The organism is Streptomyces albicerus, assembly GCF_008905045.1.
GTDB lineage: Bacteria > Actinomycetota > Actinomycetes > Streptomycetales > Streptomycetaceae > Streptomyces > Streptomyces albicerus.
In genome coordinates, this window is record NZ_VWMY01000027.1 from 1 (window position 1) to 55,188 (window position 55,188).

At 69.4% G+C, this 55,188-nt stretch carries 57 protein-coding genes and 3 pseudogenes (1 of these 60 only partly in view); 28 read left to right on the plus strand and 32 right to left on the minus strand.

Annotated features, from left to right (window positions below; translation table 11 throughout):
* Positions 1-157: 157 nt before the first annotated feature.
* Positions 158-670 carry an AAA family ATPase gene (locus tag GAS53_RS24545; RefSeq protein ID WP_225859071.1) on the minus strand — a complete coding sequence of 171 codons (513 nt, stop codon included), beginning with the start codon at positions 668-670 and terminating at the stop codon, positions 158-160.
* 526 nt (positions 671-1,196) lie between these two features.
* Between GAS53_RS24545 and GAS53_RS24550 the strand changes: the two genes are divergently transcribed.
* Positions 1,197-1,586 carry a hypothetical protein gene (locus tag GAS53_RS24550; protein ID WP_048579802.1) on the plus strand — a complete coding sequence of 130 codons (390 nt, stop codon included), beginning with the start codon at positions 1,197-1,199 and terminating at the stop codon, positions 1,584-1,586.
* Positions 1,587-1,697: 111 nt separating this feature from the next.
* Here the strand turns inward: GAS53_RS24550 and GAS53_RS24555 are convergent, their stop codons facing one another.
* Both GAS53_RS24555 and GAS53_RS24560 read right to left on the minus strand, forming a co-directional pair.
* Entirely contained in the window at positions 1,698-2,198 is a 501-nt protein-coding gene (locus tag GAS53_RS24555; RefSeq protein ID WP_151479876.1) for a hypothetical protein, read from the minus strand.
* Positions 2,195-2,956, minus strand: coding sequence for a hypothetical protein (locus GAS53_RS24560; RefSeq protein WP_151479877.1), 762 nt, complete (start codon positions 2,954-2,956; stop codon positions 2,195-2,197). The genes GAS53_RS24555 and GAS53_RS24560 overlap by 4 nt, the downstream gene beginning before the upstream one ends.
* On the opposite strand from GAS53_RS24560, the pseudogene GAS53_RS24565 reads away from it, so the two are divergent.
* The 3 genes and pseudogenes from GAS53_RS24565 to rox form a co-directional block, all read left to right on the plus strand.
* Positions 2,940-3,164, plus strand: a pseudogene (locus tag GAS53_RS24565) (aldo/keto reductase); the annotation flags it as partial. The gene GAS53_RS24560 and the pseudogene GAS53_RS24565 overlap by 17 nt on opposite strands.
* A gap of 254 nt (positions 3,165-3,418) precedes the next feature.
* Positions 3,419-4,354 (plus strand): hydroxymethylbilane synthase, encoded by a 936-nt coding sequence (gene hemC, locus GAS53_RS24570; protein ID WP_151479878.1) that lies wholly within the window; start codon positions 3,419-3,421, stop codon positions 4,352-4,354.
* Between the two features lie 222 nt (positions 4,355-4,576).
* A complete protein-coding gene (gene rox, locus GAS53_RS24575; protein ID WP_151479983.1) occupies positions 4,577-6,004 on the plus strand; it encodes a rifampin monooxygenase in 1,428 nt (475 codons plus the stop codon).
* Between the two features lie 171 nt (positions 6,005-6,175).
* Here rox and GAS53_RS24580 read toward each other — a convergent pair whose 3' ends face one another.
* Positions 6,176-6,838, minus strand: a complete 663-nt coding sequence (locus GAS53_RS24580) for a response regulator (RefSeq protein ID WP_151479879.1) — start codon at positions 6,836-6,838, stop codon at positions 6,176-6,178.
* Complete coding sequence (locus GAS53_RS24585; protein ID WP_151479880.1) at positions 6,835-7,959, minus strand: sensor histidine kinase; 1,125 nt, start codon at positions 7,957-7,959, stop codon at positions 6,835-6,837. Before GAS53_RS24585 ends, GAS53_RS24580 begins: the two co-directional genes overlap by 4 nt.
* Positions 7,960-8,260: 301 nt before the next feature.
* On the opposite strand from GAS53_RS24585, the gene GAS53_RS24590 reads away from it, so the two are divergent.
* On the plus strand, positions 8,261-8,605 hold the full coding sequence (locus GAS53_RS24590; RefSeq protein ID WP_318722816.1) for a DUF6223 family protein: 345 nt from the start codon (positions 8,261-8,263) through the stop codon (positions 8,603-8,605).
* 36 nt (positions 8,606-8,641) lie between these two features.
* Here GAS53_RS24590 and GAS53_RS56460 read toward each other — a convergent pair.
* The 3 genes and pseudogenes from GAS53_RS56460 to GAS53_RS24600 all read right to left on the minus strand — a co-directional run.
* Positions 8,642-9,223: pseudogene (locus GAS53_RS56460) on the minus strand (MFS transporter); the annotation flags it as partial.
* Positions 9,224-9,235: 12 nt separating this feature from the next.
* Positions 9,236-9,889: an MFS transporter gene (locus tag GAS53_RS56465; protein WP_225859058.1), complete on the minus strand. Its 654-nt coding sequence runs from the start codon at positions 9,887-9,889 to the stop codon at positions 9,236-9,238.
* Entirely contained in the window at positions 9,886-10,479 is a 594-nt protein-coding gene (locus GAS53_RS24600; RefSeq protein ID WP_151479881.1) for a helix-turn-helix domain-containing protein, read from the minus strand. Before GAS53_RS24600 ends, GAS53_RS56465 begins: the two co-directional genes overlap by 4 nt.
* Here GAS53_RS24600 and GAS53_RS24605 point away from each other — a divergent pair.
* Complete coding sequence (locus GAS53_RS24605) at positions 10,478-10,996, plus strand: GNAT family N-acetyltransferase (protein ID WP_151479882.1); 519 nt, start codon at positions 10,478-10,480, stop codon at positions 10,994-10,996. The two genes, GAS53_RS24600 and GAS53_RS24605, sit on opposite strands and share 2 nt — an antisense overlap.
* Positions 10,997-11,094: 98 nt before the next feature.
* Here GAS53_RS24605 and GAS53_RS56470 read toward each other — a convergent pair whose 3' ends face one another.
* The 3 genes from GAS53_RS56470 to GAS53_RS24620 all read right to left on the minus strand — a co-directional run bounded on the left by GAS53_RS56470 (position 11,095) and on the right by GAS53_RS24620 (position 13,112).
* On the minus strand, positions 11,095-11,334 hold the full coding sequence (locus tag GAS53_RS56470) for a dihydrofolate reductase family protein (protein WP_263974159.1): 240 nt from the start codon (positions 11,332-11,334) through the stop codon (positions 11,095-11,097).
* A gap of 399 nt (positions 11,335-11,733) precedes the next feature.
* Positions 11,734-11,940 carry a hypothetical protein gene (locus GAS53_RS55280; RefSeq protein WP_192583272.1) on the minus strand — a complete coding sequence of 69 codons (207 nt, stop codon included), beginning with the start codon at positions 11,938-11,940 and terminating at the stop codon, positions 11,734-11,736.
* Positions 11,937-13,112, minus strand: a complete 1,176-nt coding sequence (locus GAS53_RS24620; RefSeq protein WP_151479884.1) for an amidinotransferase — start codon at positions 13,110-13,112, stop codon at positions 11,937-11,939. Before GAS53_RS24620 ends, GAS53_RS55280 begins: the two co-directional genes overlap by 4 nt.
* Before the next feature lie 320 nt (positions 13,113-13,432).
* Here GAS53_RS24620 and GAS53_RS24625 point away from each other — a divergent pair, with 320 nt between their 5' ends.
* Together GAS53_RS24625 and GAS53_RS24630 are read left to right on the plus strand one after the other, a co-directional pair.
* Positions 13,433-13,954: a hypothetical protein gene (locus GAS53_RS24625; RefSeq protein WP_151479885.1), complete on the plus strand. Its 522-nt coding sequence runs from the start codon at positions 13,433-13,435 to the stop codon at positions 13,952-13,954.
* 457 nt (positions 13,955-14,411) lie between these two features.
* Entirely contained in the window at positions 14,412-15,065 is a 654-nt protein-coding gene (locus GAS53_RS24630) for a hypothetical protein (protein ID WP_151479886.1), read from the plus strand.
* Positions 15,066-15,924: 859 nt separating this feature from the next.
* Here the strand turns inward: GAS53_RS24630 and GAS53_RS55285 are convergent.
* Complete coding sequence (locus GAS53_RS55285; RefSeq protein WP_192583258.1) at positions 15,925-16,080, minus strand: hypothetical protein; 156 nt, start codon at positions 16,078-16,080, stop codon at positions 15,925-15,927.
* Between the two features lie 105 nt (positions 16,081-16,185).
* Here GAS53_RS55285 and GAS53_RS55290 point away from each other — a divergent pair, with 105 nt between their 5' ends.
* Entirely contained in the window at positions 16,186-16,347 is a 162-nt protein-coding gene (locus GAS53_RS55290) for a hypothetical protein (protein ID WP_192583259.1), read from the plus strand.
* A gap of 165 nt (positions 16,348-16,512) precedes the next feature.
* The gene (locus GAS53_RS24635) at positions 16,513-17,238 is read left to right on the plus strand and encodes a glycosyltransferase family 32 protein (protein WP_192583260.1); all 726 of its coding nucleotides are present in this window, start codon (positions 16,513-16,515) and stop codon (positions 17,236-17,238) included.
* Between the two features lie 93 nt (positions 17,239-17,331).
* Here GAS53_RS24635 and GAS53_RS24640 read toward each other — a convergent pair whose 3' ends face one another.
* The gene (locus GAS53_RS24640) at positions 17,332-17,961 is read right to left on the minus strand and encodes a GNAT family N-acetyltransferase (protein ID WP_192583261.1); all 630 of its coding nucleotides are present in this window, start codon (positions 17,959-17,961) and stop codon (positions 17,332-17,334) included.
* Between the two features lie 218 nt (positions 17,962-18,179).
* On the opposite strand from GAS53_RS24640, the gene GAS53_RS24645 reads away from it, so the two are divergent.
* Complete coding sequence (locus GAS53_RS24645; RefSeq protein WP_151479889.1) at positions 18,180-18,674, plus strand: lamin tail domain-containing protein; 495 nt, start codon at positions 18,180-18,182, stop codon at positions 18,672-18,674.
* Positions 18,675-18,803: 129 nt separating this feature from the next.
* Here the strand turns inward: GAS53_RS24645 and GAS53_RS24650 are convergent, their stop codons facing one another.
* On the minus strand, positions 18,804-20,162 hold the full coding sequence (locus tag GAS53_RS24650; RefSeq protein ID WP_151479890.1) for an alkaline phosphatase PhoX: 1,359 nt from the start codon (positions 20,160-20,162) through the stop codon (positions 18,804-18,806).
* 348 nt (positions 20,163-20,510) lie between these two features.
* On the opposite strand from GAS53_RS24650, the gene GAS53_RS24655 reads away from it, so the two are divergent.
* Together GAS53_RS24655 and GAS53_RS24660 are read left to right on the plus strand one after the other, a co-directional pair.
* Positions 20,511-21,104, plus strand: a complete 594-nt coding sequence (locus GAS53_RS24655; RefSeq protein WP_151479891.1) for a dihydrofolate reductase family protein — start codon at positions 20,511-20,513, stop codon at positions 21,102-21,104.
* 51 nt (positions 21,105-21,155) lie between these two features.
* Complete coding sequence (locus GAS53_RS24660) at positions 21,156-21,692, plus strand: DinB family protein (protein ID WP_151479892.1); 537 nt, start codon at positions 21,156-21,158, stop codon at positions 21,690-21,692.
* 13 nt (positions 21,693-21,705) lie between these two features.
* Here GAS53_RS24660 and GAS53_RS24665 read toward each other — a convergent pair whose 3' ends face one another.
* The 4 genes from GAS53_RS24665 to GAS53_RS24680 all read right to left on the minus strand — a co-directional run bounded on the left by GAS53_RS24665 (position 21,706) and on the right by GAS53_RS24680 (position 25,368).
* Positions 21,706-22,194, minus strand: a complete 489-nt coding sequence (locus GAS53_RS24665) for a hypothetical protein (RefSeq protein WP_192583262.1) — start codon at positions 22,192-22,194, stop codon at positions 21,706-21,708.
* Between the two features lie 179 nt (positions 22,195-22,373).
* Positions 22,374-23,057, minus strand: coding sequence for a DUF899 domain-containing protein (locus GAS53_RS24670; protein WP_151479894.1), 684 nt, complete (start codon positions 23,055-23,057; stop codon positions 22,374-22,376).
* A gap of 234 nt (positions 23,058-23,291) precedes the next feature.
* Complete coding sequence (locus tag GAS53_RS24675; RefSeq protein WP_151479895.1) at positions 23,292-24,467, minus strand: cytochrome P450; 1,176 nt, start codon at positions 24,465-24,467, stop codon at positions 23,292-23,294.
* A 220-nt stretch (positions 24,468-24,687) separates the two neighbouring features.
* Positions 24,688-25,368, minus strand: a complete 681-nt coding sequence (locus GAS53_RS24680; RefSeq protein WP_151479896.1) for a TetR/AcrR family transcriptional regulator — start codon at positions 25,366-25,368, stop codon at positions 24,688-24,690.
* A 137-nt stretch (positions 25,369-25,505) separates the two neighbouring features.
* On the opposite strand from GAS53_RS24680, the gene GAS53_RS24685 reads away from it, so the two are divergent.
* Entirely contained in the window at positions 25,506-26,576 is a 1,071-nt protein-coding gene (locus GAS53_RS24685) for a medium chain dehydrogenase/reductase family protein (protein ID WP_151479897.1), read from the plus strand.
* 402 nt (positions 26,577-26,978) lie between these two features.
* Here GAS53_RS24685 and GAS53_RS24690 read toward each other — a convergent pair whose 3' ends face one another.
* Together GAS53_RS24690 and GAS53_RS24695 are read right to left on the minus strand one after the other, a co-directional pair.
* A complete protein-coding gene (locus GAS53_RS24690) occupies positions 26,979-28,067 on the minus strand; it encodes a sugar ABC transporter substrate-binding protein (protein WP_225859059.1) in 1,089 nt (362 codons plus the stop codon).
* Positions 28,064-30,613, minus strand: a complete 2,550-nt coding sequence (locus GAS53_RS24695; protein WP_151479898.1) for a SpoIIE family protein phosphatase — start codon at positions 30,611-30,613, stop codon at positions 28,064-28,066. Before GAS53_RS24695 ends, GAS53_RS24690 begins: the two co-directional genes overlap by 4 nt.
* Before the next feature lie 916 nt (positions 30,614-31,529).
* Here GAS53_RS24695 and GAS53_RS24700 point away from each other — a divergent pair.
* Genes GAS53_RS24700 through GAS53_RS24710 form a run of 3 tightly spaced genes read left to right on the plus strand, consistent with a single transcriptional unit; the run spans position 31,530 to position 34,723 of the window.
* Positions 31,530-32,618: a sugar ABC transporter substrate-binding protein gene (locus tag GAS53_RS24700; RefSeq protein WP_151479899.1), complete on the plus strand. Its 1,089-nt coding sequence runs from the start codon at positions 31,530-31,532 to the stop codon at positions 32,616-32,618.
* 45 nt (positions 32,619-32,663) lie between these two features.
* On the plus strand, positions 32,664-33,446 hold the full coding sequence (locus tag GAS53_RS24705) for an ATP-binding cassette domain-containing protein (RefSeq protein ID WP_151479900.1): 783 nt from the start codon (positions 32,664-32,666) through the stop codon (positions 33,444-33,446).
* 14 nt (positions 33,447-33,460) lie between these two features.
* Complete coding sequence (locus GAS53_RS24710) at positions 33,461-34,723, plus strand: sugar ABC transporter permease (RefSeq protein ID WP_404829281.1); 1,263 nt, start codon at positions 33,461-33,463, stop codon at positions 34,721-34,723.
* Positions 34,724-34,734: 11 nt separating this feature from the next.
* Here GAS53_RS24710 and GAS53_RS24715 read toward each other — a convergent pair whose 3' ends face one another.
* Both GAS53_RS24715 and GAS53_RS24720 read right to left on the minus strand, forming a co-directional pair.
* A complete protein-coding gene (locus GAS53_RS24715) occupies positions 34,735-35,370 on the minus strand; it encodes an NUDIX domain-containing protein (protein WP_225859060.1) in 636 nt (211 codons plus the stop codon).
* An 88-nt stretch (positions 35,371-35,458) separates the two neighbouring features.
* A complete protein-coding gene (locus GAS53_RS24720; RefSeq protein ID WP_151479901.1) occupies positions 35,459-36,238 on the minus strand; it encodes an alpha/beta fold hydrolase in 780 nt (259 codons plus the stop codon).
* A gap of 304 nt (positions 36,239-36,542) precedes the next feature.
* Here GAS53_RS24720 and GAS53_RS56475 point away from each other — a divergent pair.
* Positions 36,543-36,662: pseudogene (locus GAS53_RS56475) on the plus strand (IS5/IS1182 family transposase); the annotation flags it as partial.
* A gap of 5 nt (positions 36,663-36,667) precedes the next feature.
* On the opposite strand, the gene GAS53_RS55295 reads toward GAS53_RS56475, so the two are convergent.
* Positions 36,668-37,237 (minus strand): hypothetical protein, encoded by a 570-nt coding sequence (locus tag GAS53_RS55295; protein WP_192583263.1) that lies wholly within the window; start codon positions 37,235-37,237, stop codon positions 36,668-36,670.
* Positions 37,238-37,537: 300 nt separating this feature from the next.
* On the opposite strand from GAS53_RS55295, the gene GAS53_RS24730 reads away from it, so the two are divergent.
* Both GAS53_RS24730 and GAS53_RS24735 read left to right on the plus strand, forming a co-directional pair.
* On the plus strand, positions 37,538-38,083 hold the full coding sequence (locus tag GAS53_RS24730; RefSeq protein WP_151479902.1) for an RNA polymerase sigma factor: 546 nt from the start codon (positions 37,538-37,540) through the stop codon (positions 38,081-38,083).
* On the plus strand, positions 38,070-38,810 hold the full coding sequence (locus GAS53_RS24735) for a hypothetical protein (protein WP_151479903.1): 741 nt from the start codon (positions 38,070-38,072) through the stop codon (positions 38,808-38,810). The genes GAS53_RS24730 and GAS53_RS24735 overlap by 14 nt, the downstream gene beginning before the upstream one ends.
* 118 nt (positions 38,811-38,928) lie before the next feature.
* Here the strand turns inward: GAS53_RS24735 and GAS53_RS24740 are convergent, their stop codons facing one another.
* Positions 38,929-40,086, minus strand: coding sequence for a helix-turn-helix domain-containing protein (locus GAS53_RS24740; protein ID WP_151479904.1), 1,158 nt, complete (start codon positions 40,084-40,086; stop codon positions 38,929-38,931).
* A gap of 198 nt (positions 40,087-40,284) precedes the next feature.
* Between GAS53_RS24740 and GAS53_RS24745 the strand changes: the two genes are divergently transcribed.
* From GAS53_RS24745 to GAS53_RS24765, 5 genes are all read left to right on the plus strand, one after another.
* Positions 40,285-41,724 carry an FAD/NAD(P)-binding protein gene (locus tag GAS53_RS24745; RefSeq protein ID WP_151479905.1) on the plus strand — a complete coding sequence of 480 codons (1,440 nt, stop codon included), beginning with the start codon at positions 40,285-40,287 and terminating at the stop codon, positions 41,722-41,724.
* Positions 41,725-41,864: 140 nt separating this feature from the next.
* A complete protein-coding gene (locus tag GAS53_RS24750) occupies positions 41,865-42,689 on the plus strand; it encodes an SDR family oxidoreductase (protein WP_151479906.1) in 825 nt (274 codons plus the stop codon).
* Positions 42,690-42,898: 209 nt separating this feature from the next.
* Positions 42,899-43,723: an SAM-dependent methyltransferase gene (locus GAS53_RS24755; RefSeq protein ID WP_151479907.1), complete on the plus strand. Its 825-nt coding sequence runs from the start codon at positions 42,899-42,901 to the stop codon at positions 43,721-43,723.
* A 178-nt stretch (positions 43,724-43,901) separates the two neighbouring features.
* Complete coding sequence (locus GAS53_RS24760; protein ID WP_151479908.1) at positions 43,902-44,270, plus strand: metalloregulator ArsR/SmtB family transcription factor; 369 nt, start codon at positions 43,902-43,904, stop codon at positions 44,268-44,270.
* A complete protein-coding gene (locus GAS53_RS24765) occupies positions 44,267-44,764 on the plus strand; it encodes an SRPBCC family protein (RefSeq protein WP_151479909.1) in 498 nt (165 codons plus the stop codon). The genes GAS53_RS24760 and GAS53_RS24765 overlap by 4 nt, the downstream gene beginning before the upstream one ends.
* A gap of 81 nt (positions 44,765-44,845) precedes the next feature.
* On the opposite strand, the gene GAS53_RS56480 is transcribed toward GAS53_RS24765, so the two are convergent.
* A complete protein-coding gene (locus GAS53_RS56480; protein ID WP_225859061.1) occupies positions 44,846-45,685 on the minus strand; it encodes a hypothetical protein in 840 nt (279 codons plus the stop codon).
* 180 nt (positions 45,686-45,865) lie between these two features.
* Between GAS53_RS56480 and GAS53_RS24775 the strand changes: the two genes are divergently transcribed.
* Positions 45,866-46,156, plus strand: a complete 291-nt coding sequence (locus GAS53_RS24775; protein WP_151479910.1) for a zinc-ribbon domain-containing protein — start codon at positions 45,866-45,868, stop codon at positions 46,154-46,156.
* Between the two features lie 18 nt (positions 46,157-46,174).
* Here GAS53_RS24775 and GAS53_RS24780 read toward each other — a convergent pair whose 3' ends face one another.
* The 3 genes from GAS53_RS24780 to GAS53_RS24790 all read right to left on the minus strand — a co-directional run bounded on the left by GAS53_RS24780 (position 46,175) and on the right by GAS53_RS24790 (position 48,205).
* Positions 46,175-46,999: an SAM-dependent methyltransferase gene (locus GAS53_RS24780; protein ID WP_151479911.1), complete on the minus strand. Its 825-nt coding sequence runs from the start codon at positions 46,997-46,999 to the stop codon at positions 46,175-46,177.
* Between the two features lie 85 nt (positions 47,000-47,084).
* Positions 47,085-47,336 carry a DUF397 domain-containing protein gene (locus GAS53_RS24785; RefSeq protein WP_151479912.1) on the minus strand — a complete coding sequence of 84 codons (252 nt, stop codon included), beginning with the start codon at positions 47,334-47,336 and terminating at the stop codon, positions 47,085-47,087.
* Entirely contained in the window at positions 47,333-48,205 is an 873-nt protein-coding gene (locus GAS53_RS24790; RefSeq protein ID WP_151479913.1) for a helix-turn-helix domain-containing protein, read from the minus strand. Before GAS53_RS24790 ends, GAS53_RS24785 begins: the two co-directional genes overlap by 4 nt.
* Before the next feature lie 311 nt (positions 48,206-48,516).
* Here GAS53_RS24790 and GAS53_RS24795 point away from each other — a divergent pair, with 311 nt between their 5' ends.
* Positions 48,517-48,963 (plus strand): ATP-binding protein, encoded by a 447-nt coding sequence (locus GAS53_RS24795; RefSeq protein ID WP_151479914.1) that lies wholly within the window; start codon positions 48,517-48,519, stop codon positions 48,961-48,963.
* A 301-nt stretch (positions 48,964-49,264) separates the two neighbouring features.
* Positions 49,265-51,346, plus strand: coding sequence for a SpoIIE family protein phosphatase (locus tag GAS53_RS24800; RefSeq protein WP_151479915.1), 2,082 nt, complete (start codon positions 49,265-49,267; stop codon positions 51,344-51,346).
* A gap of 114 nt (positions 51,347-51,460) precedes the next feature.
* On the opposite strand, the gene GAS53_RS24805 is transcribed toward GAS53_RS24800, so the two are convergent.
* From GAS53_RS24805 to GAS53_RS24820, 4 genes are all read right to left on the minus strand, one after another.
* The gene (locus GAS53_RS24805) at positions 51,461-51,613 is read right to left on the minus strand and encodes a hypothetical protein (RefSeq protein ID WP_225859062.1); all 153 of its coding nucleotides are present in this window, start codon (positions 51,611-51,613) and stop codon (positions 51,461-51,463) included.
* 169 nt (positions 51,614-51,782) lie between these two features.
* Positions 51,783-53,804, minus strand: coding sequence for a glycoside hydrolase family 127 protein (locus tag GAS53_RS24810; protein WP_151479916.1), 2,022 nt, complete (start codon positions 53,802-53,804; stop codon positions 51,783-51,785).
* 53 nt (positions 53,805-53,857) lie between these two features.
* On the minus strand, positions 53,858-54,679 hold the full coding sequence (locus tag GAS53_RS24815) for a carbohydrate ABC transporter permease (protein ID WP_151479988.1): 822 nt from the start codon (positions 54,677-54,679) through the stop codon (positions 53,858-53,860).
* Between the two features lie 28 nt (positions 54,680-54,707).
* Positions 54,708-55,188, minus strand: the end of a protein-coding gene (locus GAS53_RS24820; protein WP_151479917.1) for a carbohydrate ABC transporter permease. It continues 482 nt past the right edge of the window; only the last 481 of its 963 coding nucleotides appear in the window; its start codon lies beyond the right edge, outside the window; its stop codon occupies positions 54,708-54,710.

A 55,188-nucleotide genomic window follows, 5' to 3' on the forward strand; every position in this document is an offset into this window, starting at 1 on the left:
ATCCGCTTCCTGCATCTGGAGGACGTGCGAGCACTACTGCCGTTCGGGAGCGCCATCACTGTGCACGGCCCCACCGAAGCCAGGGCTCGCCTTCGCGACCTCGCCACCAATCTTGCCCACCACTATGCGCCGTCACCATCGTCCTGACCCGCAACACCTAGCTGTCGGTGCACGAGGGCCAGTGGTCTACCGCCCACTCCGACCAGCCCGGCCAGCCCGTCGGCGGGCTGGGAATCTCGCCGCCATCGAGTTCGGCGGCGTCAGGCACCTGGAACTGCTCCCGCCATTGGTCTACGTCGGCCTCGCTCATCGGAAACGTCTGATGCGGTGTCGTCGCCTGACGATGCGCGATGCGGGCGAGCTGGACGTCCTTGTCCACGGGCACGTAGACCACCTGGCATGCTGCCCTGGCCGACCGCGCCAGCCAGCGCAGTGCCGACCGTTCATCGCGGCCCCAGAGCCCATAGTCGAGCACGACGCTGGTCCCCAGCCGCAGCGCCTGCAGAGCGACCGAGATGAGCCGCCCTTCGAGCACCCAACGCTTGCCGTCGGCCATCGAATCGCCAAACAGCGGGATCATCCAGTGATCTGGGGTCAGCCGCAGCGCCCGGTGCGTTGCGGCGAGCTCTTTGGCCCGGGTGGTTTTCCCGGCTCCGGGGAGCCCGACCATCAGGAACAGGGTGGCGACACGCGGGTCCTGCGTGACGAGGGGCCCGGCTGCATTCGGGCATGGGAATGGATTTTCGTACTGTGAATGGAAACGCTGCGGCTGAGACATGACTCCCCTGATCAGGCAGGATGGCCCGGCAGCACAGAAATAAGCGAGTGGCTGCCGGCAGGACACTGATCCGGCGGTACGTCTTGGCACTGGCCCCGGCAGGGGGCAGCAATGAGGCCGCAGTTACAGCAACCTCGGGTACCGCCGCTAAGCGGCGGTCCGGGTAGTCATGGGGCAGCACATGCCTTCACCGTAGCCGACAGCGTCGGCGGAGTCGGCAGCCGACCCTGCCAGGGACGGATATCCGTTCTGTGCGAGGCTGTCAGCACCGGAACCAGCGTTCGTGCCCTTCAGCGGGCATAACGGACTCCGTCACTGCTCGGCTGGCGGTGCTGCCCGCTGTACACAAAAGCGATCTTGGACACCCTCGTTCTCGTCTCCGCAGGCACCCCTTGGACCACACCACCACGAGGAACCAGTGTCATACCCGCAACGGCTCACCCCCGAGGAGAAACTCGCCGACGCGAAGAAGCTGTTGAGCCTCCCGCGTATCGTCGTGATCTGCGGCTCCACCCGCTTCATGACCGAGATGACCGAGGCCGATCTGCGGGAGACCAAAGCCGGAAAGATTGTCGTCAAACCGGGCTGTGACATGAAGTCGCCGCACGAACTTTGGTCCGATCCTGTCGAGGCCGAGGCGCTGAAGGTTCGACTCGACGATCTGCACCGGGCGAAGATCCGGCTCGCTGATGAGGTGCTCGTAGTCGGCGACTACATCGGAGACAGCACCCGAGCCGAAATCGCCTACGCCCGGTCGCTGGGCAAGCCCGTGCGGTTCACGCACCCCGAAGTCGACCCTGACGCCTGACCGCCCGCTGCCACCTCGACAACCACGGCCGGCAGCCCGCCGCCTGACCGTCTCGCGGTGGCTTCGGCCGCCGCCCACCCCACACCCCCTGCAGGCAGCCCTTGGAATTGATCATCTAGAGCGGCGAATGCGGGCGAGTTGTCGCAGCGGGCTGACGTTGCCCGGAGTGCCAGCGATGTGCGCTCGAAGTGCTTCCGAGTCGGCCTCCAGTTCGACGTTGCGAAGAGCGAGGACCTGGATCTGGTTGGCGTAGGTGGCCACCATGTCCTTCAGCTCGCGCACCTCTTCGGCCTTCTCCCGGCGCAACTCGCGCATCTCCTTCCTGAGCCTGGTGACCTCGGCCTTGAAGTCGTCGACCTCTGGGCGCTTGAGATCCGGGGCCTCCAGAATCTCCTTGATGGCCGCCGCGACCGGGGAGCGGTAGTAAGAGGCCCGGGACACCCCGGCCTCGGCGGCGATGTTCACCACTTTCAGCGAGCCGTCGGTGATCTCGGGGCGGCCGTCCAGCAACCGTTCGAAGGCCCTCATGATCTCCCGGTCGATGTCGGCCAGGTCCCGGTCGCGGTTGAGTCGGGCGAATATGGTCTGAGCCGTCATGAGTGTGCTGGTCACCGGGCCGCTCCCGTCTCGGCGAGTTCGTCGATCAGCGTGTCGAGGGTGTTGACGAACTCACTGATCGCCGTCGCCTGGTGCGGCGGCAGGCCGGTGGTGTCGCCGAACTCCTGAAGGGCTTGCTCGCGGGTCTGGTGGAGTCTGGGTAGATGGACGGACGAACGGCGAGAGTTCGGGCAGGTCAGGCACATGTTCAGCATGGGCAGAGGACGGCCCAGGCCGGGTGAGCGCTTCTCGCAGACCGCAGTCTCGGCATGGTGGAAGCAATCGTTGAGGACACCGGGGTGCAGAGTGCGGGTCAGATGCCGAAGCATCGTCCGGACCCGCTCGGGACTGGCCACCGTCCCCGGCAGGTCGCCCAACTCGGCTCGGATGCGGTCGAATTCCGCCTCGATGCGATTGGCGGCCCCTCCGCTGGACCGCCCCCCGTCGTTCCAGTCGTGGTAGAGATCTTCAACATAGTCGAGCATGGCCACGGCCTTGTCGGCGGCGACCTCGTCGGCGAATCCCGAGGCCGAGGTACCTGCATAGCCCTCGAATACCGCGAAGCTGGCGTGCTTGTACTGCCTGGTGCCAGCGACCATCCCGAAGGGCTGGAAGGCGATGTGCCAGGCCAGGGTGCGGCGGAACTGCCTTGTGTCGAACGCCCAGGGCATCGGCGTGGCATCTGCCGCGTCTCTGACTTCGCTTGCCTGGTCGGTGTCCTCGTCCAGGTCCTCGGTGCCGGGGACGGCGTCGGTGGCTGGAGTCGGAGCCACCCCGGCCCAGACCGCGCTGGCATGGCTGCTGACCCGCGGCGACGACATCGCCCCCATCCCCGGCACCCGGCGGGTCTCACGCGTCGAAGAGAACACCGCCGCCGACGGCATCGAACTCACCACTGCTCAGCTCGACCGCCTGAACAACCTCACGCCGGCCGCGGGTGAGCGCCACGACCAGGCGAACATGGCCAGCATCGACCACTGACCGCCGGCGCCGCTGCGCCCTCTCACCCGGGCAAGTTCCGGCGGCCGACAGACCTGCTGGGGCTGCTCGGGCCGGCCGGCCTGTACGTCGTCGACGACCTGCTGTCGCAGTCGACGTGGCCCGACGACCACCAGGAACGCGTCGACGAGTTCCTCGCACACCTGCCCGAGCACCCCAACCTCCGTGCCACGCCGATGAGATGTGTGTATCGGGGCTGTGGTCGGCGCTCGAGTCTGACGGTCTATCGTTGGCGTATGTCCGTCCCTGAGTTGATCCGTATCGTCTCCCGCGACTCGCCCATGGCCCTGGCCCAGGTGGAGCGCGTCCAAGCCGAGCTGGCCGCGCTCCACCCGCAGGTGCGCACCGAGGTGGTGCCGGTGAAGACGACCGGCGACAAGTGGATGGGCGATCTGGCCCAGGTCGAGGGCAAGGGGGCGTTCACCAAGGAGGTCGACGCCGCGCTCCTGGCCGGCGAGGCGGACCTGGCGGTGCACTGCGTCAAGGACGTGCCCGCCGACCGGCCACTGCCGGCGGGCACCATGTTCGCCGCGTTCCTCAAACGGGACGACATCCGCGACGCTCTCATCCACCCCGGCGGGCTCCCCCTCGACGAGCTGCCGGCCGGCACTCGGATCGGAACCTCCTCGGTACGCCGGATCGCGCAGCTGGCCGCCTCCTATCCGCACCTTCAATGCGTGCCGTTCCGCGGCAACGCCAACCGGCGCCTGGAGAAGCTCGCAGCCGGTGAGGCGGACGCGTTGCTGCTGGCCGTCTCCGGCCTGGAACGCATCGGCCGCACCGATGTGATCACCGAGGTCCTCTCCCCCGAGACGATGATGCCGCCGATCGGCGCGGGCATCCTCGCCCTCCAGTGCCGCGAGGGCGACACGACCGTCATCGACACCGTCAGCGCCCTCGGCGACCCGGACACTTACCGGGAAGCCACCGCGGAACGCATGTTCCTCCACGTCCTCCAGGGCCACTGCAACTCGCCGATCGCGGGCTACGCCACGGCCGGACGAGGCGGCGAACTGTCCCTGCGTGCCTGCGTGTTCACCCCGGACGGCAAGACCCAGCTCAACGCCCACGAGTGGGCCGGCCGCCTCGACCCCGCCACCCTGGGCACCTCCGTCGCCGTGGCCCTGCTGCGCCAGGGCGCCCGTGAGCTGATCGACAACATCGCCCACTGATGGACCAAGAGCACGGATGACAGGTGGTGTCGGGGCGGCTGCGGGTGAGCTGTTCGCGAGGAGGTTGTCCGTCCAGAGCGGACGACGACAAAAGGAAAGGCAAGGAGGTCACCCACTCCTTGCCACTCTCAACTTATAGCGCACCGGGGGGCTTGCGGCAAGACCGGGGGCGTGCCGCAGAATCGCTGATCGAAGCGAGGACCTGCGGAAATGGGGGCTGTGATGATCGACGTGATCATTGCCGGCGGCGGACCGACCGGCTTGATGCTGGCCAGCGAGTTACGGCTGCACGGCGTGCACGCGCTCGTACTCGAGAAGGAGACGGAGCCGACCAGGTATGTCCGCGCGCTCGGCCTGCACGTGCGCAGCATCGAGGTGATGGCCCAGCGCGGTCTGCTGGAGCGGTTCCTCGCGCTTGGCCGGCAGTTCCCCGTCGGTGGTTTCTTCGCCGGCATCGCCAAACCGTCGCCGGACCGGTTGGACACCGCGCATGCGTACGTCCTCGGCATCCCGCAGACCACCACTGATCGCCTGCTGGCCGAGCACGCCACCGAACTCGGTGCCGAGATCCGGCGTGGCTGCGAACTGGTCGGGCTGAGCCAGGACGACGACGGTGTGACCGCCGAGCTGGCCGACGGCACACAGCTGCGCTCGCGCTATCTCGTGGGCTGCGACGGCGGTCGTAGCACGGTGCGCAAGCTGCTCGGCATCGGCTTTCCCGGCGAGCCCGCCAAGGCCGAGACGCTGCTGGGCGAGATGGAGGTGACCGAAGCCCCGGATACGATTGCCGCCATCGTCGCGGACGTCCGCAAGACCGAGCTGCGGTTCGGCCTCGGGCCCCTCGGGGACGGGGTGTATCGCGTCGTGGTGCCCGCCGAAGGGGTGGCCGAGGACCGCGCGGTCCCGCCAACCCTCGAGGAGTTCAAGCGGCAGCTGCGGGTGTACGCCGGCACCGACTTCGGCGTGCACTCACCGCGCTGGCTGTCCCGCTTCGGCGACGCCACCCGGCTGGCCGAGCGCTACCGAGTCGGCCGGGTGCTGCTGGCCGGCGACGCCGCGCATATCCACCCCCCGATGGGCGGACAGGGCCTCAACCTCGGCATCCAGGACGCGTTCAATCTCGGCTGGAAGCTGGCCGCCGAGGTCGGCGGCTGGGCGCCGGAGGGGCTGCTGGACAGTTATCAGACCGAACGGCACCCGGTGGCCGCCGCCGTGCTGGACAACACCCGCGCGCAGACGGTGCTGGTGTCCACCGAGCCGGGCGCCCAGGCCGTACGCCGACTGGTGTCGGAACTGATGGACTTCGAGGAGGTGAACCGGTACCTGATCGAGAAGATCACCGCGATCGCGGTCCACTACGACTTCGGCGAGGGCCACGAGCTGCTCGGTCGGCGCCTGCGGGACGTGAAGCTGAAGCGGGGTCGCCTCTACGAGCTGATGCACGGCGGCCGCGGCCTGCTGCTCGACCAGACCGGCCGGCTTTCGGTGGCGGGCTGGGCAGACCGGGTCGACCACGTCGTCGACGTCAGCGAGGAACTGGACGTGCCTGCCGTGCTGCTGCGGCCGGACGGCCACGTGGCGTGGGTCGGTGAAGACCAGCAGGATCTGTTCAGTCAGCTGCCCAAGTGGTTCGGCGCTGCCGTCGGCTGAGCGCGCGGCTGTGGTCCGCGAGTGGTGAGGCCCACGGGGCCCGGTGACGGGCGAGTCCAGGGCGGCGATCCGCCCCAGGCCGACGGTAGGGCCCGTAACCACCGCCCCCCAGGCCTGACTTGTCGCCGATCCTTCGGCTGTCCAACCCTTGCGGCCCAGCGGAATCGTTCCTCAGCGGTTGCGTGGGGTTACCAGGCCGGATTCGTAGGCGATGACCACGAGTTGGCCACGGTCGCGGGCGTGGAGCTTGGCCATGGCCCGGTTGATGTGGGTCTTTGCAGTCATCGGGCTGATCATCATGCGGTTGGCGATCTGGTCGTTGGACAGGCCCTGCGCGACCAGGGCGACGGCCTCGCGTTCACGGTTGGTCAGTTCTTCCAGCCCCGTGCCGAGGCTTGTGTGGAGCGGCTGGGTGACGTACCGGTTGATCAGCTTGCGGGTGATCGACGGTGCGAGCAGGGCGTCACCTCGCGCGGCGACACGTACGGCGTGGAGGAAGTCTTCCGGCACGATGTCCTTGACGAGGAATCCGGCTGCGCCGGCGCGCAGTGCGTCGAAGACGTACTCGTCAAAGCCGTAGTTGGTCAGGATGACGACGTGCACGCCGGCCAGGGTCGGGTCCGCGGCGATGCGCCGGGTCGCCTCGATGCCGTCGACGACCGGCATCTGGATGTCGATGAGCGCGATGTCGGGCAGGTGTTCCTTGACGAGAGCCAGGCCCTCCAACCCGTCGCCGGCCTCGGCGACCACCTCGATGTCGTCTTCCATGTCGAGGAGCGCGCGGAATCCGCTGCGCAGGAGCCGCTGGTCGTCGACCAGCAGGACACGGATCATGACGTCTGGTCCACAGGGAGTTCGGCCTGGACGGTGAAGCCTCCCTCGCCGCGCGGCTCCGCCCGCAGCCGACCACCGAGGGCGGTGACTCGTTCGCGCATCCCGAGCAGCCCGACGCCGGGCACCATGGCGGTGGCCGGTGTGGCTCTGCCGTCGTCATCGACGCGTATCGCGAGGGCGTCCGGACGGCAGTCGATCCGGACTGACGCCGTGGCGGCGTCCGCGTGACGGGCGATGTTGGTGAGCGATTCCTGAACGATCCGGTAGACGGTACGGTCCACCGCGGCCGGCACGTCGTGTCGTTGCCCTTCGATCGTCAGCGTCGCGTCCAGGCCGATGGTACGGGCCCGTTCCACCAGTCCCGGGACGTCGTCGAGCCCACGAGGCGGGGCCGTGTCGTCGTCGCGCAGCGCCTCCAGGGTCGCGCGCAGTTCCCGGGTCGCCTCACGTCCGGCCTGCTGGATCGCCAGCAGGGCCTCCGGCACCTGTTCGCCGCGCTTGCGCGCCACGTGGACGGCGACTTCGGACTGCACCTTGATGATCGAGATCTGGTGGGTGAGCGAGTCGTGCAGCTCCCGCGCGATGTGCAGCCGCTCCTCGTCCGCGCGGCGCCGCGCGGTCTCCTCCCGGGTGCGCTCGGCTTCGTCCGCCCGCCGCTCGGCCTGCCGCAGCGCTTCACCCGCGGCGCCGGCCGCGATCAGCCAGGCCAGCTCGAGGGCGCCCCGGGCCTGCTCGAACGCCTCGCCCACGTCGTGCAGGGAGGCCAGTGCCGCGAGGGGGAGAACGGCCAGCATGGTCACACTCGCCGCCACGGTGAAGGTGCGGTGTCCCGCCCGTACGGCTGCGTACACCGCAAACAGGTACGCCACGGCGGGCACGTCGAAGCCGACCGCCTGGTAGCCCACCGCGCACAGCCCGGTGACGACCAGGACGGGAACCGGCGCCCGGCGGCGCGCGGCCAGCGCCAGACCGCCGGCCACCAGCAGCGCGTATCCCAGCAGGTCGAGGTTCGCGGCGGAGTCATGCCCGGACAGCCCGGTGACCAGCAGCGTCGCCGCAACGCCGACGGCGATCGCCCAGTCTCTGACGCCGGCCCCGACACGGGGCCGTCCTGTACCCATGCGCGCACCCTAGCCGGATGTCACTGCGGGCGAGTCCGGCTCACGGACGAGCGGCCGCCTACCGCGCACGCAGTACCTTCGCGGCGCCTGCGGCATCCGCGGCATCCCGGTGCGCCATCGGCGGCAGCGCGAAGTGCATCCGCCCGCAGGACGACCAACGGCGCGCCCGGCGACATGATCAGACGACATCCAAACCACGGAAACGAGACGCACGACAGAGGAGAGGGACATGAGCTCATCAGCAGCCTTGATGTCAGTCCAACTTGTGCTTGCCACACCCGCCGCCGCCAGTGCTTACGACATGAGCTCCGGGCGACTCGGGGCCAGCCTGGGCGCCGTACTGGGGCTGATCGGCGTGGTCATCGGTGGGCTGGCTCTGGCCCGCCCCGCCGGTCGTTTCGGCACCGACTCCGGGCGACTCGGAATCACCATGGCCCTGGCGGCGGGGCTGATAGCCATGGCCCTCGGTGGGCTGGTTGTGGCCACCTCCGACGGTGGTATCGGCACCGGCAACGGGCTGGGCGGGGCCATCGTGGCCCTGGTGGTGGGGCTGATCGCCATGGTCCTCGGCGGGCTGGCTCTGGCCCGCTCCCGCCGCACACCGCACCGCCACACCACCGCATCGGCTGACCGGCTGACCGGCTGACCGGCTGACCGGCTGACCGGGCATGGTGCTGCGGGGTCACCCGGGTTGTGGTTCCTGCCCCTCCTGGACGTATTCGGGCTGCGCAGAGGCAACGGCTGCCTTCCAGCGGCGCGACGCTCGTGGCCGGCGAGGGTGTCGGGTGCCCGTGAATCCGAGGAGGGCGGCAAGGAGCAGGGCGGCGCCAGCGGTGACGCATGCGCCGCGCCAGCCAAGGGCTTCGAGCACGGGTGCGCCGAGTGCGGTGCCGACGGCGCCGACGATGAAGTACAGCACCAGGTAGACGCTGCTGAGGCTGCCGCTGCGTTCGGGGTCGAGGGCGATGACCCGGCTTTGGTTGGCGGCTTGGGCGGCGAAGCAGCCGGCGTCGAAGAGCGCGAGTCCGAGGATGGTGACCGGCGGGGTACCGAGGCCGGTGCCGAGCAGGGCGGTGCCTGCCGAGGCGACCAGCATGGCGACGGCGATCACGGTGCGCGGGGTGTAGCGGTCGGTGAGCCGTCCGCTGAGCGGGAGCGCGGCGAAGCCGAGCAGTCCTGCCAGGCTGTACAGCCCGATGGCGGACGGGCTGAGCGAGTAGGGCGCCTGGGCGAGCCGCAGCGTGAGCGTGACCCATATGAGGTTGAAGGCGAAGTACTACAGGGCTCCGGCGGTCACCGAGCGACGCAGTTGCGGGTGCCGCCGCAGCAGTGGAGGGAGCGAGCCGAGGGTGGCGAGGTAACTGCGGCGAGGGCGTGGCCGCTGCCGGGGAAGCAACGTCCCGGCGCCGATCGCGCCCAGCAGGGCGAGGGCGGCGAAGACGAGCAACATCTGCCGCCATCCGAGAATGTCGGCGAGAGTGCCTCCGGCCAGTCGGCTGAGCAGGATGCCGGCCGACATCCCGGCGGCCACGGTGGCGACGCCGGTGGCGCGGCGCACGGGCGGGGCGTGTCGGCCGACGATGCTGCCGGCCTGCGCCGCGACACTGGCCGCCGCGCCGATGAGCAGGTAGGCGGTCACGAGCACGCCCGCGCCGGGGGCAGCCACGGCGACGATGAGGGCGGCAGCCAGGAGGGTGAGCTGTCCGGCGACCAGGCGGTGGGGAGCCAGGTGGTCGCTGAGAGGGAGCAGCAGGGCGAATCCGATCACGCAGCCTGCGAGTGCGGCGGTCGGCACGAGACCGATGACAGAGAGCGGGACCTCGAGGTCCGCGGCGACATCGGTGAGCGCGGGCTGGATGGCGTAGTTGTTCGCGATCGCCATCCCGGCAATGCAGGCGAGGAGGAACGTGCCACCCCGGGGGCGGGTCACGGCCTTTGGTCCCGGGTGAGGATGACGGCATAGCGGCATTCGGCTTCGCTGTTGTTGGCGAAGGCGCACGGAGCAGGCTCGCCCAGTTCGATCACGTCGCCCGCCTCGAGTTCGTGCACCGTGTCGCCCTCGTGGAAGGTCAGTCGGCCCTCCAGCACCCAGACGACCTGCCGGATGAAGGCGAAGGCCGCGGCCGGATACGGCACGTGGGCACCGGGCGGCAACCGGATCTCGGCGATCTCCGCGGGGAAGTGCGGCCCCGTGATCTGGCGTCGCCGGTACCCGGTGGCGGGATCGCGCCACTCCAAGGCGTCGGCCGGCCGACGAACTCCCGCGGCCACATCCCCGCCGTCGTCGGTCGCGCCTTCGGCGAGGGCCAGCAGGGACGAGACGCTGAGCTGGAAAGCGGCGGACAGCTTGCCGAGGATGACGGCGGTGGGGCTGCTCTCGCCGCGCTCGATCCGGTTGATCATCGCGCGGGACACCCCGGAGGCGTCGGCGAGCTGAACCAGGGTCCACCGGCGCCGTTCCCGTTCGGTGCGGATGCGGGATGCGATCTGCCCCACCAGGGGATCTACCATGTTGGACATGAATCCAATATACGAGAATCCGGGCTCGGTGACAGTCCGCCCGGCACATCCCCACGACGCGGCAGTCGTCATCGCCATCCGCAACCATGCGGTCAAGCACTCGACGGCCCTGTGGACCGAGACGCCGCAGTCTCCTGCCGAGGGGGCCGCCTGGTTCGCCGCTCACCTGGACCGCGGCTCGGCGTTCGTGGCCGAAGTGGAGGGCGAGGTCGCGGGCTTCGCGGTCTACGGCCCGTGGCGGGACCTGGACGGGTATCGCCACACGGTGGAGAACTCGGTCTATGTTCGCGAGAGCTGTCACGGGCTCGGCATCGGCTCCGCTCTGATGACCGCTCTGATCTCCGCGGCGCGTCAGGCCGGCCATCACGTGATGATCGCCGACATCGAGGCCGGCAACTCCGCGTCGATCCGGCTGCACGAACGCTTCGGATTCCGCCACGCGGGCACCGTGCCGGAGGTCGGCACCAAGTTCGGCCGGTGGCTCGACCTGACGATCATGAGCCTGACCCTGGCCTGAGCCGTCGGCGTCAGAGCACTCAGAGCACTTGGAGCACTCAGTGCGGTGCACGATGCCAGCCAATGAACACTCCCCAGGACCTCGGACGCTCGGCCGGTTCAGGCGGCCCGACGGAAGCGGACGCTGAACTCCTCGTTCGGGGCACCGTCGTGCACACGGTCGAGGCGCACGGGTGCGCCGCCGGGGTTGTCGAACAGCCGGATGCCGTCACCGAGCAGGACCGGCACGATGTGCAGGTCGATCTCGTCGATCAGGCCGCGCTCGATCAACTGTGCTCCGATCGAGGCCGAGAGCACCTCGACGTTCTTGCCGCCCGCGGCTTCCAGCGCGATCCGCACGGCCTCGGCGACGTCGCAGGTGAGGAACGTGACATCGTCGGCCGGCGTGGCGTCCTCGGGGTGGTGGTGAGGACGAAGACCGAGCCCTGCCAGGCGTCACCGCCCCCATAAGGGCGGGATCCGGAAAACGCGTCCCAGCCGTCCCGGCCGCCGAGCACGGCTCCGGTCGTCGCGGCGTACTCCTGTTCCAGCCCGGGCTTGCCGGAGAACCCGGACATCCAGTCCATCTCGTGGTTCGGCCCGGCGACGAAGCCGTCGAGCGACATCGTGAAGTGCCAGAGCACCTTGCCGGCCGCGGTCTGCGGTTCTGGGTGGAGTGTCGTGTTCGTGTTCATACACGGTAAGACGGCGCTGGGCAGCGAAGCTCATCACGGCGGCCGCACTGGGGTCGACGGTGGGTCAGGGCATCCAGCCGAGCGGCAGGCCGTTCGGCAGCGCGAGTCGGACGCCTGCCCGCTCGGCGGGCAGCGAGTCCTCGAACGCGTCGGTCGCGTCGGTCGCGTCGGTCGCGTCGGTCGCGTCGGTCGCGTCGGTCGCGTCGGTCGCGTCGGTCGCGACCAGGATTCGCTCCCTGGGGAGTCGTAAGTAGTCCGGATGACCGATCAATCGAAATACGATTCGAGCGTGCCGCGACGCCGGATATCGAGGGTCGCGCAGTGGAATGAGCCGCCGAACGGTGCGTAGTGGAGCAGGTCGCTCAGGATCGGCTCGAATCCCCACTTTTCTAGCGCGCGCAGCATGTCGGTGTGATGCCGCTCCGCGATCACCCGGGTGTTGTCGATCATGAGAATGTTCATGTTGAGCCACTTGCCGCACATCGACGTGATCTTGAGAAGACGCTCGTCGATCGGGTTGGGCTCGGGGGCGATCAGGATGTCCCACGTGCTCAGGACATCGGGCAGCCGATCGACGTCGATGTATTCGGGATTGACCAATACCTTGCCCGGCGAGAGCGGGAGGAACGTCGTGTCGATGTGCATGGGCGTGCGGCAGCGGCTCTCGATCTCGTGGATGCGATAGCCGGGTCCGAGATGGCGGCGCAACCACTCGATACCCATGCGGTTGGTGACGTTGCTCCGCGTAACGAACAGGTCGCGTCCCGCGCGTACGAAGTCCGCCGCGTCGAACACCGGCTCGAACTCGGTGAGGAGGTAGCGCATCGGCTCGCCCGCCCCGGGGACACGGAAATCCGCCTTGAACAGTGCGTCCGTGAGCTGCGGCCTGGGCGCCGCCGTCCAGCGCGCACCGCGCCGGAAGTAGTCCTTGAGGATCGCGCGATAGGGGTGGGTCTCGAAATATCGGCACGGCCACGCCATCGGAGTCTCGATGATCTCGTCGCCGATCACAAGCATGCTGTCCCGCGGACAGGCGTTGCAAAAACCACGCGACGACCAGTTGGGGGTGCTGAAGCGCTGCCTGTGGTCTACCGCGTCCGGGCGCCTGACCGCGATACCGAGGGACTGCAGGAGAGTGACGAACTCATCGAGTTCCTGCTGCGCCCGCTCGATCAGCAGGCGCGGATATCGGAAGCCGGCGGCAAGCCCCTGCAACCGCGCCGCCCAGGGCGGGATGTTGCAGGCCACGGCCGGATGGTGGGAGGGGATCGTCGCGCCATCGAGACGCCCGACGATGACCTCCTCCAGCGGGTCCCACTCGTTGTGTGAATTGACCGGTGAAACACGCGGTTCCGCAGCGTTGGCAGCCGGGGCGGATGGCGCCGAACGGGCATCGTGTTCTGCCGCCGCCGTCAGAATGCCGGGCCTTTGCACTACTGCCATGCTCAACCGCTTTCGATCGCAGAAGTCAGTAGCTCCCTGTCCCATACGTTACTTAGAGTGAACGTTCAGCGCTGGTCCGCGTCAATGACGCAGAACGGTCTGCCTGGTTTCTGGTAACCACGGACGACGCATTCAAACTGGAATAGACGCTGATCCCGGTCGTGAGAGGCGCTGGGCAGGGTGGTGGGCACGGTGGAGGTGGTCCTGCCGGCAGATCCCGCGGATCGTCAGACTCCTTGCGGGCCCAGCTCGGTCGTTCGCGGCGTACTGACGTACGTTCGACCCATGACGCACGACATGCATTCTCGTCCGGCGGCCCCGTGAGTGGCTGGTGGGCTTACCTGGAGGAAGGGACCCGCCAGGAGGTCGACGCGAACGTGCTGCGTGACCGCCGGATGATGGCAGTCAAGTCTGTGTGGGACGCCATGCGGCCACTGGGGCTGGGCCTGCACGAGGCGGAGCAAGTGGTCCAAGCGCGCTACGAGGCCCTCGGCGACCGCGTGCAACGCCGACGGCCCGATCCGCTCGACATCCCGTCACTCGCAGCCCGGGCAGCGGCTCTGCCGGGCCGTGTCGCCGCCATCGAAGCCCTCTGGGACGGCGACACCGTTCACGACTGGTTCGTACTGTTGGTCGCGGTCCTGGACGACCCAGCCGGGGAAGGCCACCTGGCGACCGTCCATTACCGCCATGACGGGGCCCCGCCGAGCACCGTCGCCGCCGAGGCGGGCCGGGCTCTGGCCGACCATCTCGGGGTGCCGTTCCACTTCTCCTCCCCGGACGTCCCCGACGACACGGCGCCGCGCTGGCGTACAGGCCGGCATCTGCTCGAAGGGCCGTGATCCAACCACGGCGAGGGATCGCAAGAACGCCCGGGAGCCAGGGTTGTCCGCCGGGTGCCTCCCATTCTCGCGAACATTCGAACAGCACGTCACGCCACACAGACTTCAGAGCTTCCCTTTTGACAGCTTGGACCCGTGAGGCATCTATGCGGTCACAGCACGGACCGGGCAGGGCCGCGCTGAGAAGACGCGCTGGCGACAGGCCCATTGCCTGTCGCCAGTCACACTGTCAGGCTGCCTTCGCAGTCACCCTGAAGGTTGACGTCGAGACATCAATAGATGCGGACAGCTGAGCCGTTCGCGTGCGCTCATCCCTATCCGTATGCAGCCCACAGCAGTTGTGTCCCAGGCCGGGGTTCTACAAGACGGTCTGGACACAGTGAGGATCATGGCGGGGAAGATGCGAGTACCATCCGGCCCCAGCACCACACAGCATGCACGACGAGAGGAAGTTGCCATGTCCGAAGTCGAGTCAGCGACCACAGAGCTCAAAACGCAGTACGCCGCCCAGGTGACCGCGGACCTTGAACGCAACGCCAAGGAACAGGAGCGTATCGGCGCCGAAGTCACCGCACTCCAGGAGCAATTGAGTGCCCTTCAGCACGACCAGACCCTGTTGGTGACCCTGCAACGGACGCTGGGCGGCGAGAGCTCGCTGGAAGCCGGCCCGAGCGCCGAAGAGCCTGTCACGGCTGCCCCCTCGGTGCCACGGCAGGCTTCGGCGGAGACCAAGGAAGCCAAGGAGACGAAGGGGACCAAGCCAGGCAAGCGGAAGGCAGCCGCTGCCGCGAAGCCCGCGAAGACGGCAGCCAAGACTCCCGGCACGAAGGCGTCCACAACCGCGGCGAAGCAGCCCACGCTCGTCGAGCTCATCCTCAACCACCTCATCCAGCAGTCCGAACCGCGCTCCGCCGCGGAAATCACCACCGGCCTGGCCCAGGCCCATCCCGACCGCGACATCAAGCCCAAGGTCGTACGCACCACGACGGAAGGCCTCGTCGCCAAGGGCCGCGTCCACCGCACCAAGCAGGGCTCATCCGTCTTCTACACACCGGCCGGGACTTCTGCGGCCGACACCTCGTCGGAGCAGCAGGACGCGGATACCGCCTGACGAAGACGGTGTGGCCGCGGCCGCGAGCCTCGGCGGCCGCACACACCACCGTCGGAATCGCCACACCCAGGGGGTGCCACCTGAACCGTTGTTGCTCCTGCCGACCCGGCAGGCCTGGATAGGCGGGCACTGTCGATTCCGCGGCAAAGGCAGCTCCGATCCGTACAACCAGACGCTGACCGAGCACGGGTTGGACGGTTGCACGGTTGGACGAGGTGTGAATGACGCCTGCCTCGACGAAGTCTTCGAGATCACCGACGCCGACTTCGCTCCCGCCGAGACCAGCCGCCGGAGTGCCTGCCGATCCTGAGCCACGACGAGGTCCTGGAGGTTCACCTGCCACTGCGGCCAAGACGCCGACAGCCAGTCGGAGTCGGCGCGACGGCCGAGCCACGGACTCACCGCGCCGCATCCAGCGGTACGCATGGTCGGAGCATGCGGCGCAGTGGTGGCGACGCTCTCCTGGCCGAGCAGATGACCTTTCGCGGCCTGCGCCAAGGCTCGCGTGCTCAGCGAACGTGTCCTGGCCGGCCGTGTCCTGGCCGGCGCCGAGGTCTTCCCCAACTCCCGTCGCTCGTATGTGACTTCTGGCGAACTCGTGTCACACCGATGGAACCCAAAAGCAACACCTGTGGTCTGCTCCGCCCTGCCGGACGGTCCTACCATCGAATCTCTTCTGCGCGCGTCGGGGGACGGTGGAACTGGGGTGAGGGGTCGTGCGTCGGAACTGGGGTGAGGGGGCCGGGCGTCGACGGAGCCGGGTCGTGAGGGCGGTGGCGGCCGCGCCGGGGCTCATTGCCGAAGTGGGCGCCTGCGGCGCGGACTCGGGCTCCGTCACCCTCACCGTCATGGCCCCCGACTACGGCGACAGCGCCCAGAAGAACTCCCAGGCGTACCAGGCGTACTGGCCCGTGCGGGCCTGGCGTTCCGGTCCGAGCACCGGGGCATCCGTGTGGAGGCCAAGGTCTACTCCGCGGACACCCTCCACGCGAAGGTCGCCGAACTGGTCGAGCAAGGCAAGGCGCCCGACCCGTCCAGACCGACGGCTACGCCGAGTATGCGGCCAAGGACCTGCACTACAGAGCCGACGAACTGCTCACCATCGCGGTCGAGTCCGGTCGTGCGGAGCCTCGGACTCAAGCCGCCCATCTCCTGGTCCGACATCGAGGCCGCGGCCCGGGTGCTCAAGGCCGAGGGCGTGAAGTACCCGAACGCGCTGCGCCTCGGCCCGCAGGAGGCGGAGGGCGAAACACTGACCATGCCGGCGTCGCCACACCGCTGACCACTGTCCCGTCGCGCGCGACACGGCCAGAACGACGGCGAGGAATTCTTCCCGGTCGTCCGCCGCAGCACACCGCCCGACCACGATCAATGGCCGGTGCACCGAACCCGCCGCCGCACAGCAGGCGGCCGACTTCCTCAACACCGAGGTCCGCTGGGAGGCACCGTGATCCGCAACAGATTCCGCCGGTCCACCATCAACGTCGCAGATGGCGTGCAGGCGGGGATCCCCAAGTTGATCCACATCATCTGGATCGGCAAGAAGACCTTCCCCTATCGGGACAACTTCCACACCTGGAAGGAGCACAACCCCGATTACCAGGTCAAGCTGTGGACCGACAGGAACCTCCCCGTACTGCACAACCAGTGGATCTACAACGCCCTCGCCGACCAGCCGCTTGCCATACGGGCCGACCTTCTCCGCCTCGAACTCCTCGCCCAGTACGGAGGCATCTACACCGACGCCGACTCCTGGTGCACTCAGCCCATCGCCCCCCTGATCGACGGCCTGACCCTGTTCGGCATGACCGGCAACAAAGGCAACGTCCAGAACGCCACCCTCGGCACCACCCGGGACCACCCCGCCTACCGAATGGCCGTCGAAGGCGCCGGAGCACACTACCTACGCCTGGCCTACCTCAAGCGCAACACGACCGCGAAATACGAGATCTTCGACATCTTCGGCACTCGCTACATCACCCCCATACTGCGTTCTTTCCCCGACTTCACCCAGATCGACAATGGCGCGGCCAAGGGAACTCGCCGCCTGATATGCGTTGAGGGCCTGGACAACACCAGCGAGGCATACATCGTCCACGCCAACGCCGTCAGTTGGAAGCAGCCGGGCGGCGACAACCGGCTCACGCTCACACCGGCCCGCCCCGAAATGTAAATCCGCAGGTCACGCTGCAGCCCCATCGACGGGGGACGGCTCAGCGCCCCCGAGTGGATTGATGCGCGGCACCGACCGCGCCGTTCACTCCGGCTACGGCGTAGTGGCAGCCGTCGGCCTGCCGAGATAGGTGAGCGGGCCGGAGGCGGGGACCGGGATCTCGTGGAAGCCGAGGCGGTCGTAGAACGCGCGCGCCGGGGTGTTGGCACTGACCATGCCCAGATGGACGGCCGGAACGCCACGGTCGTCCAGCGCGGCCAGGAACGTGTTCATCAACTCCCGCCCGAAACCCCGCCGTTGCCATTCCGGCAGGAGATCGATGTGCAAGTGAGCGGGGTACGCCGCGAGTTCCGGCAGGATCATCCGCTCGGGAGTATGCAGCAGCCGGATCATCTCCTCACTCGGCGTACGGGGTGCCCTCGCCGGTTCGGGGTAACGTCGGGCGACGCGAGGAAGCCACCTCTCGCGGAAGTCCTTGACGAACTCCTGCGTGTTCGCGGTGCCGACGATGTAGCCGACCGGTCGGCCGAATCCGTCGTCCAGGACGAACGCCAGGTCCGGCTCGAGGCGGCAGTAGGGCTCGGCGAAGATGGACGGCATCAGCTCCTCGTCGGGATAGAGGTCACGCGAGTCCCCTCCGTCGTGTGCGGTTCGCACGCATACGGCCGCGACTCCGGCCTGGTCGGTGAGCTGGTAGGGGCGGATTCTCGGCTGCGGACGCATGGACGGCATCCTGACTTCTCGGGAGCGCTCCCACAAGCGAGGAGGCGCCCTTCGACCGGCTTCGGCCGACGAGCGAACAGGTAGGGGCCTGCGGTTCAGAACGTGCGGCCTCTTATCAAATCTTGGTGGCAGGTGAGGCGATTACCCCCTAACGGACACGGAAGTTTCACGTGGTGGCTAAACTCCAGGCCTCACTGGGATCTGGAGGGGGAATTCTCTTGGACAAGCACCCTGTCATAGCCGTAACCATCGCAGCCTGCGCGCTGGCCGCTCTCGCCGCCGCCCCGGCCAACGCCGCCGAGTACTCGTCGGCGTTGAAGATCCGCGGCGTGCAGTACGACGCTCCCGGCCGTGACTCCAACAGCTGCTCTACCGGCAACACCGACGAGGAGTACCTGACGATCAAGAACTACTCGTCCTCGGCGACCGTCAACCTCAAGGGCTACGTCGTCAAGGACGCCGTCGGCAACCGCTTCGTCTTCACCGTGAACCACTACCTCCAGCCCGGTGACTATGTGAAGCTGCGCGGCGGCAACGGCACCGACTCCGACGGCCGCAACGTCGTCTACCGCGACAACTGCAACTTCCTGTGGAACAACGACCGCGACACGATCTACCTCTACAAGCCCTCCGGCAGCCGCGCAGACGTACACGCCTACACCAAGAGCGGCTCAGACCCTGACGGCAACGGCTACATCCGCTACCACGGCTGATCCCACGGATGGGTCCCGCGCCCTTCAACGACCGCGGGACCTGTGCGCCGTCAGAACCGCCGGGCGGGGGCTGCCGGACCGGTTTCTGTCTCCGGTCCGGCAGCCCTGCGGGCCTGGCCAGCGGACGGATCAGAGCGCGCCCTGGGTCCAGGGACCGGTGATGGCGAACGTGATGCCGGGGGTCTGGATGTTCACGAACAGCCAGTTACCGTTCTTCGGTTCGAACACGGAGCCGGCCCATTCGGATCCCCTGTGGTCGGCGGCCGGGACGTTCTTACCCGCCGTCCCCCCGCGCAGGTCGACGTTGTTGGTGGCGAAGCGGAAGATCTCGCCGTCTTGGGTCAGCCCGTGGACGTACTCGGTGCCGCCGCCGTCCTCGCAGAGCACCAGGCCGCCACGGGGGCTGACGCACATGTTGTCCGGCGCGTTCAGCACGTCGGAGCCCGGGGAGGCGAAGAGCACCCTGAACTCGTCGGTGGCGGGATCGAGTTCGAAGACCTGCCCCTGGCGGGCGGGACCGCCGTCGGTCGTGATCACGTAGATACGGTCGTTGCCGTACCAGGCGCCCTCGAGGCGGCTGAACACCGCGGCGCCCTTCGCCTGCGCCTGGACCCGCACCGTGTCCGTGGCCGGGTCGACGTCGTCCACGGGCACCCAGGAGACGGCGCCGTACGACTTCTCGCCGTCGAGGCGGGTGTCGTACGTCGTGGTGCCGATGCGCAGGGCCTCGAGCCGACCGCCCTTGGCGAGGTCGCCCGGCACCGCCGGAACGAACCGGTACAGCGACGCGTCGCCGCGGTCCTCGGTCTCGTAGACGTAGCCGGTCGCCGGGTCGATGGCGATGGCCTCGTGATTGAACCGGCCCATGGCCTTGTAGGGCTCGGGGTTGCCCTTGCCCTGCGAGGCCACCTCGAAGATGTAGCCGTGGCGCTTGCCGGCGGTCGTGGAGAAGGTCTCCTCGCAGGTGAGCCAGGTGTTCCAGGGGGTGGGCCCACCGGCGCAGTTGCGGATGGTGCCGCCGAGGCTGCCGTAGGACTCCAGCCACTGGCCGGCGTCCGGGTCGAAGACGAGGGTGGTGGTGCCGCCGCCGGCCTCTGGGTTGTAGGCGGGGGCGGTGAAGGCGGGTCCGACGCCGCGCTCGTGGTTGCGGACGAGGTGGACCTTGTCCCCGTACCGGAAGGCCGCCATGCCGTCGTGCGAGCCCGGGGTGCGCACCCCGTCGTCCATGAGGTCGTTCGTCCAGCCGTAGGTGATGTACTCGAACCCGCGCGGCAGCTGCAGCAGCTCCAGGCCGGTCGCGTGATCCTTGACCGGGCTCAACGGGCCGTACCCTGCGTCGAATTCAAGCTTCACCGGCGCGGCTGCCGCCGTCCGCGCGGCGAGAGCCTGGAAGGGGACGGACGCGGCCGCGGCCACGGCGGCCCCGCGCAGCAGGGTACGTCGTTCAAAACCGGGACCAGTCGGTCTTCCGGCGGACTTGCCTGTCATGGGAGTCCTCTCGATGCAGCCAACTGGGGAGCGGCGCCAGTCACCCTAGGAGCGAACCCCCGGTCCGTTTCCCAACGGAAAGTGAGCGTTGGGAGAACCCTTTTTCAGCCATCGAGCGAGCACAGCGGGAACCCGGCATGGCACTCCGAGGGCATGGGCGACGGCCGTCCTCCCCACAGCGGAGGCGTACGCGACTGCTGAGCGTCCTCAGGAGTCGAGGAGCTGTTTCTGGGGCGTGTCGGTGTACGGCTGAGTCGAAAACGCCGCGTCCGATGACTTCGCGGCACGGATGGGGTCTACCCTGCACGACCCAATGCCGAGGACGCATGTCCGGAAGGAGTGTCGACGATGCGCAAGCTGATCGTCTGCAACATCATCTCCCTCGACGGTTACTTCGAGGGCCCGGGCGGTGACGTCATGGCCATGCCGTTCGACCAGGGCTTCTCCGAGTACAACGCCGAGCGGCTACGGGCAGCCGACACCCTGCTGCTCGGCCGCGCCTCGTACGAAGGGTTCCGGAGCTACTGGCCGGCGATCGCCGACGATGCCGACGCGCCACCGCTGGAGCGCGAGATCTCGCGCCGCAACAACGAGATCGACAAGGTTGTCGTCTCCGACACCCTCACGCCCAACCCGGGGGCGCCATGGCAGAACACGCGCATCGTGCGCCGCGCCGAGGCGCACAAGCAGATCGCTGAACTCAAGCGCGGCCCCGGCCGCGACATCATCGTCTTCGGCAGCCACACCCTGTGGAACGACCTGCTGGCCCACGGCCTCGTCGACGAGCTCCACCTGATGATCGGCGCCGGCGTGCTGGGCGCGGGCACCCCTGCCTTCGCGAACCGGCCGCCGGTCTCCCTGCGCCTGCTCGGCACCCGCACCTGGGACGGTTCCGGACTCGTGCTCGTCAAGTACACCGTCGAACCGGACCGAACAGGGTGACTTGCTGCGGTGCACTCGACCAAGACCGTTGACGAGTAGGGAGACCCCAGCGTGGGTGACATCGTGGTCCAGAAGATCGTTCGGCCCGAGCGTGTGGTGCTGGGCCCGTGGCTGAAGGTGATCGCTTCGAACCTCGACCACCACCGTGCGACCTTCCTGTGGAAGTGTGAGGGCCTCTCGGAGGCACAACTGAGGCAACGGCCTGTGCCGTCAACGGCGTTGACCCTGCTGGGCCTCATGCGCCATCTGCAGGGGGTCGAACGTGCCTGGTTCCAGCGGACGCTCGCGGGCACAGACCCTCAGTTCTTCCCCTATCGGACCCACGTCACCGCGGCCGGTGACGAGTGGTTCGACGAATCGGACCCTACGCCGGCCAGGGACGTCTACGAGGACTACCTCAAGGCGTGCGAGGAGTCGCGGCAGGTGTTCGCACGGGTGACCGACGACCCTGCACGCCTCGTGCGGAGCCCGGAATTCGGTGACACCGATGTGCGGTTCGTCCTCGAGCACGTCATCGAGGAGTACGCCCGCCACGTCGGCCACGCGGACCTCCTCCGCGAAGCCATCGACGGTGCCACCGGCGAGTAACCCGCCTTCGGCGTCACCACGTCAGGGTCAGCGAACCCCCGACCGGCAGCGTGTGCCAGCGGTCGGCGTAGTCGTCGAACCGGGACACGATCCGGTCGACCACCGGGGGGATCTCCCCCGCCGTCACGTACGCCGGCAGCACTTGCGCGTGGCCGTGCCGCACCTCCCACACGGGTACGGCGATGCCCGCCAGCTCCTCCGACCTGGCCATGTCGGCCTTCGCCTGGGGAGACGACTTCTCTCGTTTCGACTTGCGGCGCCGGGCGGCCTTGGCGCGCTCTGCGGGGTCCGCGGGCCAGAACAGGCCGTTGTCACCGGCGGCCAATCGACCGTAGACCCCGAGCTTGATGCCCGCCTCCGCCTCGACGAGGAAGTGCACCAGGTCGTGCGGGAGATACGGATGCCCGCCGGGCCCGTTGCGCGGGGCGAGCGCGGCACCGGTCTCGCGGTGCACGGCGATGTCGTAACTCGTACCGGGACCTTTAGTGAATACGACGCGCATGCCCGGCACGGTAGGTGGCGTGCCCGTCGCACGCACCTGGTTTTCCGGCGCTCGCAGCGGGCACGCCACCCGGCCCGCGGCATGCGCGGCGCCCCAGGGGACACACCACCGCCGTGGCTTCGCCCAGGTCGTCCCCGTCACGGTCGCCGGCGTCGGGAACCTCGGCAAGTTCGGGCCGACTACGCCTGCGACGGCTCGGCGTCGCCGTACGCGTCGTGCCAGTTCCACCACTCGTACGGCGCAGTCTGGGGATAGCCGTCGGGCGAATCCTCCCATTCCTCCTGCCGCCCGAGCGCGGTTATGTCGAGGTAACTCCAGGTGCTCCCCATCGCCTCGTCGCCGCGACTGTTGATGAAGTAGGTGCGGAACACGCTGTCTCCATCGCGGATGAACGCGTTCGTGCCGTGCCATTCGTTCACGTCGAAGTCGGTGTCGAACTCGTCGGTCATGGTGTACCAGGGCATCGTCCAGCCCATCCGCGCTTTCAGGCGCTCGATGTCCGGCTGAGGCGCGCGCGAGGCGAAGGCGAGAGTGGTGTTGCGCGCGTGCAGATGGGCGAGGTGGGCCACCTGATCGGCCAGCATGGAACAGCCGACGCACGCGTGGTCGGGCCAGCCGGTCACGCCAGGCTCGAAGAAGGCGCGGTAGACGATCAGCTGACGACGGCCCTCGAACAGGTCCAGGAGGCTCGCCCTGCCCTCGGGTCCGTCGAACCCGTAGTCCTTCTCCACCGCCATCCACGGCATCCGCCGGCGCTTCGCGGCCAGCGCGTCCCGGGCGCGGGTCAGCTCCTTCTCCTCCACGAGCAGCTGCTCGCGCGCCGCCTCCCACTCCTTCGGCGTGACGATCGGGGGTGTCTTCATTGTCATGTCCACCTTCCAGATCGGGTTCAAGCTCGTGCGTCCGGCCAAGGGGCGAGCTGGACACCGCTCCGCGTCCCCCTCCACAGGTATCCGCATTTGACCGTGAACGCCATATTTGCGCAGCAGCGACTCTCGGGTTCAGGGCTCCCTTCGACGACGATCATCAGTTGAGCGACCCGTCGAGTTCGCCGCAGGGCAGCGGATGCGTGCCCGGGGGCGGGCAGCAGCGGGCCATCAGGCAGGGCTGTCCCACAGCACATGGAGGGTGAGGGGCTTGCGGAAGACCAGACCGTACGGAGTGGTGGGGCGGTCCGGGTCGAGGCGCAGGGCGGGGAGGCGTTCGAGCAGGTGCTGGAGGGCGATGCGGGCCTCCAGGCGGGCCAGGTGCGCGGCGAGGCAGTAGTGCGGGCCGTGTGCGAAGGCCAGCTGGAGACGCGCGTTCTCGCGGCGGACGTCGAACCGATCGGGGTCGGGGAAGACGGCCGGGTCGCGGTTGGCGCCTGCCAGGGAGACGGTGACCAGTTCACCCCGGCGGATCGTGGCCGGGCCGAGGACAGTGTCACGGGTGGCGTAGCGGTCCACGACCGCCGCACCGGATTCGAGGCGCAGTGATTCCTCGATCGCGCCGTCCAGCAGGCCGGTGTCGGCTCGGACAAGGGCGAGTTGGTCTGGGTGTCGCAGTAGGTGCAGCAGCGCGTTGGTGATCATCGCCTCGGTGGTCTCGATGCCTCCGAACATCAGGACCGCGGCATTGGACGCGACCTCGGGCAGCGTCAGCTGCCCGGCGGCGGAGCCGAGGAGCGAGGAACCACCCCGGTCAGCGACGGTGGCTTCCACGGCGGTCCGTAGCTGCGCGTACGCCGCGGCACCGGCAGGCCCCGCCTCATGTCCGGCGGTGATGTCCGAGACCGACCGCACGATGGAGTCGTACCAGGACAGCACCGTCGTCGCGGTGGTTCCGACCAGCCCGAGCGCCTCGGTCACGACGGCGACCGCGAGCGGCCCCGCGAAGGAACTGCGCAGGTCGGCGGCGCCCGCCGGTTCCACTGCGGCGATGAGCCGATCGGTCTCCCGTTCGATGAACGAGGTGAAGCCGTCCCGCACTTCCCTGGGGCGGAAGGGGGCGCTGAAGGGCTCGCGGTGGCGGGTGTGCTGGTCACCGTCCAGGGAGAGCATGCTCGGTCCGACGACCTGTGCGGTGGAGAACCGGGGGTCGTCGACGGTAAAGGCTGCGGCGTCCCGCATCACGCTCAGCGCGAGGTCGCGACGGGTCACCAGCCAGCCGTCCAGCTCGGGCAGCCAGGACACGGGCTCATGCGCACGCAGCAGCGCCAGTCGCGGATGCGGATCCCGGGCGAGTTCGGCGAGCGTGGTCGCGGCACCGAGCGGGAAGGGGTCGACGACGCTCATCGCGAACCTTGGCCGTACAGGGGGAAACCGATCACAGTCAAGGCTAACAATCGCTGTGAAAGGGAGGCGACGCTTTCCCTGGCTGCTCCCCCGTGCACGCAGCGCGGCCTGTGACGGTTCATCAAATCCGGGTTACGGCCGGTCGCTTCCGTTCCTCCCACCATCACCGCGCCGGAGCTCCCGCTTCGGCGGCGGAGCCGGGGCGTGTCCGGCTGCGGGTTCAGCGCGGATGGACCATGTCCCGTACTTCGGCCTCGTACAGGGGCGTCGGGTCGATGCCCATCGAGGTGAAGTTGCCCTCGATCTCCAGGCTTACCAGGCCGTGGAGGTGGGCCCAGAGCATCGTGGTCCGTGCGGCGACCGCCTCCGATACGTCTTCGACTCCGCGGCGCTCCATCCAATTCCGGAATTGGGACCCAGAGCCGGCCACCTCCGGTGCGCGCGGCGTGGCGAGGTGGCTCACCACGTTCAGTACGACGTTCATGGCCGGCTGCGCCGCCTCGACGAGGCTCGTGGCCTGCGCGTCGTAGCCCTGCAAAGGAGCCCGGAAGAGCAGCCGATAGCGGTGCGGCTCGGCCAGGGCCCAGTCGCGATAGGCCTGTACGACGGAGGTCAGGCGGGCACCCCCGTCCGCCGCCGCGTCACCGGCTGCTTGGGCGAGCGCGGACGCCAGGTCCCCGTACGCGTCGATGACGAGCTCGGTGAGCAGGCCGTCCCGGTTGGCGAAGTAGCGGTAGAGCGCGGGGCCGGTCATGCCCACCTGCTTGGCGATGGCGTTGAGCGACAGCGCTTCGGGGCCGCCTTCGGCCAGTTGCCGAAGTGCCGCTGTCTTGACCTCCTGCCGTACCTGCGCGCGGAACCGATCGCGCAGGCCAGGTCCTGTCCGGCCCTCTGTGGCCATGTCATCGCCTCATCGTCTTCGCCGGGTGGTTCTGGGTGGTTCTTGACTTACGGATTATAGAGGAGCAAGCTTCAGTTATATCCTCTCACAAACACGCCAGCCTGTAACGAAGCTGGTGACGAAGGAGTTCTGAGCGCATGGACACCAAGGCCGGCACAGACGTGATCACCGAAGTGGTCCTTCCCGGGGTCGTGGAGCCGTCCGGGCTCGAGATCCGCGTGCGCCCCGCACCCCAGCCCTCGGCCGGTGAGGCCGTACTGGCCCTCGATGCCTCCGGGGTGTCGTTCGCCGAGCAGCAGATGCGCCGCGGCAAGTACTACGACCAGCCGCCGTTCCCCTTCGTGCCCGGCTATGACCTGGTCGGAGTCGTGGTCAGGGTCGGCGCGGGGGTGGACGCGTCGCTGGCGGGCCGCCGCTTCGCCGCGCTGACCAAGGTGGGCGGCTGGGCCGACCAGGTCGTTGTGCCCGCCGCCGACCTGGTGGAAGTCCCCGGCGCGCTGGATGCCGCCGAAGCCGAGACGGTGGTGGTCAACGGCATCACGGCCTGGCAGATGCTGCACCGCATCGCCAAGGTCCGCGCCGGACAGACCGTGCTCGTGCACGGGGCGAACGGCGGTGTCGGCTCCACCCTGGTGCAGCTGGCCACCCACGCCGGCATCCGCGTGATCGGCACCGCTTCACCCCGCCATCACGACGCGGTGCGCGCGCTCGGTGCGACTCCGCTCGACTACCGGGGGGCCGATCTTCCCGCCAGGGTGCGGGAGTTGGCGCCCGGCGGTGTCGACGCCGTGTTCGACCACGTCGGGGGCGACGGCATCGTCGACTCCTTCGGGCTCCTGGCCCGCGGCGGCACGCTCGTCTCGTACGGCACCGCGGCCACCCGGGACGTGGCCGGATCCTCCAAGCTGCCGGTTCTCAAGCTCGTCGGACGGCTGCTTCTCTGGAAGCTGCTGCCCAACGGCCGGCGTACGCACTTCTACAACATCTGGGCGGGCAAGCGCCGTTCAGGCGCCTTCCACGACCGGCTGCGCACCGACCTCGGGCGCGTCTTCGCCCTGCTCGCCGAGGGCGCCATCACCGCGCAGGTCGCGGCCCGCGTCCCCCTCAGCAAGGCCGCGGAAGCCATGCGGCTGGCCGAGTCCGGAACGGTCACCGGGAAGGTGATCCTCGTCCCGGACCCGACGCAGGACAGCGCCGACGCCCAGTGAAATCCATGACGGTTCCCGGCACCTCGCCGTGCTCCAGTAGATCCGCCAGGGGCTCTGAAGGTCCCTCGGCGAAGGCAGGTGCGGATGCGCAACCTCGCCCCGGACGAAGCGGTGGCCTTCCTGAGTGCTCGTGGAGTGCCCCAGCGGGTGCGGGGCCGACTGCTGGCCTTCACCGGCGGCCACCCGCGCTCTGGCGCTCGCGGCGGCGGTGACGAAGTACCCACCCCCCGCGGGCAGTTCCCGGCCGAGGCCTGCCGCGCCTCCGCGGACACCGGTCACGACCGGGCGACACACCGGGCCACCGCGGGTGTGCTACGGCTCCTACCGCGAAATGGCCATCGCCGCGTGCGGAAGCTGAGTACACCCCGCCGCACCGCCGACATTCCCCGGGAACGGGTCCCCTTACCGGGCGAGTCCGGCCTTGTCGCAGGCGGGTCGGAGCTTTGGGGTGCAGATCTGGTCGAGGGTGTAGACGCCATCCTTGACGAGTGTCTGCTTGATGGTGTCGACCGTCACCGCGCGCGGAGTGAGCAGGACGGACGGGATGTGCGTGGTGGTGGGGCTGTCGGTCGTCGTCGCGGCGACGTCGCGGAGGTCCTCGCCGCGTCCCAGGGCGACGGCCATGGCGGCGGCCGCGGCGGCTTCCGCCCGGAAGGGTTTGTACACCGTCATGTACTGCTCGCCCTTGATGATGCGCCGCACCGCCTCGAGGTCCGCGTCCTGGCCGGTGACGGGCGGAAGCTCCCGGACACGGGCGCTCTTGAGAGCGGCGATGACGCCTGCGGCTATTGCGTCATTGGCCGCCAGGACGCCGCCGATCCGCTCCGGGCCCAGCGCCGCGATGGCAGCGGACATGTTGGCGTGGGCTTTCTCCGTGCTCCAGCCCAGGGTGTCGTACGACCTGCCGATCTTCACCTTGCCTGCGATGACGGACAGCGCGCCCCTCCGGTACCACGCGGCGTTGGGGCTGGTCGGATCGCCGTTCATCATGACGACGTTCCCGCCGTCCGCTCTGTCGCCCATGGCCTTCAGGAGCGCCTCGCCCTGGAGCCGGCCGACCTGCGCACCGTCGAAACTGACATAGCCCGATATCGGGCCTTCGGCGAGCCGGTCGTACGCGACGACGGGGACACCCGCCTTACGGGCCTCCTGGGTCGAGGAGCGGAGCGCCTTGGTGTCGACGGCGTCGAGGATCAGGACCCTGACCCCCTTGGTGACCATGGAGATCATCTGATGTCTCTGCCTCGTCGCGTCGTTCTCTGCGTTGGCGTACTGCATCGTGCAGCGAGGGCACAGCTCCTTGATCCGCTTCTCGATCAGTGGCTTGTCGGACTGCTCCCAGCGAGGCAGCGATCGGCTCGGCAGCAGCAGGCCGACGGTGAAGCGGTCCGTGCCCGCCTGGTCGTCTCCTCCCCCGCATGCGGTGGCCAGGGACGTCGTCATGAGTCCCGCGACGAGCGCCGCGATGACGGGCCGCGTACGGATCCTCACGGCAGGTCCCCTCGTTCCGTCCCGGGCCCGGAGTCCGCGGGAGCCGGCTCGCGGCGCGGCACGTCGATCTCGCTCCACACCTGTTTGCCGCCGGCCACCGGCACCGAGCCGAAGGACTCCGACATCGCCTCGACCAGAAGCAGGCCTCGGCCGCCGGTCGCCTCCCAGTCCACGATCACCGGCTTGGCGGGCGCACGCGGCGAGGAGTCGCTCACGCAGACCCGCACCCGGTCCCCGCGGAGGATCAGGTCGACGCGGACCGGTCCCTGGGTGTGCACAAGGGCGTTGGTGACCAGTTCGGACACGACCAGCAGCACCGTGTCGGCCGCTTCTTCGACCTTCCACCGACGCAGTGTGCGCGCGGTGAAACGGCGAGCGTGCATGACGGCGTCGGGCAGCCGCCACACCGCCCAGCCGGCCCGTGTCGGCCGGGTCTTCATGCCGTCGTAGCGCAGCAGCAACAGCGCCACGTCGTCCTCACGACGGCCGACGTCGCCGAGCAGTTCGTCGGCCATGCGCCCCGGATCCGATGGGTCAGCCGCGGCGAGTGCGGTGCGCGTCCGGTGCATGCCCTCGTCCAGGGGCAGGTCGGCGGCCTCGACGAGGCCGTCGGTGACCAGGGCGAGCACCGTGCCAGGGGCCAGCGCGACCGCGGTCATGGGGAACTCCGCCTCCGCGAGAACGCCCAGCGGGAGCCCGCCCTCGACCTGCACTTCCTCGGTGGTGCCGTCGGGATGGCGTACCAGCGGTGAGAGGTGCCCGGCCCGGACGAACAGGGTGTTGCCCTCCTCCATGTCCAGTTCGACATAGCAGCAGGTGGCGAACAGGTCGGTCTCCATGCCGACGAGGAGGCGGTTGGCGCGTGAGACGACCACGTCGGGCGGGTGGCCCTCCACCGCGTATGCCCTCACCGCGGTACGCATCTGGCCCATGATCGTCGCTGCTCCGGCGCTGTGTCCCTGCACGTCACCGATGACCAGCGCCACCCGATCCTCGGAGAGGGCGATGACGTCGTACCAGTCGCCGCCCACCTGCAACCCCCGCCTGGCGGGCAGATAGCGGGCGACGGCCGTTCCCCCGGGCAGATCCGGCAGGCGCCGGGGCAGCAGACTGCGCTGCAACATCGTCGCGAGTTCCTGCTCCGCGTCGTGCCCGTGCGCACGCTTGAGGGCCTGCCCGACCAGTGCCGCGGTGGCCGTCAGCAGGGACCGCTCGTCGGGGACGAACTCGTGCGGCTGATCCCAGCCGACCAGGCACACGCCGGCGATCCGGCCCTTGGCAGGCAGCGGCAGGACGGCCAGACCGCCCGGACCGATGCCTGCGAGTCCGGGTTCGAGGGCGGTACCGGTGGGCCACAGGTCCATACGCCCGTCCCGCAGCGCCAGCCGAAGGGTGGGCAGGGCGCTGACCGGTGCGTCGGGCCACTCCGATCGCCACTCGGCACGCCACATCTCCGGCCAGGCGGCGGGCTGAGGCGGGTCGAAGACGGTGACCATGAGCCGGTCGTCCTGCACCTCGGCGAGCGCCACCCGGTCGGCGCCCAGCGGCTCACGCAGCGCGGTGACCACCACTCGGCCGACGTCACGAACCGTTGCGGCATCGTCGAGTGCGGCAGTCAGCCACTGGATCCTGGAAACGTCGTCGGCGCTCTGACGCAGTACCGAGGTCGCCGTCACCACGCCCAGCACCCGCTCCGGCTGTTCGTCGGTACCCGCCACCACCCGGCAGCTCAGGCTCAGCCAGCGCATTTCCCCCGTGGGGCGGCGGACACGGAACTCCAGCTCCCGTCGACCGAACGCCTGGGTGGACGGCTCGACGACCGACATCAGCGCGTGCATGTCCTCCGGGAGGGCATGCGCGAGCAGGGTGTCCGCCTTGCCGTCGAAGTCATCCGGCGTGATGCCGACCAGTTCGAGCAGCGTCTCGTCCGCCTCGATCAGGCCGGTGTCCGGCACGAGGACGAACGAGCCGACGCGCAGACTCCGCAGGGCGGAACTCAGCAGCGACGACGGCGCGGGGCGGCCGGTCCCGGCATGGAGCATCCCGGCGACCGCGTCGGCGTACCGCTCCAGGAAGCGCCGCTGCTCGGCCTCGAAGCCGTCCGCGGAAGCCCCCACGACGACGAGGCTGCCCAGCCGCCTGCCCTCCGTACCGAGTGGCAGCGCACCGAGCGACGTCTCCGCTCGCGGCGGCGTCGGCCCGCCCTCGGAAAAGGAGGCGAGTGCCGCGGGATTCAGCCACAGTGGCCGGTCGGTGCGGAAGGCGTGCGCCGCGGGTGAGCCACCGGACAGCGGCAAACGGTCCGGCAGTCCGTACGCGGACGTGCCAGAACCGGCCGTTTCCACCAGCCGCAGCTCGTCGTTGCCGGCACTCGACAGATAGACCGCTGCCAGCGATGCTCCGGCGAACGTCAGGGCCCGATCACTCGCGGCCCGACCACTCGCGGCGGCCTCCGGCACCGGTGGCGGTGAACCGGTGTCTGCGGCGCCGGCCTCGGATGCCCGCAGCTCCGAGACCCCGGCCCGGGCACGGCCGTCATGAGGCATGTCCGCGACCTACCTCCCGTCCATGCAGTAAGTGCCGACAGGTTGAGATCGGACACCCGTCTACCAGAATCGCACATTTGGACATAACGGACAGTCTTCACTTGAGTGCCGTCGCCGCCAGGCCGGCCGCCGGTGCCGTCGGCCCTCGTGCGTCGAGACGCACGGCGCCATGGGATGCGCGGGTGCGCAGGGTGGCCGCCTGCGGGGGTCACTTCGGGGCCGCCGCGTGCGTCGCTTCGATGCCCACAGTCCCGTCGCGTTCGCTCGGCGCCCGCACGCCGGACATCGATGGCCACGGCAGCTGGGTTCGCAGATCAGGGTGGCCGGTGTCACACTTACGACGTGGTCGTCCTGCCACTTCCGCGGCACGTTCCAGGCGGACGTTTGGCACCGGCATCGTGGCCGGCTTTCGGCTGCTGGACTTCTGCCCGGCCGTACGCCTGGCCTGGTGAGGAGGCCAGATATGGCCATGCTCGATGAGGGATCCGCCGGCGCCGGGCCGGTCGGCCCGAGGACCCGCCTCGCCGGGGCGGGCGACGCCGTTGCGCGACCACCGGAGCCACCGCCGCGGGTGAGAGCAGGCACCGGTGCTCGCCTGGATCTCCCTTCCGACGTGGCCGGCCCGCTCCACATGGTTCGCGCCATCGCGCCGCGTCCCATACGGCCCGGCCGACCCGCACACGAACCCTTGACGCCGCTACGCCCGCCCGCCGATTCCCGACGTACGCACCGCGCCGGCCGAGCCCGACCCGCGAGGCCGACATGGCCCCGCCGGCCCTCCGTGAGTCGGCCGCCAACCACCTGGCGCAGGCCGACGGGGCGCCCCACCCGGACCTCGTACCCGTTGAAGGCCTGTCACGGGCAACCGTGAGCGCCCCCTCGCCACGCGAGATGAAGGACAAGGGAGGTCTCTCATATGAAGGCCTGCATCCGGGGCACGGCCATCGCCATGACCGCGATCTCCACGGCCGTTGCTCTCGCGGCCTGCGGGCAGGACGCCGGGAACGACTCCGACAGGGGGAACACACCGGAGATCGGTCTGCTGCTGCCGGACGCCACCACGGCCCGCTGGGAGGGACAGGACAGGCCCTTGCTCGAGAAGAAGATCAAGGAGCTGTGCGCCAACTGCCGGGTCGAGCACGCCAACGCCAAGGGCGATGTGGCCATCCAGCAGGAACAGATGAACTCGATGATCACCAAGGGGGTCGACGCCATCGTGCTCGTGGCCGTGGACGCCAGATCGCTCGGCGTCGCGGTCAAGAAGGCCGATGAAGCGGATATCCCGGTCATCGCCTACGACCGGCTCGCCGAGGGCCCGATCGCGGGCTATGTCTCCTTCGACGGCGAGGAGGTCGGCAGGCTCCAGGGCAGGGCCCTGCTGAAGGCCCTGGGCGACCGGGCGGACGGCGGCCAGATCGTCATGATGCACGGCGACCCCATCGACCCCAACGCGGTGTCCTTCAAGAAGGGCGCGCTGTCCGTACTCAAGGAGAGAGTGAAGATCGGCAAGGAGTACGACACCCTCCAGTGGAGGACGGAGACGGCGCACATGAACATGTCCGGCGCCATCGCCGCCCTGGGCGTCGGCAACATCGACGGGGTGTACGCCGCCAACGACGGCCTGGCCGCCGGCAGCATCTCCGCCCTCAAAGCGAACAAGGTCCAGCCGCTGCCCCCCGTCACCGGGCAGGACGCCGAACTCGGAGCCCTGCAGCGCATCGTCGGCGGCGATCAGTACATGACCGTCTACAAGCCCTTCGCCCCCGAGGCCTCGGGCGGCGCCACCATGGCCGTGACCGCGGCCCGCGGTGAAAGCCTCGACAAGGTGGCCGCGGACACGGTGCGACCCCGCGGCGGGACGGTGGTTCCGGCCCTCCTGCTCACTCCCGTTGCCGTGACCGTCGACAACATCAAGGACACCCTGGTGAAGGACGGCGTGTACACGATCCAGCAGATCTGCACCCCCCGGCTCGGGGCCGCCTGCGAAACGGCCGGCCTGACCTGACAGGCCGGTTCCCGTTCCGGCCAGGTCCGGGCTCCCGGGAAGGAGATGGTTCTCGTGCCGACTCCCCCCTTGCTGGCGCTGCACGGCGTGTGCAAGCGGTTCGGCGTCGTCGAGGTCCTCACGGACATCGAGTTGGAGATTCACGCCGGCCAGGTCGTCGCGCTTCTAGGCGACAACGGGGCCGGCAAGTCCACCCTGGTCAAGGTGATCTCCGGCGTCGCCCCCGCGGACAAGGGCGCCATCGAGTGGGAGGGCCGGACCGTCCAGATCAGGCGCCCCCATGACGCCCGCGACCTCGGCATCGCCACCGTGTACCAGGACCTGGCGCTGTGCGGGAACCTCGACGTCGTCGGCAATCTGTTTCTCGGACGAGAGATCCGCAGGTTCGGGTTCCTCGACGAGATGGAGATGGAGCGCCGCACCAGACACCTGTTGGAGCGCCTGACCAGAGGCATCCCCGATCTGCGTGCCCCCGTCGTCTCACTGTCCAGCGGCCAGCGGCAGACGGTCGCGATCGCCCGCTCGCTCCTCGGCGACCCACGCGTCCTCCTCCTGGACGAACCGACCGCGGCACTGGGATTCGAGCAGACCAGCGAGGTCCTGGATCTGGTCGATCGGCTGCGTGACCGCGGCCTGGGAGTGCTGCTCATCAGCCACAACATGGGCGATATCAAAGCTCTCGCGGACCGCGCCGCTGTGCTGCGGCTCGGTCGCAACAACGGCTTCTTCGACGTGAACACCGCGTCTCAGGAGCAGATCATCTCCTCCGTCACCGGCGCCACGGAAAACGTGCCCCGCCGGATGGCCTCCCAGGAGGCGGGGTGGTGAAAGGGATGCACAACATGGCGGACAAAACGCAGGCCGAACCCACCGCGCCGGACGCCGAGACCCGTCAGCCGCACCGCGGGCGGGCCGTCGCCCGTGCCGTGGAGGACGGGGTCACCCACTTCCGGCACAGGCTGAGTGCCGGTGAACTGGGCTCACTGCCCGTCGTCCTCGTCCTCGCCGCAGTCTGGATCATCTTCCAGTCCCTCAACGAGAACTTCCTCTCCCCCAGGAACCTGTCCAACCTCAGCGTGGACATCGTGGGTACGGGCCTCATCGCGGTCGGCATCGTCTTCGTGCTGTTGATCGGTGAGCTCGACCTGTCGGTCGGCTCGATCAGCGGCCTGGCCGCGGCTGTTTTCGCCGTTCTGAACGTGAACAACGGCGTGCCGGAATGGCTCGCTCTCATCATCGCGGTGCTCGCGGGCACCGCGGCGGGAACCGTCCAGGGCTACTCCTGCGCCAAGACCCGGGTACCGGCGTTCGTCGTCACCCTCGCGGGGCTGCTCACCTGGAACGGCATCATGCTCTACATCCTCGGCACCAGCGGCACCGTCAACCTCGACGAGAACGGCCTCGTCGCCAAGCTGACCAGCTATTACTTCACCAATGACGGCGCCGCCTACGGCCTGGCGGCGGTCGGCGCGGGCACGGTCTTCCTCGTGTCCTACCAGGACATGCGGCGCCGCGAGGCCGCCGGAATGCCGCACCGCTCGCTTCAGGGCATCGCGGTACGCACGGGAGTACTGGCCGTGATCGCGTTCGTCACCGCGTTCGTGCTCAACCGGTTCCAGGGTCTGCCGCTCGCCCTCCTGATCTTCCTGGTGGTGGTGGCCGGCCTCGACATCGTGCTCCGCCGCACGCACTACGGACGGCAGGTCTACGCACTCGGCGGCAGCGTCGAGGCGGCCCGTCGCGCCAGCCTCAGTGTGACGCGGGTGCAGACCGCGGTGCTCGCGGTCTCGGGCACCATGGCCGCGGTCGGCGGCCTGTTCCTGGCCTCGCGCATCACCTCGGTGAGCCAGGGATCGGGCTCGGGCGTCCTGCTGCTCAATGCCATCGCGGCAGCGGTCATCGGTGGCACCAGCCTGTTCGGAGGACGCGGCACCACCTGGTCCGCGGTGCTCGGCATTCTGATCATCCAGTCGATCGCCTCAGGCATGGCGATCACCGACACCCCCACTGCGGTCCAGTTCATCATCACGGGCGGGGTGCTCTTCGCCGCGGTACTCATCGACTCCCTGTCGCGACGCTCGCAGGAGGCACATGGGCGGGCTTGACACCTACATGGCTAAACGCCGACACGGGCGGCCATGAGTTTGCGGGTGAACCGGTGCATGTGGGGATCGAGAGTGTCCTCGGGTTCGGCGAGGACCTGCGGCAGCGACAGCCACTTGATCGCCTCAAATTCCTCCTCGTCGAAGGAAGTGATGCCGCCGACGTCTGACTGCAGGACGTACCACAGCGACACGTCGGTGTGCCGTCCCTGCCCGCGTGTTTGCGTGACGGTCACGAAGAACGGCTCCTTGCCGGCGACCGTCGACGGGACAGCCTCGGTACACAGTTCCTCGCGGCACTCACGCACCACCGTCTCCCACGGGTCCTCCCTCGGCTCGACGTGGCCGCCGCTGGGAAGCCACAGGCCGGCCTTCCGGTGGGCCACCAGCAGGAGCTCCCCGTGGTTCTCGTCGAGGACCACGAAGTAGCTGACCAGGTGGACGTCCGGGACATCGGGCTTCTCCACCCGATACAGCGGAGCTCCGCCGGCGATCCACTCCGCTGCCGCGGCGAGATGTACGCGCTCCTGCTCGTCCCAGGGGCAGACTCTCTCCAGCAGATTCGTCAGCCGGGTACGAAGAAGCTGGTCAGAGCCGTCTGAAGCATCAATCGCATGCACGGCGCTCATGATGCCAAGCAGCAGTGACATCCCCCGCTCCTTCAAGCCGACTTCACGCCCCGGCGACTGCATCGGCCATCGGTTGGAAAGTGCGCGGAACCGGCCCGCGGTGGCCGGGTCAGCCGGTCTGGTCGTCCGTCGCGCGGCGGATGGCCGCGACGGTGGGGACCGGTTCGTTGGTGAGGAAGTCCAGGACGAGTGCGTTGACCAGGGCAGGCTTCTCCTGGGTGAGGAAGTGCGAGGTACCGGGGACGACGGCGAGTTCGGCGTTCGGCAGCGCCTCGTACATCTCCACCACGTGGTGCATCGTCACCAGGTCGTCGTCCGAGAACATCACGAGCGAGCGCTGCGTCACGGCGGCCAGGTCGGAGGCCTTCAGGTGCGGCTCGCGTGCGGCCATCTCGCCGATCTTCGTGGCGACCACCTTGAAGTGGTCGATGCCATCGGGTGACACCTCGCCGTAGGAGGGGCCGAGAAAGTCGAAGATCTGGTCGACGTCCCACTCGGCGTCCGGCACCGCCTCGCCCTCCTTGCTGAAGCCGCCGCTGATCATGACCAGGCGATCGACCAGCTCGGGCCGCTGCATGGCCACCAGCATCGCCACGAACGCCCCGTCGCTGTGCCCGACCAGATCAGCGGGCCGGCCAACGACCGTCTCCAGGAAGGCGATCGTGTCGTCGGCCATGAGCTGGTAGGTGATCGGCCCGGGTACGTCCGGGGTATGGCCGTGCCCGCGGCGCTCGGGGGTGTAGACGTGGAAGTGCTCGGCCAGTGGGCCGAGATTCGGCTCGAAGAACCGGGCGTCGACCAGACCGCCGTGCATGAGCACCAGCGGCTCGCCCTCACCGTGTTCGTCGTACCAGGTCCTCACGTCGCCGAGCTGAACGTACGTCCCCATGCTTCCCTCTCCTGTCCTTCATCCGCGTCTTGTGAGGGCAGACCCGTCGCCCGGCCGGAACTCATCGCCCACTCGGGGGCGGCTTCGGCTGCCCACCCCGCCATCATTCACACGGCTGGCGGAGATCGGCAGACTGCGGCCGTCCGCCTGGCCGAATCGGCGGCGGGCGAGGCAAGGTGTTCTGCGGTTCGTGCCAGTGACGTCTTCTCGGCGACGTATCGGTTGCGGTGCGTGACGCGCGTGGGGCCGGGGCCGCGCGAGCCCAGGTGACCCGGTGTCAGACATGGGCGAATCCCTGCCAGGAGCAGGTCTGCGAAGGCCACGAAGGTTGCTTTCCTTCAGGCAAGGCGTCCTCGTGCTGCGATGGTTCGTCGAGGGCAGCCGCCTTGTCCAACTCGCCCGGGACAACGGGATCTCGGTGTCCTTCGGTCACTGCTCCGCGTCTGAGCGAGCCGACGGCACCACATCACGCCGGGCGGACTCCCCCGCTATGCCCAGACTCTGCCGAGCATGCGTGTGGAAGTTGTTGAGGGCGATCAGCCACTCGCCGGCGCGTTCGTGCCACATTTCCTCGGTGATCTCCTCAACGCCCCGGGCCGGCCGTTCCACCCTCCACAGCCGGTCATTGAGATCGTGGGCAGCCTGCACGGTCGCGGCGTCGCCCAGCAACATCACCTGCTCAAAGGCGTGCGACCGATCACCCTCGGCCGCCCTCATCTCGGCCAGCAGAGCATCACGGGTCGCCGGATCACTGTCGTCCCATTGCGGGGTAAACACCTGCTGTGTGCATCTATAGACGCGTTTGACCGCCGCGACGTAGGCGACGTAGGAGTCGAGGCGGTGCGCGTCCCACCGGACGCGAAGGTCGCGCTCGAACCGATCCCGCTCTGTCAGCCGAGTAGTGAGGTAGGACCCCGCGGCACCCGCCAAGACCGCGCCCACCGTGACCAGTTGCTCAGCAAACCCCACGTCGTCCCCTGGATACCTATCGGCCGTCATCTGGTCACAGTTTGAGGCACCCGGCCGCGACGCCAGTGGGCGGGGAAGCCGCTACCTGCCCACCCAGACTCTGGGATTTCGGGCGTCAGGATACCTCTCGCCAGGGATACCCATCAGTGACAGCCCGCCCCTCTCGAAACCTTACGTGTTCTGAAACACCGTCACCCCGACCGGCCGTTGCCGGGGATGGTCGGCCCATGGACGCGGTCAGGGGCCCGAGTTGAAGGCCGAGTTGGGGCCGGGACCGGAATGGTGGTGCAGGAGGAGTAAGGGATCGGGCGGTGGTGGACATTGCTGGGCATGGACGCGGATGAACGCAGTGAACGGCTGGAGCTGTTGTTCCGGCAGACCTTCCGCCGGGTGATGGCGTACTGCCTGCGCCGGACGGGCGAGGCGGCGGCGCACGACGCGGTGGCCGAGGTGTATGCGGTGGCCTGGCGCCGCCGGCGGCGTCTGCCCGCCGGGGACGAGGAGGCGGTGCTGTGGTTACTGGGCATCGCCCGCCTGGTGCTGGCCAACCAGGCCCGCAGTCAGCGCCGTTGGGCACGGCTGCTGCGGCGGGTGGCTGAACGGGCCGATCCGGATCCGCCGCCCGCCGACGCCCCGAATGACGCCGGTGACGGCCTCGCGGCGGCTCTGGCGCAGGTATCGGACGCCGACCGGGAGCTGCTGCGCCTGGCTTACTGGGACGACCTGTCCCGCCAGGACATCGCGACCGTGCTGGGCATCTCCGTCGGTGCGGTCGACACCCGCCTGCACCGGGCCAGACAACGGCTGCGCCAGCACTTGACCGCGGCGGGCTTCCACCCGGATCTGACGAAGGAGAAGAACCATGCTGAGCGATGACACACTCGAGCGGATGCTCCGGGACAGTGATCCGGTACGCGATGGGGCGGCAACCGATCCCGGTTCGCCGACCGCGGCGGGGATTCTCGCGCGTGTGCGCCGCGCGACGCGGAAGCGCCGCAGGCGCATTCTGGTCCTGGTTCCGGCCGTCGCGCTGACGGTGGCCGGCGCGACCGCGGGAACGTACGCGTGGGTGGCCGGTGACGGCAAGGGCCATACCCTCGACTCGACCGGGCTGACCTGCGTCGGTCCCAGTAACGGTGATGCCGTCATGAACTTCGATCCCGCCACCGGTGATCCTGTGGACACCTGCCGGCGGCAATGGAGCGAGTTCTTCGGCCAGTCGGCGCCCGACGCACTCACCGCCTGCGTCGACAGCTCCGCACAGGGGTCCATCAAGGTCTACCCCGGAGGCCGCGACCAGTGCGCCCGCCACCACGCGGACCCCTACCGCGGGCCCACCCAGGAGCAGCTGAGCCTCTCGCTGCTGCGCACCGACCTCGCATCGCACTTCGCCGATCGCACCTGCATCCCCCACGCCGAGCTCAGGAAGGTCATCGGCCGGCTCCTGGCACGGCACGACCTCGACGGCTGGACGACACGCCACTTCCAGACCGCCGACAAGGAACCCGAGGGCCCCTGCGCGGACATCAGCCACTTCAAGGAACCGCAACGCATCATCTGGCTCGGCGACCACGCAGCCGGCACGCCGATCAACTGGCCCTAGTGGTGGCAGTCAGGTCTACCGGCGCTCGCACACCGCTTCGGGGGTGGTAGAGGCTCTCTGGCGGGCGCTGCCTCGCTGACCATCAAGTTCCGGCAGCCGGCCCGCCAGTGCACCGGGCCTACGAAGCGCGGGCATCTGGTGGTGCGTCGGAGCGGCCCATGCGCCGGGAGACGCGAACTGGGGCTGTCTTTGGGGCCGCGGGCCGGGCGTGCTCGGCGAACAGCCGCGCGACGAGTTCGCCCCGGCTGGAGACCTCCACCTTGCCGAAGACGGCCTTGAGATGGTCGCGCACGGTGTGTGGGGAGATGAACAGCGTTGTGGCGATCTCGGTGGTGGGCAGCCCACGCGTGACGAGCTGGGTGATCTCCAGCTCGCGCGGCGTCAGGCCGTAGGCCTCGGCGATGAGGACCGCCAGATCGGCGGCGGCCGCCGGCTCGATGACGAGTGCGACTGGACCAGGTCGCCCGGCGGGGCCGCTGAGACAGGAGGCGTGGCAGGTCAACCAGCGGCCGTCGACGGTTCGGATACGCGCCCTCGCGCCACCCCGGTCGCGGCCCCGGGCGATCGCCCGCGCCTGCAGCGCTGTGGCGACCACCCAGATCGGCAGCCTCAGGCCGAGTTGAGAGGGGATTGAGGGTCCGTCAGGGAGCCGCAAGAGGTGCTGTCGCGCCTCCTCGTTGATCGATGTCGCCTCGCCGGAGGGATCGAAGAGCACCAGTCCGGGCGTGGTTGCGTCGACTCCGCCGCCTGCCGCGGACGGGCGGGCGAACCGGCGCAACCGCGCGGCCAGCGGACCGGACAGACCGGCGAGCAGCGCGGTCTCGGCCGGGCCGAACGGGGCGCCACCGCGCATACGGAAAAGACTCACGACGGCCCATGGCCGGTCACCGATCCGCAGCACGGCCCGTAGCTCGTCGTCCACGCCCTGGCTGTCGAGCAGCCGACGGAAGCGCGCGCTGCGCGCGGGCAGGCCGCCGGTGGCGGCGCGCAAGCCGGCCGCCGGGACGGCGGCGCGGGCAAGGTCCCGAAACGGGACGACGTTCTCCTCCAGGAGTTCGCTTTCCCAGTAGGCGGCGCAGCGTTCGCGGGAGCCGAGGTTCTCCACCAGCATCGGCGCGGTGATGAGGCCGGTCTCCGGGTCGGTGGCCGCCCATACGGCCGAGTCGAACGGCATGAGCCGCCGCAGTTTGGCGGACGTGCGGCTGAAGAGTTCGCGTGTGTCGGTGGCCCGCTCCGCACCTGACAGCACCTCGGCGTGGCGGCGCGCATCGGACATGGAGATGCCTCCTGTGGTCTGGATGCCGGCCAGCCTGCCCGGTCTCCTGTGCTGCGCCAACCCCTCGTTTGAGGGGGTCGATTCCCGGCCGGTCACCGCTCGCAGGGGATGGGGCACGGCTCTGGCGGCGGCGAGGCTCGGAAAGGCCCCGGCCCCTGTCGGTGGCGACCTGGAACGCGAAGGGAAACCGAAAACAACATGGACATCGCAATCGTCGGAGCGGGCGCTGCCGCGGTCGGCCTGCTGGACGCACTGGCGGCCACCGCCGAAAGGCCGGGCGACATCACGGTGTTCGAGCCGTCCCCGGATCTTTGGCGAGGCCGCCCGTACGGCCCTGACCTGGACACGGTGCTGGTCAACTCGCCACCGGCCATCATGTCGATCCGCCACCTGGACTTCGGGCACTACGCGGCCTGGCTGGGCACGCGAGGCGCTGCCCACCTCGACGAACTGCTGGGCCAGCCGCTGGTTCCGCGTGCGCTCTACGGCGAGTACCTGGCGCACACCGCCGAGGCGGCGTTGGCCACCCTGCGCGACGACGGCTGGCGGGTGCGCATCGTCACCGCCCGCGTCACCGGGGCGGCCCGGTCCGGGTCCCGCTGGTCGCTCCGCACCGAGGACGGACGGGCGCACGATGCCGACCAGGTGGCCCTGTGCGTGGGCGGGGGGACGCCGCAAGACCACTATGGTCTCGGACGAGCCCCCGGATTCGTGGGCGATCCGTACCCGCTGGCACGCACGCTCGATCAGGTTCCGCCCGGCAGCGACGTCGCGGTCATCGGGAGCGGTCTGACCGCGGTCGACGTCGTCGTGTCGCTCGCCGCGCGCGGGCACACCGGGCAGATCACGCTGCTGTCCCGCAGCGGAGTACTGCCCCACGTCTGGCAGCGCCCGGTCGGCCACCGGCCGCAGCACCTGACCGCCGAGCGGATGGCGGCGCTGCACCGGGAGCACGGTGTCGTCACGCTGGAGGACCTCATCGGGTTGCTGCGCGCCGAACTGGCGGAGACGGGCGAGGACTTCGAAGCCTTCGCGGCCGAACTGCTGGCGACCGAGACCGACGAGCCGGTCCGGCGGTTGCGGGCGCAACTGGCCGCTGTCGACGACTCCCGGATCGGCCGCCGGGTCCTCCAGGTGGCAGCGCACACCGTTGGCCCGTACGCGTGGCGGCTGCTGCCCGAGCCCGACCGCGTGCGACTGCGGCGTCATTTCCGCACGGCGACCAGCGTCGCCTCACCGATGGTCCCGGTGAACGCCTCCATCCTGATGCGGCTGTTGGACTGCGGACAACTCGCCGTCGCCGCGGGCGTCCGCAAGATCGAGGCGGCGAACGGGCTGTTCCAGGTGCGCAGCGACGACGGCGAACGCACTGCCGACGTCGTCGTCAACGCCGTGAATCCGCCACCGCGAGCGATACCACGCGCGGCCGGGCACCTGGTCACGTCCCTGCTGGCCGACGGCTCGGCCGGGCTTCACCCCTCCGGCGGTCTGGTCCCGGCTGACCCGCGTCTGCACGTGGTCGGGGACTTCGCCGGCGGCGGTCCGTTCATCACCTCCAGCATTCCGGGCATAGCGGCCCAAGCCGCACGGGCCGCTCAGGCAATCGCCGCCGCGCAGGACGCAGCGCCGGTCACCTGACCTGGACATCACGAATCAGGTGTCGCGCGTTGGCCTGTAGGCGGCCGGGGCGTAGGCGGCCCAGAGCGTCCCGCCTTGCTGTGCTCATACCTGGGCAACCGGCGCCCGAGCGGAACTGGGCTGCCCTACCGTAGGGCGCCATGAGGGTCCTGATCATCGGCGGCAGCGGGTTCCTGGGGACGGAACTTGTGCGCCAGGCGACGGCTGCGGGCTGGGAGACGGCCGCGACGTACTGTTCCCGCCCCAGCAGCATTCCCGGAGCCTCGTGGTACCGGCTCGACCTTCGCACCCCCGGGCACGTCGACGAGGTACTGGCCGCGGTTGATCCCAGTGCGGTCATCAACGCGACGAGCGGACACAGCGACTGGGCGGTCACCGCCGACGGCTCGATCCGCGTGGCGACGGCCGCGACAGAACGCGGTTGCCGTCTGGTCCACGTCTCCAGCGACGCCGTGTTCTCCGGTTCCCGGATTCACTATGACGAGACCTGCCTGCCCGACCCTGTCACCCCGTACGGCGCGGCGAAGGCGGCCGCCGAGACCGCTGTGCGGCTCCTGGCGCCGGCCGCCGCGGTCGCGCGCACCTCATTGATCATCGGGCACGGCGGATCCGTGCACGAGCGCATGGTCCACGGCCTGGCTGCCGACCCACACGACGGCGTCCTGTTCACCGACGACATCCGCTGCCCGGTGCATGTCGAAGACCTGGCCTCCGCTCTTCGGGAACTCGCAGGGTCCGACCAGGCCGGGATGTTCCACCTCGCCGGAGCGGACCCCCTCAGCCGTCACGAACTCGGCGTTCTCATCGCCCGACGCGACGGACTCGACGCGACCCGGCTGCATGCCGGGCGCCGAGCCGACACCCGCATGCCCGGGGCCCTCGATGTCCGCCTCGACAGCAGTGCCACACAGGGGCGTGTACGTACACGGCTGCGTGGCGCCCGGGAGTTCCTCCAAGCCGGATGACCGCGGTTGGCCGCGGTCTTCTCGTAGCGGGTGGCGATGCCACGCCAATGTTGCCAGCGGTTGATGTACCGACGCGCAGACGGGCCGACCGGCGCAATCCCGGGACGTGGTGATCAACGGGCGGCACAATGGCCGCGACGGTGTGGTGCCGCTGTGGCGCCTGATGCGTCCAGGGCGCTCCAGGCGTTGTCCGGGGAGGAGAAGAGCGCATGGGTGAGGGCCAGGTTCCTGCGGGTGGTTCGGAGAGGCTGGATACCGGGGTGGCGCACAATGCCCGGGTCTGGAACTACTGGATCGGCGGGACGGACCACTTCGCGGCCGACCAGGCGGTCGGTGAACAGGTCGCCGGTATGTTCCCGGTGATCCGGGATGTGGCCCGCGCGGACCGTGACTTCCTCGGCCGTGCGGTCCGGCACCTGGCAGCCGATCGCGGGGTACGGCAGTTCCTGGACGTCGGCAGCGGGTTGCCGGCCGTGGACAACACGCACGAGATCGCCCAGCGGATCGCGCCCGCGTCACGGATCGTGTACGTCGACCACGACCCCCTCGTGCTCGCTCATGCCCGGACCCTGCTGACCAGCAGCCGGGAGGGGGCCACCGACTACCTGGATGCCGACGTCCACCACCCGGACGACATCGTCCAGCGCGCCACGGCGACCCTCGACCTGGGCCGGCCCGTCGCGGTCATGATGCTGGGCATCCTCAACTTCGTCCTGGACACCCGTCAGGCGCAGGACATCGTGCATCGACTCATGGCGGCGGTGGCGCCCGGCAGTTATCTGGTCCTCACACATCCGACCACCGATGCCGAGCTCGGCGGCGAAGGCAATATCCCGGCCATGCGGTTCTGGAACGAGAACGCCACCCCGCCGGTCACCGCCCGCACCCGCACGGAGATCACCGCCTTCTTCGACGGCCTGGACCTCCTCGACCCGGGCCTCGTCTCGTGTGCGCGATGGCGCCCCGAACCCGGTTCCTCCCCCACCGCGGTCCCGCAGTTCGGCGCGGTGGCCCTCAAGAACCGCGCGGCATAGCGAGGCCGCTCGCCCAGGAGGGCGCCGCACCCCGAACGGCAGGGGGCCGGCGCCGGCCTCCTTGGGGGCGGTCTCCGCACGCGTCTGCCGGCCCCGCGCCTCCCCGACCCGCCGCGGCCGGCAGAGCGAACGCCACCCGGCATCCAAAATCCGTAACCTATGGGTTACGCTTCCAGTCATGGACGAGGTGGCCAGCGCGATCGCGGATCCCGTGCGCCGGGACATCCTCCTCATGCTGCGCGGCACCACACTCACGGCGGGCGAGATCGCGCATCGCTTCACCATCAGCCGTCCGGCGATCAGCCGTCACCTGCGTGTGCTGCGGGAGTGCGGTCTGGTCCGCGACGAGCTCGCCGGCAGACGCCGGATGTACAGGCTCGACGCAGCAGCTCTGACAGAACTCGCCGAGTGGATCGCGCTGATCCGCGCGCCGGCCGACTGGGATCACCGCCTGGACGCCCTCGAGACCGAGGTCCGTCGCACCCGCCGTGAGCGGTCCACGCGCCGCACGGCACCCCACGGAGAACGTACGGAGGAGACCGCGTGAAACCACTACCCACCGCCCGGCTCATGCCCACCACCGACGGCAACGACCTGATTCTGACCCGCACCTTCCGTGCGCCCATCGACGACGTCTGGGCCAGCGTCACCGAATCTGAGCGCACGGCACGCTGGTTCGGCCCCTGGGAAGGCGACGCCGCGCCCGGTCGCACCATCCGGGCCCAGATGACGTACGAGGAAGGAGCGCCCTGGTGCGAGCTCCAGATCGACGCGTGTGAGCCTCCGCGGCGCCTGGCCGTCTCCATGTCCGACGAAGCGGGCGACTGGCACATGGAGCTGCGGCTGTCGGAGTCGGCCGGGACGACGGAACTCCAACTGGTGCAGCACCTCACGACCACGAAGGGAATCGGCGAGACCGGCCCGGGCTGGGAGTACTACCTCGACATGCTCGTCGCCGCACGCAACGGCACCGAAGCACCGAGCTTCGACGACTACTACCCCGCGCAACGCGACCACTTCGAGTCCCTGGCCAACCAGTGACCCAGTGATGAACCAGGGCCGTTCTGAGCCCGGCATCCGAGCCCGGCAAGGGAGTTGGCCCGAGCCCTCACCTGTCAGGGCCTAGCTCTCCTCGCCGTTCAGGAGGTCGACATAGCCGCGGGTCCGCTCGGACGCGTTGCGGTGCCATTCGGACTGGATGCCGTGCTCCTCTGCCAGGGAGGGCTCGGCGGTGACGAGCTGGTCGTAGACGGAGGCGATCTCGTCGTGCACCGCCGCGAGGGCGAGCCGGTTGGCGCGCACCGCATTCGCGTGCCCGCGATGTGCGGCGAGCATCACGAAGGTGTCGCCGACGACGGACGAGGGCGCCGCGGGGCCCTGGGCATGCAGCGCGCTGTACTCGTCGTTCAGCTTCTTGGCCTGCGCGTCCAGCTCCGTACGACGGGTGTGCAGAGCCGAGCCGCGGGCACGCAGACTGGCCTCGTACGCGTGCGAGCCGGGGAAGCGGACCGCGTCCAGGCCCGACGTGATCGCGTGCGGCCGGTCCGGGCGCAGCCTGGCATACCGGGCATCCGCCTCCGCCGCCACGTCGAGCGTCTTCAAGTCCGGCGGCAGGGCGCTGCGCCCGGTGGCCGCCCAGGCATGGACGTCGCCGTACCACCTCTCGTGGGCGGACTGCCGAGTCATGCCGGCGGCCTCGCCGATCTGGTACCACGTGGTGCCGCGCTCACGTTCGGCGACCACCGCCTCACGCACCACTTCCTCCGCGCGGCGCTGCAACCGCAGGGCCGCGCGGAGCAGGTCGCCGGGCGCGGGATCCGGCTCGACCGGCACGGCATCGAGGACGGCGTCGGCCAGTTGACGGAGCGTCAGGGCCAGGGCCACGCGGGACTCGTCGCGGGGAGACAGCCTGCGGAGCTCGTGCGCGGCCGAAGCGGAGGAGTCGTTTGCGGCATCGGTCATGCCTCAGGCTATCCCTGACACCTCACCCACGTCAGGGACAGCCTGACAGCTCCCGTCGCCGTACAGCGCCACGGCCACCCGTCCGCCGTGCGCATCGGCGTGCAGGAGACTGGTCTCTGTGAGCGCGCCTCGGCGCTCGCCGGTACTGTGCCGACAGGCGCCGATCCGGGAGGAACCAACATGATCATCTTTGGCACCAAGGGATACGTGTACCAGCTCGCGATACTGACGCTGCTGTGCGGCCAGTGCGGTAACCCCTCCGCGCACACGCTCAGGAAGCGTGTCACGAAGTTCACGCTGTTCTTCGTGCCGCTGTTCCCGTTCTCGACCAAGTACGTAACGCAGTGCACCTTCTGCGGTGCGGAGCAGAAGGTGACCAAGGAGCAGGCCGAGCAGCTGCAGGCGCAGGGCGCGAGCGGCCACGGCGGTCAGGCGTACGGGCAGCCGCAGCAGCAGCCCTACCAGTCCTGAGCAGGGCGGGGGTATCGGCTAGGGCTTGATGCCCACCCCGGTCCACAGGCTGACCTCTGCGTCCGTGGGCTGCTGGGTCGCGGCGGCGTCGTGCGGGGAGTCGGGGCGCCAGCGGTGGCCGACGGTGATGCCGGGGTCGAGCAGGTCGAGCCCGTTGAAGAAGCGGGCGACGTCCTTCTGGGAGCGGAACTGCACGGGCGTACCGGCGTTGGTGTAGATCTCGGTGACCTTCTCCCAGGTGGGCGGGTCGAAGTCGGGCGTGCAGTGGCTCAGGGCCAGGGCGCTGCCCGAGGGGAGGGCGTCCAGCAGGCGGCCGACGAGCCCGTACGGGTCCTGGGCGTCGGTGACGAAGTGCATGAGGGCGTTCAGGGACAGCGCCACGGGCCGGCTCAGATTCAGAACCTCGGCCAACTCGGGGGCGTCCAGGAGTGATTCGGGCTCATTGACGTCCGCTTCGATGTATGTCGTGCGCCCCTGGGGCGTGCTGCGCATCAACCGCTCGGCGTACTTGAGGACGAGGGGGTCGTTGTCGGCGTAGACCACCTTGGCCTCCGGGACCACGGCCTGGGCGACCTGATGCAGGTTCGGCTCGGTGGGGATGCCGGTGCCGATGTCGAGCCACTGGCGGATCCCGTGCTCCCGGGCGAGGACCCGGGTGGCCCGGTGCATGAAGGCGCGGTTCTCCCGGGCGCACACGAAGATTCCGGGATAGGCCGCCGCGACCGTCTCGGCCGCCTGCTTGTCGATCTCGAAGTGGTCCTTGCCGCCCAGGTAGTAGTCGTACATGCGGGCGGAGTGCGGCCTGCTGGTGTCGATGTCTCGCGCGGCGTGGGGGGTGGTCATGCGGTTCCTTTCAGTGGTGTGCGTCGATGTGCCGGGCAGGTCGCAGCCAGGGCCGGCTCGAAGTCTTCCCGCTCGTGTGTGTGGTTCAGCAGGCCGTCAGATGATCGGCGAGGCCCTGCTTGACCCCCGCGATGAACGCGGCGATCTCCTCCGGCGTGTAGATCAGTGCGGGGCCGGCGGGATCGGCCGACTGCCGCAACGCCACGCGGCCGTCGGCGAGTTGCTTCGCCTCCACGCACTGCCCCCCGTTGGGACCGCTCCACGGACGCTCCCAGCCCAGCTCGCCGAGCTCCGACGCGGGCATCCCGTTGTACACACTGCCGTCGGCGATGGTCATGAGTACTCCTTGCGCATGCGGTTCAAGATCGCCTTGCTGTCCGCGGACGAGGTCAGCAGGGACATCCGGTTGTGCGCCTCGAGATGGGCCGAGACATCGGAACGCTGATCCAGATACACCGAGGCGGAGAGGATCTCGCTGTAGACGATGTCCGGCAGCTCCCGCTCCTCGAACCGGAAGTAGGTGAAGGGGGCGCAGGCGCCGACATGTGCCCCCGCGGCGAACGGCACGACATCGACGCTCACGTGGTCCAGTTCCGAGACCTCCAGGAGCCGGTCGATCTGCTCCCGCATCACCTCGGCGCCGCCCACCACCCGGTGCAGTACGGTCTCCTCCATCACGACCCACAGCGTGGGCGCGTCGGGTCTCTCCAGCAGGCTCTGGCGCCGCAGCCGCAGATCGACTCGCCGCTCCAAGTCCGCGTCGCTGTCGTTGGGGAAACCTCCGCGCAGCACGGCGGACGCGTACGCGTACGTCTGGAGCAGCCCGGTGACGTAGTGCGGCTCATAGGTGCGCAGGGTCTTGGCGCCGGTCTCCAGGCTCACGTAGGCGCTGAACCACTCGGGCAGTACGGCACGGTAGGCGTGCCACCAGCCGGGCTCGTTGGCCCGCTCGGCCAGGGTGATGAACTCGTCGATCTCCTGCTGCGCGGCCCCGTAGGTCTGCAGCAGCTTCTCGACGTAGAGGGTCTTGAGGGCGACTTCCGCCTTCTCCAGGCGGCGGATGGTCAGCGGCTTGACGTGCAGGGCCTTCGCCGCGTCCTCCAGCGACACTCCCGCGCCTTGCCGCAGCTCCTGCAGCCGCTTGCCCAGGATCATGCGGAGCACCGTGGGTGCACTGGTGCCGACGCCCGAACGACCTTCGCTCACGCCCTACCTCCTGACGAACCGTCACCAGTACGAGTCTGACAGCGACTTGCTGATGCCACCAGGCGGATACTGCCTTCCTGAAATTATCAGGGAGGCAGTTGCAGCGTGAACGCAGCTGCGAGCATAGTTACTTGTGTGAGCGATCCCACCGAACGCACGCGCACCGCCCGTCAACACCCGTCACATCCCGTGGAGTTGGCGCACCAAGGCGTTCGGAGAACCGTAAGCCGCCGGAACACCCCCACCCGGCGGAGCCACTGGTCGCGATCCCCAACTCCCCCAGCGCTCCTCCCCGTTGGAAGGCAACCACCGTGTCCCCCCACACGACTCCCTCCCCCCACTCCTTGGAGTCCACGAGCCCGGACAGAGCTCACTGGCTCGAACTCCCGGCCCACCGGACCAGCGTCAAAGTCGCCCGCACCGCCATGGGCGAGCGACTCACGGCGTGGCGCCTGCCCGGGGAGTTACGCGCGGACGCCGTCCTGCTCCTGTCCGAGCTGGCCACGAACGCCGTACTGCACACGGTCAGCGCGCGGATTCTGTGCGGCATCGGGCTCATCACCGACAGACGCCTCCGCCTCGAGGTGCACGACCACGACCGCACGGGCCGCGGTCTGCCCCGCCGCGATCCGGGCCCGGACGACGAGGGCGGCCGCGGACTGCTCCTCGTGCAGCACATCGCGGACACCTGGGGAGTCCACCGCTCGGCGCTCACCGGCGGCAACGCGGTCTGGGCAACCCTGACCATCGCCTTCTGAGCGCAGCAGGCGCGAAAGGACTGATAGGCCACGACTGTCGATCCCGCGCAGGAGTCGATACCGTCTGTCACCCGGTCGCCGCGTCGGTAACCGCTGCCACGGCTGCGGTGCGTGACCGCGCGGTCTCGCTGCGATCTCGCCGGTGCCTCCGTGGCGCCTTCGCCGGACAACCACTGCCGTGTTGGGAGATGGTGAAGACCGGACGAGGATGGCGCCGGAGGAAACGGTGAGCACGGTAGAACAGGGGACAGTCGGCACAGGGGATGACGTGCCGCGTGGATGGCCGAAGGCGGTGCCTGCGATGAGCGCAGCCGGAACTCCCGTGGCCGAGGGTGACGGGCCGGTCGGCGGACCGCTGCAGCCGAGCGGGCTGCTCGATGTGCTGGGCGTGGCCTCGGTCGTGCTGGACGCCCGCGGGCATGTCGTGTTGTGGAGCCCGCAGGCCGAGGAGCTGTTCGGCTACACCGCACAAGAGGCGCTGGGCCAGTACGCGGCCCGGCTGATGGTGCACGAGCAGCACGTCGATCTGGTCGTCAAGCTGTTCGCCGACGTCATGGACACCGGTCGGAGCTGGGCCGGAGGCTTTCCCGTCCGGCGCAAGGACGGCACCACGCGCCTGGTGGAATTCCGGAACATGCGGCTCCTGGACGACCAGGGTGACGTCTACGCCCTGGGGCTCGCGGCCGATCAGTCGACCGTGCACCGCCTGGAGCGGGATGTCGCACTGTCCGTGGGGATGGTCTCGCAGTCCCCGATCGGGCTGGCGGTCCTGGACAGCGACCTGCGGTACGTGTCGGTCAACCCGGCCCTCGAGCGGATCAACGGCATCCCCGCCGCGGAACACATCGGCCGGACGATCCGCGAGGCCCTGCCGTTCCTGGACGTCGACGCCATCGAGTCCGCGGCGCGCCAGGTGCTCGACACCGGCCTCCCCCTCGTCGACCAGCCCACCGTCGGCCGGACCCCGGCCGATCCGGACGAGGATCACGCCTGGTCGATCTCCTTCTACCGGCTCGAGGACGCCCTGGGAGCCGTGCTGGGTGTCGCCGCTTCGGTCGTCGACGTCACCGAGCGATATCGCTCGACCATCGAGGCGGAGGCCGCACGGCGGCGCCTTTCCGTCATCGCCGACGCCTCCTCCCGTATCGGCACCACGCTGGAGCTGGACCGCACCGCCCGTGAACTGGCCGACGTCGCTGTGCCGGAACTCGCCGACATCGCGGCCGTCGATCTGCTCGAGGCGGTGGTGGAAGGCCGCCGCAGCGACCTCGGCCCCACGGAGCCGACACTGATCCGCACGCTGGCCGTCCAGGCCGATCACGCCGCCACCGACGCCCTGCACGGGGCCGAACCGCCCGGACGGGTCACCCGATACGACTCCGATCGCCTCGTCACCCGGTGCATACGGACGGGCCGCCCGGTCATGGTGCCGCAGGTGAAGGACGGGGACCTGCTCCGCATCGCCCACGATCCTCCGGCAGCCGTACTCCTGGCCCGGGCCGGCGTCCACTCGTACCTGACGGTGCCGCTGATCGCACGCGGCGAAGTACTGGGCGCCCTCGAGCTCAAACGGACCCGCAACCCGCTGTCCTTCAGCAACGACGACCTCCTGCTGGCCCGGGAGCTGGCCGCCCGCGCGGCCGTGCAGATCGACAACGCCCGCTGGTACCAGAACGCTCGCAACACCGCCATCACCCTGCAGCGCAGCCTGCTGCCCAGCTACCCGCACGTGGCCACCGGGCTCGAGGTCGCCTCCCGCTACCAGCCCGCGGGAGCCGCCGGGGAAGTCGGCGGCGACTGGTTCGACGTCGTCCCCCTGGACGGCGACAAGACCGCGCTCGTCGTGGGGGACGTGATGGGCAGCGGCATCAACGCCGCCGCCACCATGGGCCGTCTGCGCACCGCGACCAGCACCCTGGCCTCGCTCGACCTCGATCCCGCCCGGCTCCTCGCACACCTCGACAAGACCGCCGGGGGCCTGGACCAGTCCATCGCCACCTGTGTCTACGCCGTCTACGACCCCCATCAGGGGCAGTGCCGGATCGCCAACGCCGGACATCTTCCGCCGGCCCGCATCCGCGCCGGCCACCCTCCGGAACTGCTCGACCTGCCCACCGGCGTGCCGCTGGGCGTGGGCGGCGTAGCCTTCTCCACGACCACCGTCGACCTCGCTCCGGGCGACCAGCTCGTGTTCTACACCGACGGACTCGTCGAAACGCGCCAACACGACCTCGACGAACGCCTGAACACGTTCCTGAGCCTCCTCCACGACCCCACTCGCCCCCTGGAAGACGTCTGCGACCTCCTCCTGAGCACCCTGCACCACCCCGACAACCACGACGACGTGGCCCTGCTCATCGCCCGCGCACAGCCGCCCGCGTAAGCCTCCCGTCCCGCATCCGTCTGCGCGGGTGCTTCCCGGGCGCGCGGCGGGCCGGCGTCCGTGTACGGCTACCTCCCCGGAGAGGACCCCGGCGGTGTGCCCCCGGCTGCGGGCTCAGCCCTTCAGGTTCGCTCCCACCGCGGCGGCGACCACATGGTCCCGCTCGGTGCGCGTGAACAACACCTCGGACAGCCACCTGTCGGCAAGGGCACGCACCGCCCGGACGAAACGGCCCGAGGTGGTGAAGGGTGCCTGTTCCCAGAGCACATCGAGGAAGGTCAGGCCGTCGCCGCGGGCGCGGTTGGGTACACCGGGTAGCCGATGGCCGAGTTGTCCGCCTCGGCCGGCGCTGTCGCAGCGAGCGCGGTCAGCAGCCCAAGAGCCAGTACTGCGGCCAGGGTTCTTCGGTGGTGGCGTCTTCGCGGTCTGTGCAGGTCTACCTCCCTGTGGCGGTGTTGTCGGAGTCGGCGGGGCGGCCCGGGACTGCGAAGTGGTCTGGTTCCGCGGGGCGGTCCGGTTCTGCGGTGGGCAGCCACACCCGCATCGTCGAGGGACCGCGGTTCGCCCACGAGTGGTAGGGCACCAGGACGATCCCGGTGCGGTCGGCAGTCGCCGCGGGGGGACGGGCGAGCGGCTGGTACGGCCAGGCCGCGTCGCGCTCTTCGGCGTGGGTGGCGAGTTCCCCGGCGAGGACAACCGTGCCGCCGTTGCCGCCCGGTCCGTCCACCGGCTCGGCGGACGGGTCCACCCGTATCGCGTCGACTTCGTGTCCGCCGGGCAGGTCCACCGACTCGGCGCAGTACACGAGCGGTCCGCGCTGGACGGCCGCCGTGCCCCGTACCGCGTCGATGCGCGGATCGGCGGAGATCCAGAGCGGCGCCACCGGCAGTTCGAGCCGTATGTCGTCACCGGGCCGGAAGGTGCGGGTGACCTCGGCCGTTCCTGGGGCGACGGCGCGGCGTGCACCGTCCGGGTCGGCCAGCCACGCGGTGGCGCCGGCCGTCCAGGCGGGCACGCGCAGCGACAGGGTCCACGGACGGTCCGGGGAGCGGTCGATGCGTACGGCGACGTTCCCGCCGTACGGATAGTCGGTACGGATCCGCAGCGCGACCCGGTGGCCGCCGGCGAGACAGGTGGCGATCTCCGCGTCGGCGTACTGGTGCAGCTGCACGCCGTGGTCGTCCGCCGTCGCCAGATAGGCGGGCAGCTGGGCCAGGGTCCGCGCCACGTTGGTGGGGCAGCAGGACACCGCGAACCAGGGTGCGCGCAGGCTGGATTCGGCGCGCGGACTCTCGGCGTCCGCGCGGGGCGGGGTGCCAAGGCGGCGCCGGTGCAGGGTGTTGGCGTAGAAGAAGGCTCGGCCGTCCTCGGAGGGGGAGGTGGCGACCACGTTGAACAGCGTCCGCTCGGCCAGGTCGGCGAAGCGGGGCTCGCCGGTGGCCAGCAGCAGCCGCCAGCTGAGCATCACGGAGGCGACGCCGGCGCAGGTCTCCGCATACGCACGGTCCGGCGGCAGCACGAAGTCGTCGCCGAACGACTCGTCCCGGTGGTGCGAGCCCATGCCGCCGGTCAGATAGGTCCGCCGGGCGACCGTGGCCTCCCACTGCCGTACGACCGCGGCGAGCAGGGCGTCGTCCCCCGTCTCCACGGCCACGTCGACGGCGCCGGCCGCGAGGTAGAGGGCGCGGACGGCGTGTCCGCGCAGCACCGTGGCGCGACGGACCGGCAGGTCGTCCTGGTAGTAGGCGCGGCCGAACTCGCTGTCGGCGAGCGTGCCGTGGCCGCGGCGGTCGACGAACAGCGCGGCCTGGTCGAGGTAGCGCTGCTCCCCCGTCAGCCGGGCCAGCTCCACCAGGGCCGTCTCGATCTGCGGATGGCCGCAGACGCCCTCGATGCCGCCCGGGCCGAAGCCGGCGCACACGTGGTCGGCGGCCCGCCGGGCGATCTTCGCCAGCTCGCCCTCGCCCCGGGCCCGGGTCTGGGCCACGCCCGCCTGGATCAAGTACCCGTAGCAGTACAGCTCGTGGCCCCATTCGAGATCGCTGTAGCGGGGCTGCTGTCCGGGGCGGCCGAAGGCCGTGTTCAGGTAGCCGTCCGGTTCCTGGGCAGGTGCGATGACCGCGGTGAGTGCGGCGATCTCCGCGTCGAGCGAGCCGGCCGCACCGTGCCCGGCCTGCCAGGCCATGGCTTCGAGCAGCTTGTAGACGTCGGCGTCGGTGAACTCGCGGCCGCGCCGGTCCCGGTGGATCCGGCCCTCGGCGGCGGCCCCGAAGTTGCCGATCCAGCCGACGCGTTCCATCCAGTCGCGGCAGTGTCCGAGTGTGGCGGACGCGTTGATGTGCCGGCGCCGGGCCCAGAAGCCGCCGGTGATCCGGACCTCGTCGAGACCGAGCGGCCGCAGCCGCCCCCTGGTCGGCGCCACCGGCAGGACGGCTGACCGCGTCGTGTTCTCCCTCACCAGTTCATGCCTTCGGTTCGTCCTTTCGGTTGTCCGTCCGGGTCTGCGGTGCTTCAGCCCTTGAGCGCGCCGGACATGAAGCCCCGTATGTAGTGGCGTTGCAGCAGCAGGAAGAGAAGGAGACAGGGCACGGCGAGGACCACCACGCCTGCCTCGGTGGCGCCGTAGTCGACGGCGCCCATGCTCTGCTGCCGCAGGTTCGCGACGGCCAGCGGCAGCGGCGCCTTCTCGCTGTCGGAGATGAGGATCAGCGGTGCGATGAAGTCGTTCCAGGCCGCGAGGAACGCGAAGAGCCCCACGGTGATCAGTCCCGGTCGCACCGCCGGGAGGAGGACCCGGCGCAGCGCGCCCGCCGTACCGCAGCCGTCGACGAGCGCCGACTCCTCCAGCTCGCGCGGCACGGCCTCGAAGGAGATCCGCATCATGAAGGTGGCGAACGGCAGTTGGAACATGGCCAGCACCAGGCTCAGCCCGATCAGAGAGTTCTGCAGATGGAGCCTGCCGAGCAGCACGTAGAGCGGGATGAGGAGCGTGGCGTACGGGACCATGAGGATGGCCAGCGTCAGCAGGAACAGCAGGTTCTTGCCGGGGAATTCGAAGCGGGCGAAGGCGTAGCCGCCCAGCAGCGACACCCCGAGGGTCAGGGCGACGGTCAGCGCCGAGACGAGGGTGCTGTTGAGGAGGTACCGCCACAGGCCCGCGTCGTAGTCGAGCAGCGTGCGGTAGTTGCCGAGGCCGTAGCCGGATTCCTGCGCGGTGCCCGGCTGTCCGCTGACGGAAGCCCAGGCGTTCCACAGCAGCGGGAACAGGAAGATGACGGCCAGACCTCCGGCGACAACGTAGTAGGGCGTCCGGCCGAGGGCTCGGGTGAGCACCGTGGTGTCCCTTCTCATGACGTGCGGGTCATGACTCGTCGACGCGGCGCAGACCGCGGAACTGCAGGACGTTGAGCAGGAGCAGCACGGCCAGCACGATGATCGACAGGGCCGCCGCGGTGCCGAGGTTCAGCCGCTGGAACGCTTCGCGGTAGATCAACTGGACGACGGTGACCGTGCTGTTGTCCGGTCCGCCCTTGGTGAGGATGAAGAACTGGTCGAAGGCGAGCAGGGATCCGGTCACACACAGCAGCAGAGTCAGGGCGATGGAGGGGCGCAGCAGCGGCAGTGTGATGGAACGGAAGATCTGACCCCGGCTCGCGCCGTCCATCCGTGCCGCCTCGTACACCTCCTGGGGGATCCGCTGCAGGCCCACGAGCAGGATCAGCATGTAGAAGCCGGCGAACTTCCAGACGATGAGGAAGACCGTCGACAGCAGGGCGGAGGTCGGCGAGCCGAGGAAGGACACGGGGTCGTCGACGAGGCCGAGCTTTTCGAGGATGCGGCTG

Bases quoted from the DNA above. Each gene is read 5' to 3' on its own strand.
- GAS53_RS24545 (WP_225859071.1), bottom strand. From the start codon at position 670: ATGGTCGGGCTCCCCGGAGCCGGGAAAACCACCCGGGCCAAAGAGCTC.
- hemC (WP_151479878.1), top strand. From the start codon at position 3,419: ATGTCCGTCCCTGAGTTGATCCGTATCGTCTCCCGCGACTCGCCCATG.
- rox (WP_151479983.1), top strand. From the start codon at position 4,577: ATGATCGACGTGATCATTGCCGGCGGCGGACCGACCGGCTTGATGCTG.
- GAS53_RS24580 (WP_151479879.1), bottom strand. From the start codon at position 6,838: ATGATCCGTGTCCTGCTGGTCGACGACCAGCGGCTCCTGCGCAGCGGA.
- GAS53_RS24585 (WP_151479880.1), bottom strand. From the start codon at position 7,959: ATGGGTACAGGACGGCCCCGTGTCGGGGCCGGCGTCAGAGACTGGGCG.
- GAS53_RS24590 (WP_318722816.1), top strand. From the start codon at position 8,261: ATGAGCTCCGGGCGACTCGGGGCCAGCCTGGGCGCCGTACTGGGGCTG.
- GAS53_RS24605 (WP_151479882.1), top strand. From the start codon at position 10,478: ATGAATCCAATATACGAGAATCCGGGCTCGGTGACAGTCCGCCCGGCA.
- GAS53_RS24600 (WP_151479881.1), bottom strand. From the start codon at position 10,479: ATGTCCAACATGGTAGATCCCCTGGTGGGGCAGATCGCATCCCGCATC.
- GAS53_RS24620 (WP_151479884.1), bottom strand. From the start codon at position 13,112: ATGGCAGTAGTGCAAAGGCCCGGCATTCTGACGGCGGCGGCAGAACAC.
- GAS53_RS24630 (WP_151479886.1), top strand. From the start codon at position 14,412: ATGTCCGAAGTCGAGTCAGCGACCACAGAGCTCAAAACGCAGTACGCC.
- GAS53_RS24640 (WP_192583261.1), bottom strand. From the start codon at position 17,961: ATGCGTCCGCAGCCGAGAATCCGCCCCTACCAGCTCACCGACCAGGCC.
- GAS53_RS24650 (WP_151479890.1), bottom strand. From the start codon at position 20,162: ATGACAGGCAAGTCCGCCGGAAGACCGACTGGTCCCGGTTTTGAACGA.
- GAS53_RS24655 (WP_151479891.1), top strand. From the start codon at position 20,511: ATGCGCAAGCTGATCGTCTGCAACATCATCTCCCTCGACGGTTACTTC.
- GAS53_RS24665 (WP_192583262.1), bottom strand. From the start codon at position 22,194: ATGCGCGTCGTATTCACTAAAGGTCCCGGTACGAGTTACGACATCGCC.
- GAS53_RS24670 (WP_151479894.1), bottom strand. From the start codon at position 23,057: ATGAAGACACCCCCGATCGTCACGCCGAAGGAGTGGGAGGCGGCGCGC.
- GAS53_RS24675 (WP_151479895.1), bottom strand. From the start codon at position 24,467: ATGAGCGTCGTCGACCCCTTCCCGCTCGGTGCCGCGACCACGCTCGCC.
- GAS53_RS24680 (WP_151479896.1), bottom strand. From the start codon at position 25,368: ATGGCCACAGAGGGCCGGACAGGACCTGGCCTGCGCGATCGGTTCCGC.
- GAS53_RS24685 (WP_151479897.1), top strand. From the start codon at position 25,506: ATGGACACCAAGGCCGGCACAGACGTGATCACCGAAGTGGTCCTTCCC.
- GAS53_RS24695 (WP_151479898.1), bottom strand. From the start codon at position 30,613: ATGCCTCATGACGGCCGTGCCCGGGCCGGGGTCTCGGAGCTGCGGGCA.
- GAS53_RS24700 (WP_151479899.1), top strand. From the start codon at position 31,530: ATGAAGGCCTGCATCCGGGGCACGGCCATCGCCATGACCGCGATCTCC.
- GAS53_RS24705 (WP_151479900.1), top strand. From the start codon at position 32,664: ATGGTTCTCGTGCCGACTCCCCCCTTGCTGGCGCTGCACGGCGTGTGC.
- GAS53_RS24710 (WP_404829281.1), top strand. From the start codon at position 33,461: ATGGCGGACAAAACGCAGGCCGAACCCACCGCGCCGGACGCCGAGACC.
- GAS53_RS24715 (WP_225859060.1), bottom strand. From the start codon at position 35,370: ATGTCACTGCTGCTTGGCATCATGAGCGCCGTGCATGCGATTGATGCT.
- GAS53_RS24720 (WP_151479901.1), bottom strand. From the start codon at position 36,238: ATGGGGACGTACGTTCAGCTCGGCGACGTGAGGACCTGGTACGACGAA.
- GAS53_RS55295 (WP_192583263.1), bottom strand. From the start codon at position 37,237: ATGACGGCCGATAGGTATCCAGGGGACGACGTGGGGTTTGCTGAGCAA.
- GAS53_RS24730 (WP_151479902.1), top strand. From the start codon at position 37,538: ATGGACGCGGATGAACGCAGTGAACGGCTGGAGCTGTTGTTCCGGCAG.
- GAS53_RS24735 (WP_151479903.1), top strand. From the start codon at position 38,070: ATGCTGAGCGATGACACACTCGAGCGGATGCTCCGGGACAGTGATCCG.
- GAS53_RS24740 (WP_151479904.1), bottom strand. From the start codon at position 40,086: ATGTCCGATGCGCGCCGCCACGCCGAGGTGCTGTCAGGTGCGGAGCGG.
- GAS53_RS24745 (WP_151479905.1), top strand. From the start codon at position 40,285: ATGGACATCGCAATCGTCGGAGCGGGCGCTGCCGCGGTCGGCCTGCTG.
- GAS53_RS24750 (WP_151479906.1), top strand. From the start codon at position 41,865: ATGAGGGTCCTGATCATCGGCGGCAGCGGGTTCCTGGGGACGGAACTT.
- GAS53_RS24755 (WP_151479907.1), top strand. From the start codon at position 42,899: ATGGGTGAGGGCCAGGTTCCTGCGGGTGGTTCGGAGAGGCTGGATACC.
- GAS53_RS24760 (WP_151479908.1), top strand. From the start codon at position 43,902: ATGGACGAGGTGGCCAGCGCGATCGCGGATCCCGTGCGCCGGGACATC.
- GAS53_RS56480 (WP_225859061.1), bottom strand. From the start codon at position 45,685: ATGACCGATGCCGCAAACGACTCCTCCGCTTCGGCCGCGCACGAGCTC.
- GAS53_RS24775 (WP_151479910.1), top strand. From the start codon at position 45,866: ATGATCATCTTTGGCACCAAGGGATACGTGTACCAGCTCGCGATACTG.
- GAS53_RS24780 (WP_151479911.1), bottom strand. From the start codon at position 46,999: ATGACCACCCCCCACGCCGCGCGAGACATCGACACCAGCAGGCCGCAC.
- GAS53_RS24785 (WP_151479912.1), bottom strand. From the start codon at position 47,336: ATGACCATCGCCGACGGCAGTGTGTACAACGGGATGCCCGCGTCGGAG.
- GAS53_RS24800 (WP_151479915.1), top strand. From the start codon at position 49,265: ATGAGCGCAGCCGGAACTCCCGTGGCCGAGGGTGACGGGCCGGTCGGC.